Here is a 57671-nt window from a genome sequence, read left to right on the forward strand (position 1 = left end):
TATTTTCTTTAGGCGGGGCGGTTTTTGGTATGGGCGAAGAGGCAATCGCCTTTGCAATTATCATTTGCCCGTTAATGATCCGCCTTGGTTACGACGGCATATGTACCGTGATGGTGACTTACGTTGCGACACAAATTGGTTTTGCCAGTTCGTGGATGAACCCATTTAGTGTGGCGATTGCTCAAGGCATTTCAGGGGTGCCGGTATTATCTGGGGCAGGGGTACGCTTTGGGCTTTGGGTTGGCTTTACCTTAATTGGGATTATTTTTACCATGCGCTACGCCAGTAAAATTCAAAAGCAACCCAGCTTGTCGTTTAGTTTTCATAGTGATCAGCATTTTAGAGATAACCAGCAAGGAACAGTAAAAGACAGTCGCTTTAATATGGGTGACATATTGGTATTACTAACCATTGCAGCAACCATAGGCTGGGTTATCTGGGGCGTGATTGCTCATGCGTGGTTTATTCCTGAAATTGCCAGCCAGTTTTTTACCATGGGCATTGTAGTCGGTATTATTGGCATATTGTTCAACCTAAACGGCTTAACCATGAATAAAGTAGCTCAAAGCTTTAAGCAAGGTGCAGGCACCATGCTCGAGCCTGCACTATTAGTGGGTTTAGCTTCTGGCATTTTATTATTAATTGGCAGTGGGGGGGCAACAGAACCGAGTGTGCTAAACAGTATTTTGCACAGTGCAGGTAGCGTGATTGGCCAGCTACCGAATGCCTTATCTGCTTGGTTTATGTTGTTATTCCAGTCGGTATTTAATTTCTTCGTCACCTCAGGCTCAGGCCAAGCGGCGTTAACCATGCCATTGATGGCGCCACTGGCAGATCTTGTGGGTGTGACTCGTCAAGTATCAGTACTGGCGTTTCAGTTAGGCGACGGCTTTACCAATGTGTTAGTGCCTACTTCAGCGTCGCTGATGGCGACTTTAGGCGTATGCCGAGTGGATTGGGGTGATTGGGTTAAGTTTATTTGGCGCTTTATGGTAGCGCTAATGGTGCTTTCGAGCATTGCTGTGATTACGGCCCATTATTTAGGCTTCAGTTAAACAAGGCGCGATATTATTTATTATAAATGGCATTTATTAAAAACGGCATCAATGAATTGATGCCGTTTTTTTATTGTGATAACGACTAAATAAGTCATTAACTTAAAAATGAGCTTAACAAGGCTTTTTCTTACAGCGTAACAAAGTATGACCTATGCCAATGTTATCTATATCTTCATCCACATAAAGGCCTGCTTCACTGATCATTTTTAGCATATCTTTACTGTGATACATGCGGCTATTACCATTCGCTATTGCAGTAAAATATAGTGAGGTGGCGTTAACACAGTAGGCACCCGCTTCGTATGGTTGTCTGTCCCAGTAAGTCTCTAAGATACACAACTCACTATCAGAGCGCATAGCAGCAGCGGCGCGTTTTAAAATAGTGACAATTTGCTGTTTTGAGAAACAATCCAAGAATTGGCTCATCCAATATAAATCAGCATGTTGATAGAAAGGTTTATCACTATCAAGCAAATCGGTTTCAAGTGGATGCACTCGATCGGCAACCTTATTTATCTTGGCATTTTCCATCGCTACAGTTAACTGCCCCGGCAAGTCCATAATGGTGATGTTGACTTGGTCATCATAGCCTGTGCAAGCAAACGCCCACTTACCTGTATTGCCGCCCACATCAACAATATGTGTGGCTTAGATCGAAAAATTAACGGTAAAAGACTATCAAACGCATGATCGGAATAGTAATGGTCAAACTCAAACCAGCTGCGTTTAACCTGCTCAGGTAATTGGCTTAATCCCGGGTAAATGGTGTCCCAATCGCCAAGGTATTTTAAGCCTTCAGCTTTGCCATTACGAAGAGATGCTTCTAATTCAAACAAACCTTGGTAACAGACATCGTGAATAAAGTTAAGATTCTTTGCACCCATATCATCATGTAATAAGAAATGTCCTGTTTTATCTAAGCGGTAAAGCTCATCTTTGCACCAAAGTAGACCCATACTTAGACCCATATCTAGCAAAACATGAATAGCATACTCAGATACGTCAGCATCATTTACTAACTGCGCTAAGCTAATACCTTGATCGCCTGCTGCATCAATTTGTGCCAGTAGGCCGAATTGGCTAAGGCAACGGGCCACTTGAAAGCTTACAGGTGCGAAGGCTATTTTTTGTGCTTCGAATTTAGCATCGTAGGCGGATATTTTTTTCGGTGATTGATAAAAAGACATAAAATGAAGATTGCTCTAGCAGCAGGAGAAAAAGTGCTGCGATATTAGCAAACACTATTAAATAGGAGCTTGATCTAGCTCTAGATGTTGAGCTTGTTAACGACATGCTAGGGCGGGATAATGCATTTTTGGGACACACGCCTTAGAAGTTGCAGATAGTTGAATTGAAACTTACTTATGTGCAGGTAGTTACGTTTGTTTAAACCAATAAAAAGCTCTGCAAATGCAGAGCTTTTAAAGTGTTTAGCGATTTTTAGCAATCAGTCACTAAATATGGTTACTGTACGTTTTCGCTATCGCTAAATTCGCCAGCAAATAGTGCTGATGATAAGTAACGCTCTGCAGCTGAAGGCAAAATAACAACAATATTTTTGCCTGCATACTCTGGCAGTTCAGCAATACGATTCGCTGCAACTACAGCTGCACCTGAAGAAATACCCACTAAGATACCTTCTTCTTTCATTAAGCGGCGCGCCATATCAATTGCATCTTCATTGCTAACAGCTTGCACAAGATCAACCAAATCTAAATCTAAGTTGCCAGGGATGAAACCTGCGCCAATACCTTGAATTTTGTGCGGTCCAGGTTGCAGAGGCTCACCTGCTTTAGCTTGAGCAATAACTTGAGAATCAACTGGCTCAACCGCCACTGACACAATATCTTTATTCTGACTTTTTAAGTAACGGCTCACACCCGTAATAGTACCGCCAGTACCAACACCTGCTACGAATACATCGACTTTACCATCGGTGTCATTCCAGATTTCTGGGCCTGTGGTTTTTTCATGAATTTCTGGGTTCGCAGGGTTACTGAATTGACCGAGAATAAGGTACTTTGAAGGATCAGATAAACGAATTTCTTCTGCTTTATCAATCGCGCCTTTCATGCCCTTAGCGCCTTCAGTTAACACAAGGTTAGCACCTAATGCTTTTAATAATTTGCGGCGTTCAAGGCTCATGGTGTTTGGCATAGTAAGTGTTAGCTGGTAACCGCGCGCGGCAGCAACATAAGCTAGTGCAATACCAGTATTACCTGAGGTTGGCTCAACTAATTCGATACCAGCTTTGAGGGTACCTTTCTTTTCGGCATCCCAAATCATGTTGGCACCGATACGACACTTAACACTGAAACTTGGATTGCGTGCTTCTATTTTTGCTAGCACATTACCATTGCTTACTCGATTAAGGCGCACTAGTGGGGTATTACCTAGCGTATATGAATTGTCTTCGTAAATGTTGCTCATGGTTTAGCTCCTTGTTTGCATTGTCTAATGATAATCGGTTTAGGTGGCTTTAACAGTGACAGTTAGTTATTCGTTATTCCTTTTAGTTATTAAAGCAAACTCTACTATAATAATAAAGCATCTTCTTAATTAACAATCATTTACTTTTGCTGCAACAGTTAAGCACATTATTACTCGCTAAGATGGTCAGACCTTTAGCAAATCGTCAATTAGTGCTTAGCGAAAATGCCAGAACCCAATAGACTTGTTTTAATTGTAAAATTTTCCCTGTATTAACCAGATGGCCAAAAGTTATCAGTATGGCAATGTCGAGGTGGGAAACTTGTTACTCCCCAATACCTTAATGGCAGATATAATATGAACAAAGTGGTGATTTCAGGAAGTGGACTTTACACCCCACCCCATAGCATTAGTAATGAAGAGCTAGTAACAAGCCTTAATCGTTACGTCGACCAATATAACAGCCAGCATGCTAGCTTAATCGCGAATGGTGAATTAAACGCATTAGCCCACTCATCGGCTGAATTTATCGAAAAAGCCTCAGGAATTAAGCAGCGTTATGTGATGGTCAAAGAGGGCATTTTAGAGCCTGACATCATGATGCCTTTGATAAAAGATCGCCCAAGTACCGAATTATCTATGCAGGCTGAAATGGGTATCGCGGCGGCGAATAAAGCCTTAGAACAGGCTAAACTGCTCGCCAGTGACATTGACTTAGTGATTGTTGCCTGTGCTTATACTCAGCGCTCATACCCTGCAATTGCTATCGAAATTCAGCAAGCCATGGGCACAAAGGGCTTTGCCTACGACATGTTGGTGGCGTGTTCGTCAGCTACATTTGCCATAGTCAATGCGATCAATGCCGTGCAGTCAGGTACAGCATCTAGGGTATTGGTGATTAATCCTGAAATATGTTCGCCGCAGGTTAATTATCGCGATCGCGATAGCCACTTTATTTTTGGCGATGTCGCAACCGCAGTTGTGGTTGAAAAAGCGAACAATGCTCACACTGAGTTTGCTTTTAATGTGCTGTCGAGCAAATGCGTTACTGATTACTCTAATAATATCCGCAGTAATTTTGGCCATATGAATCGCTGTGATCCGCTCAATGCTAACAGCAGTGATAAGTTGTTTCATCAACAAGGGCGCAAGGTATTTAAAGAGTTGTTGCCAATGATTTATCAGCATTTAGACAAGCAACTCGAACAAGAGCAGATACAAGCTAATGAATTTAAACGCTTGTGGTTACATCAAGCCAATATCAATATGAATCAGTTTGTGGTGCGTAAACTGCTTGGTGACAATGTGGATGCAGCGCAGGCACCAGTGGTATTAGATGAATACGCAAACACGGCTTCAGCGGGCTCGATTATTGCTTTTAATAAATATAATCAGGACTTTAAAACTGGTGATTTAGGTCTGCTTTGCTCGTTTGGAGCAGGCTACTCTGTTGGCAGTATTATTTTAGAGAAGACTTAATTTTAACTGTGTGTACTTTCAACTAAATCAAAAAGACTGCCAAGGCAGTCTTTTTGATCATCAATGGGTAAAATCTTAAACAACTAACAACTAACAACTAACAACTAACAACTAACAACTAACAACTAACAACTAACGACTAATAACTACAGTAACCAGGCATAACTTACTTTCATAAAGTAGGTTTTATCTTTTTGGGTTAATGAATCGATTTCATCGGTAGCAACCAAGCCGTCGGAATAACCCAGATAAAATACACTTTGTGGATTTAGCTTATAGCCATATAAAATTTCATTGCCTAAATTCTGACTTTGCTTATTCGGCGATTGGTATTGATATAAACTTGGATCGCGCTCAATATCGGTATAGACACTGCTTAAACGTAAAAAACTATTTAAGCTGATTTGCCAATTGAGACGTAAATCAGTCAGGTTAGCGGTAAACAAAGTACCTTCATCAACATCAAGGGTTTGGTAGCGATGATTCACATCTAAGATGATTGACTCAGTCACCTTCCACTCCACCGCTGGGTTAAACATAGTCACAGTAGCCGCACGGTCGTTGGCGTAATCAATATCATCACCGTAGTTCATATCAATTTCTAATTTCAGTGACTGTATCGGGGTAAAGTTGGCGTACAACCAATTGAAATTAATATCGTACATGGTGGTATTGCCATCAATGGCCAGTGATGAGCCATCATGGCGTCTACCTACGCGGTCTTTGTGAACAAAACCGGTTGAGATGTAACTTTGTAAGCCGCCGTTAAACTCAATATACACCTCAGCTTCTTGTTCAATTTTTTCATTATTTTGATTGTGGGTAATGTCCCAATCGCCGCCAAATACCACTTTGTTGAAAAAGTTTTCCATTGGGTACCAAACATAATTACCGCCGACGACAAACTTACTGGCATCAATTCGGTCAATAAAACCTAAGTCAGCTCTAAAGTCTTCACCAATGGATTCATAACGGCTAAAGGCGCGCCAGTTACGACGAATATGGTCGTAGCTTACCCGGTACATACTGTCGGAAAAGTTATCTTGCTTGTTAGTGCGTAGCACGCGTTCATTGTATTCACAATTACCCAACTCACAGCTTTGTGGCGGTGCGCTGCAATCCTCGCCTTGGCAAAACTGTTGAAACAAATCATCAGGATATTGCGTGTCTGAAAATACATATTGCCCGGTAAAAGTATCTTGCTCAGTGGGCTGATACTTGATATCAACACTGGCAACATAGTTATGGTAATTCTCTGAGGTTTTAGCGGTAACCAGACCACCAAAAGATAGCTTCTTGTTGGGATCAAAGCGGTACCTTGCTGCAAGGTTATAGCTTTCTTCGTTAATGGTGGCGATATCTGAGCTTAAGTTACCCGGGATTAAAAACTGGGTATTTTCGTCATTAGCCGCCAACACAGCTAAAGTGTGATCATCAGTTTTACTGGTAAGCTTTACCCCATAGTCAGGTGAGGCAATATTACGAGTGTGTAATAGGCTTAATTGGGTATCGAAATAATCTTTATTATCTAAAAAGAAAGCACGTTTTTCAGGGTAAAATAACGCAAAAGTATTGTTAACATCTAGCTGACCAGAATCGGCTTCTACTTGGGAAAAGTCAGGATTAATGGTGGCATTTAATAACGTTGTAGGGGTGATGCCCCAACGTAAATCGAGCCCAGCTTCAACATGATTATCATCTTCCCAAGGCTGGTTAGGATTAAGATTACGTTGATTATTACTGGTTGCCACCACTGATGGCGTAATTTGAATATCTTTACCTTGCTTAGCGCCTTCAAGGCCTGTTGCGGTGCCGAGTTGGCATAATTGACATGACACATTACGATCAATTTTATGGCTTGATATACGATGGGTTTCATTTCTTGGGTAAAAGCGAATTAATTCAATGCCCCAAGTTTGCAGGTCTTTATTGTCATCAAAGTTAAATAGTCTTAATGGTAGCTCTAGTTCAACTTGATAACCTTGGGCTGTGATCTGACCACTAGCATACCAAATACCGTCCCAGGCATCACTTTCTTCACCTGTTAACTCATTTTCAATAGAGTCATTTTGAACCCCATAAGGGTTGATAAAAAACTGATAGGCAAGGCGGGCATTATTAAAGGTGTCGAGCTTAATACCCACTTGATCATCACCCCATGAGCTATCGCGGTCACGTAAATTACTGCGGATCAGTTCAGGGTTTGGGTCATTAGCCAAAAAGGCAACAAACAAACTGGTTTCTGTGGCAAATATTTTCGCTTCAGTGCTAACAGGGGCGGCAATGTTTTCACCCGGTGAGGTTTCATATTTAAGCTGCATAGTGGCAGCTTGTTGCCACTGTGGCTCATTCAACTCGCCATCGATTTCTACAGCCTCGGATAAGGTTGGAATGGCGATATTAAATTGACTTGCATCACCAGCGATAACAGAAGCAGGGAGCAGAAAAGTGCTAAAAAACACGCTTAAAATAGCTGCGCTTCTAATGGTGGAATTTGATAGAAACAAAGGTGTTGTCAGGTATTTTTTCACAATACTTCTCATGATGAATCTGTAACTTATTGTTAGTTTGCGAGATTGTCGCAGAAAGTCATACTAAAGTCGTTAATTTTATGTGATTAAAATGTTTTTAATTGTTACTTGCGTTTGAGGGCTTGGAATTAACAATTGATAAATATTTACTTGTTAAAAACTAGGATGACGCATGCTCGATAGGCGGCTTCCTAACGTTAGCCTCATATGCATACTTAAAGGCAACAGCAAATAATCAAAGTATTAGTCACAAACCTCAGTAAGAGACAGATATGCAATAAAAAGCCTCAACAAAATGTCGAGGCCTCTTGATATCAATACCGCAGAATCAACAACGATATTCTCATTGCGAAACTATTCAGGTGCTATTTCTGGATGCTTATAAGCATCACGGTATTTATCAACCCACATGGCGGTGGCGCCGCAAATAGCTACTGGCATGACGATAAAGTTCACTATCGGGATCATTGAAAACAGCGTTACTGTGGCGCCAAAGGTGTAGCTGGTGCCTTTAGTTTGATTGAGGGCAAACTTCATATCCTCAAACGGCACTTTATGGTTATCGAATGGGAAGTCGCAATACTGAATTGCCATCATCCATGCACTGAATAAAAACCATAAAACGGGGGCGGCGGTTTGGCCAACAACAGGCACGATAAATAACACTAGAAACAGTAATGCTCTAGGCAGGTAGTATTTTAATTTAGTCCACTCTCGGCCCATTATTCGTGGCAAATCTTTAATTAAATCTACCGTTGTGCCAGAGTTAAGTGACTTACCCGTTAGGTGCATCTCAACTTTTTCAGCCAGCAGGCCATTAAAGGGCGCAGCTATCCAGTTCATCACTGAGCTAAAGATAAAAGACATCACCACTAATAAGCTCACAACCGCCAGTGGCCACAGGAAAAAATTTAACCATGTGAGGTATTCGGGGATTTGGCCGTTCATCCAAGCAAACATTTCATCTAATTTACCAATGGCAAAATAAATGACCGTTGAGAATAAAACTAAGTTAACCATTAATGGAATGAAGACAAAGGTTCGTAGCCCCGGTTGTTTTATGAGCTTAAACCCATCCATAAAATAATTAACACCACTTTTCATTGGTTTAATTGGCATCGATTACATCCTTGAAAAAACTAGTTATGATGATTGTGGTGATGCATTGAGCGGAAAACAAGCCTTAAAGTGTGTTTAAGTCATAAAAATCGTTACAAAATGCAGCGCGATTGGTAAAGTTGTACTTTATCCGTCTTACGCAGACGAGATGATTATTCATCGACGCTTCTTAATCAATCTCACTGGAACAACTTCACAAGCACAATGCGATTAAAACAAATAAAACTTGCTGGCTTTAAGTCGTTCGTTGACTCCACCAAAATTCCCTTCAACCAACCTTTAACGGCCATTATAGGCCCCAATGGATGTGGTAAATCCAATGTCATTGATGCCGTGCGCTGGGTGCTAGGCGAAAGCTCTGCTAAGCATTTGCGTGGCGACTCGATGATGGATGTGATTTTTAATGGCTCTAGCGCCAGAAAACCCGTGTCAGTTGCCAGCATTGAGTTGAGCTTTGAAAATCTCGATGGTCGATTAGCAGGCCAATATGCCAGTTATCAAGAAATATCGGTAAAAAGACAAGTCAGTCGCGATGGTGACTCAAATTACTTTTTGAATGGTCAAAAGTGTCGCCGTAAAGATATTACCGATTTATTTATGGGCACAGGTTTGGGCCCACGAAGTTATGCCATTATCGAGCAGGGGACGATTTCGCGTCTTATTGAATCTAAACCCCAAGAACTGCGGGTTTTTATTGAAGAAGCAGCAGGCATTTCCCGTTATAAAGAACGCCGCCGTGAAACTGAAAACCGTATTCGTCATACCCGTGAAAACTTGGAGCGATTGGGCGATATTCGCTTAGAGCTCGGTAGCCAAATCGACAAGCTTGAACAACAAGCGCAGGCCGCCAAGCAATATCGTGAGTTTAAGCAACAAGAACGTGACTTACATGCGCAATTGTTGGTGATGCGCTATCAAGAGCTTAAAAACCAAAGCGACAATATTGCCCAAGAGATTTTACAACTTGAAGTTAATTTAGCTGCTGCCAATGCTGATGGTGAAACCACTGAATTAACCCTTACTCAGCTTAAAACCCAAATTGCAGAATTAACCGCTGCTGAGCAACAGCTGGTGGCCGAGTATTATCAAGCAGGCACAGAAATCGCTAAGCTTGAACAACAGCTTAAACATCAACAGCTACAAGATAATCAGCTGGAAAAACAATTAGCAGATCTCATTTCGCAGCAGCAAGTTGCTAGTAATGCGTTGCAAACCTTGATGCTGCAAGAGCAACAATTAACGGCGCAGTTAGCTGAGGGCAAACCTGAACTTGTTGCAGCAGAACAAGCGCTGGGCGTTATTGATGCTCAGCTGCAAGATGTTGAGCAAAAAGCGGCAGACTTACAGCAGCATTTATCGGTGTTATCTGATGGCGCGGCGAATGCCAAAATGGCAGCGGCACTAACCCAGAGCAAATTGCAGCATCAACAACAAATGCTGTCGCAGCAACAAAAGCAGTTAATCGAACTTAGTGCTGAGCAGCAGCGAAATACTGAGTCTGACTCACAAGCTGAATTAACCGCACTTGACCTCAAGTTAACCGCCCTTAAAGAGCAACTTGAATTAGAAGATGAAATCAAACATCAACTCACTGATGAACTTGAAGATAAGCAACAACAGCTAGCTCAGGCAAGTGAAGATTATCAGCAGCAAAAACAGCAGTTATCGTCACTAAGCGCCAGAAGTGAGCTGATTGAGCAATGGCTAACCAGCAATGACGATGATCAGCAAGCTTTATGGCAAACCATTGAGGTAACGCCAGGCTGGGAAAAGGCCGTTGATGTATTACTGCAAGGCATTTTAGCCACCAAAGTGATTGATGCTGGTGGTGCAATTGGCCCATCAGTGAGTGGTTTTATTGCCACAGGTGAGGTGAGCGCGCTGAATCACCAAATTAGCGCTGCGGTTAATTTATCCCCTTGGCTTCACCATGTAAGCTGGTGCGCCAGTGTTGATGAGGCAAAAGCGCAGCTTAAGCAGTTAAGCTCAGATGGCATTATTGCCACCCAAGATGGTTATTTAGTGGGTCATGGCTTTGTCTTTAAAAAAGCCGACTCTAAGCAATCACAGCTGGCACTTAAAAATGAGTACCAGCAATTACAAATACAAATTAGCCAATTAAATGAGCAATTGTTGAAGTTGCAGCAGCAAGTGAGCTTACAAACTCAGCAAGTTGGCGATGCTCACGCGCAATTGAGTCAATCTCAACTTAAACATCACCAGTTGCAATTAGATTGCAGTAAGCTTGATGCTCAGAGCCACAGTTTGGTGCTGCAGCAACAAGACAGATTACGCCGACAAAAAAGCCTTGATGAACAAGTGGCTCAGCTGCAAGGACAAATTGGCGCAGGTCAACAAGCGATAGAGCGATTAACTGCCGAGCTTGAGTTATCCCAGCAAACGCATCAACAGCAGTTGGCAACCCAGCAGCAAGTAAATCAAGATTGGCAAACTGCCAGTCAGCAGCTACGAGATTATAAAGCTAACCGCAGTCAGCAAGAGCGTGATAGCAATAGTTGCCGGCAAAAAATGCAACAATTGCACACTCAAGTAGCAGTATTACAAGCCAATATTAGCCAGCAAACCCAGCAGAGCGAGTCCACCACAGCGCAAATCAAGCAGCTGCGGGAATCTTCGCAGCAAACTAATGCCAGTTTAGGTGAGCAGCAATTACAACAGCTGCAAACACAATTAAACGCGCAACTCGACATTCAGCAAGCTAAACAACAATTACTGAATTCAAATCGTACACAGCAGGCAGAGTTACAAACTCGGCTCGATAGTGCGGTATTGATTCAAAAACAACAGCTTGGTGCACTGCAAAACTTGACTCAGTCTCTCAGCGGGTTAAAGTTACGTCGTGAAGGATTAAAAGGTCAGGCCGATGGCCAATTTCAGTTACTTGAAGAACAACAGATAAAGATTCAAGATGTGATAGCGCATATTCCTGAAACAGCTAAAGTCATTGTATGGCAGCGAAACCTTGATAAAGTAAGAGCTCAAATCAGTCATTTAGGGGCCATTAACCTCGCGGCAATCGAAGAGTTTGAGCAGCAAAGTGAACGTAAGGCTTATTTAGATAATCAAGATAATGATTTAAATAAAGGCTTAGCCACACTTGAAGAGGCCATTCGTAAAATCGATAAGGAAACTCGCACTCGATTTAAAACCACTTATGATGCGGTCAATGCGGACTTATCAAAGTTATTCCCTAAGGTTTTTGGCGGTGGTAAAGCCTATTTAGCCTTAACGGATGATGATTTACTTGAAACGGGTGTGACCATTATGGCGCAACCACCCGGCAAGAAGAATAGTACTATTCACCTTCTTAGTGGTGGAGAAAAAGCCTTAACCGCTTTATCATTAGTATTTGCCATATTTAGACTAAATCCAGCACCATTTTGTATGCTTGATGAAGTTGATGCACCCTTAGATGATGCCAACGTTGAGCGTTTTTGCCGCTTATTAAAAGAGATGTCACAGAGTGTGCAGTTTGTTTATATTAGCCATAATAAAATCACCATGGAAATGGCTGATCAATTAATAGGTGTCACTATGCATGAACCGGGCGTTTCACGTATAGTCGCAGTCGATATCGAAGAAGCGGTGGCACTTGCCGACGCTGAATAAATAGAATAAATAGGATTACAGGGTCACCAATGGAAGATTTTCAACTGGTTTTGTCAATACTAGGCGCAATAGCGATTATCGCAGTATTGGTACATGGGTTTTGGTCTATTCGTAAACAACAACCTAAAACGTTAAAAGACAACCCAATGACGGGGTTTTATAAAGGCCAAGCAGAGCAGCGTGACTCACAGGGGTTTGACGCTGATGGTATTGGTGAAGTGAGACGGGTTAAAGCTGACGAGGTCTCAGTTGAGCCTGTTATGAGACAGTCGAAGGTTAGCCCACATTTAAAGCCTAATGTAAGCAGCAGTCAACTTGATAGTGCAGAGCTAGAAATTACTGCAGCGGGTTCAAAAAAGGGCATTGGCCTACAAAACCAATCAGCAGTGAATGTGCAAGCGCCAAGTTACCATCCGGGTAGAAAAGATCCCGTAATGACTACCGCTGCCAAAGAACCAGAGCATATACCAACCCAGCAAGCGCTGTTTGGTGAAGAGTTTAATGATGACTCTAATGAACCTTTGATTGACGACCCTATTGAAAAAGCCCCAGTAACCAAAGCTGAATCTAATGTGAGCTCTGCAAGTGTTCATTCGCCAGAACATCAAACCTTAGCACAAGAGCCGCTCACTCCTGTTGTCGAAACTGCGCCAAAGGCTGAGCCAGTAGAAGAGCCACTTGGCGAGCCGCAAGATGTATTAGTACTGCATGTGGTTGCCCGTGACGGTGAACAATTACAAGGCGCCGAGCTATTACCTTGTTTGTTATCGCTTAACTTTAAATTCGGCGATATGGATATTTTCCATCGTCATCAAGATAATGCCGGTAATGGAAAAGTGCTATTCTCCATGGCTAACATGTTAAAGCCTGGGGTATTTGACCCTGACAATATGGAACAGTTTGCCACTCAAGGTGTGGTGTTATTTATGACATTGCCTTGCCATGGCGATGCGTTAAGAAATTTCTCAATTATGCTTAATTCAGCCCAGCAACTGGCTGATGACTTAGGCGCTGAAGTGTTAGACGACAAGCGTAACGCCTGGACTGATACTAATAAACAAGCATACTTAAGCCGAATTCGAGCCGTTTCTTAAATTTTATTATATTTTACAATGAGGCCGCACTTGCGGCCTTGTTTGCTTTTTAGATGAGTGATTTTATGCAAGACATTAAAACAGAAATACAGCAAATTAGCAGTGAACTACACCGTCATAATATTCTTTATTATGTGGATGATGCGCCGAGTATTCCTGATGCTGAGTATGACCGTTTAATGCAGCGCCTTATCGCGCTTGAAACGGCTCATCCTGAGTTGATTAGCATTGATTCTCCCACCCAAAGAGTTGGCGGCGCGCCACTGGCCAAGTTTGATCAAATTACCCATTTAAAGCCGATGCTCAGTTTAGATAATGCCTTTGAGCAAGCAGACTTTGAAGCCTTTAATAAACGTATTAGTGATAAAGTAGATACGGTCAGTTACTGCTGTGAGCCAAAGCTTGATGGTCTAGCGGTGAGTATTTTATATCGTAATGGCGTATTAGAGCGCGCAGCAACGCGAGGCGATGGCAGCGTAGGTGAAGACATCACAGATAATGTGCGCACCATTAACTCGATTCCGTTAAAGCTTCGGGGTGATGATTTCCCTGAACTGATGGAGGTGCGTGGGGAAGTGATCATGCCTAAAGCAGCATTTGATGCGCTTAATCAGCGTCAACAGGCCAAAGGCGAGAAGACTTTTGTTAACCCACGTAATGCCGCCGCTGGCAGTATTCGTCAATTAGACAGCAAAATCACCGCCACGCGCGCATTAGGCTTTTACGCTTATGCTCTAGGTGTGGTCGAAGGTGAAAGCTCGCCAATGGCACAGAGTCACTTTGGGCAGCTTACCCAATTAAGACAATGGGGCTTACCTGTTAGTCAAGAAGTTAAAGTCTGTGACAGCTTACCTGAAGTGTTTGCTTACTATAGCGATATTATGACGCGCCGCAGCAGTTTATCTTACGAGATAGACGGAGTGGTAATTAAAGTAAATGATATTGCCAAACAAACAACCTTAGGCTTTGTCGCTAGAGCGCCGCGCTGGGCAATAGCCTATAAGTTTCCCGCGCAAGAAGAGATGACGCTACTTGAAGAGGTTGATTTTCAAGTTGGCCGCACCGGTGCGGTGACGCCGGTTGCGCGTTTAAAACCGGTGTTTGTTGGCGGTGTTACTGTATCAAATGCCACGCTTCACAATGCTGATGAAATTGCGCGTTTAGGCGTAAAAGTCGGCGATACGGTGATTATTCGCCGCGCGGGTGATGTTATCCCGCAAATTGTTGCCATTGTGGCTGAAAAGCGCCCTGATGATGCTAAAGAGATTACCTTCCCGACAGCATGCCCAGTGTGTGACAGTTTAGTTGAGCGGCTTGAAGGTGAAGCGGTAGCACGTTGCAGTGGTGGCTTATTTTGTGAAGCCCAGCGTAAAGAAGCCATTAAACATTTTGCCTCTCGCAAAGCATTAAACATCGATGGCATGGGCGACAAAGTGGTTGAGCAACTGATTGATAAAGAATTAGTACAAAGCCCTGCTGAGCTGTTTACCCTTACAGCATCGATGATCACCATGCTAGAACGTATGGCAATGAAGTCGGCGACTAAGCTGGTTGCCGCCATTGATGATGCCAAAACCACTACCTTATCAAGATTTATTTATGGCTTAGGTATTCGTGAAGTTGGTGAAGCCACCGCAGCCAATTTAGCCAGCCATTATAAAACCCTTGATGCCATTAAAGCGGCCAGCATTGATGAGTTAATTGAAGTGGATGATGTCGGCGTGATTGTTGCCAAACATATAGCGCATTTTTTTGCTCAGCCCCATAACCTTGAAGTGATTGATAAGTTAGTCGCTGCGGGTGTAAATTGGCCTGCTCTTGAAGCCGTTGATGAGTCAGCCTTAAGCCTTAAAGGCCAAACCTGGGTATTAACAGGTACCTTAACTCAGTTAAATCGCAACGATGCTAAAGCGCAGTTACAAGCGCTGGGGGCAAAAGTGGCCGGCAGTGTTTCTAAAAACACCGACTGTTTAGTCGCGGGGGAGGCTGCAGGTTCTAAGTTAACCAAAGCCCAAGACTTAGGCGTGAAAGTGATTGATGAACAAGGCTTATTAGATTTGCTAAGTCACTAATTATTAATTAATAAACACTAATCACTAACAATTAGTCGCTTTAAATAATCTTAAAAAGTAGCTACTGGCAATTTATTAATAGCATAAGTTAAGGCTTACCTAGCTTCGAACTAAGCAAGTAAGCCTTTACCTAATAAACTGGATACCCTGTGAATTTTAGCAATATCACTTGGCTTGATGACAAGGGCCATATAAAACCGCCGATATTTTTGTATTTAATGCTGATCTTTCTCGCCCGTGGTTGGTGTGTCTTTATTGCATCGTTAACCCAATTTAACGATCGCACTGGGCTCGTGAGACTATTTTATCCTGAAAAAAGCGATTTTTTACTGGCATTAGCGAGCGGGGTTGGTGCGGTAATTATTTATGGATTAGTGATTGCGGAGCGAAAACGCAGCCCACAGGTATTAAGGCCGCTATTTAATCAGATTAAGTACATTCTATGGCTACTACTGATTGTTGATGCTTTATTACTTAGCCAACGCCTGGTTCACGATCATTTTGTTTTCAAAGTCAGCTTTGCACTTGATGCATTATTTATCTTTTGGTCAGCTATTTATTTATTAAAATCAAAACGATTGCAGCATTATTTTAAAGATTGGCAAAATGAAGCCGATTATATGGCAGTAGAAGCTGAACTTGCCATGGCGAAAGAACAACAAGATGCTCAACTTTATGAGCCAGATGAACAGTCACAAGCCGCGCAGCATACTCAAAAGATTGTCGAGTCAGCCAAACATAATCGAGGCGTGTCTAATAAAGTTATTGCAACAGAAATAACCGACTCGATAAAGGTGAATAAGTAAAACATGTTAAGTCATAGTAGCTGACAGAAATAAAAAACAATACCAGCGGCTGCTATGGCGGTTAAAAAGGATCTTATCTTGGCTAAAGTAGTGGCTAAAACTGAGCCTATCAATATACCGTTATCACAACTGGTGGTCGGTATGACGGTAAAACTGCCGTTATCGTGGTTTAATAATCCGTTTTTTCGTAATAAAGTACTGATTAGCTCCCAAGCAGAAATTGAACTGATTAATAGCTTAGGCATTAACTATGTGACTGTGATTGACGGTCAGCATTTATTTGTTGAGCCCGTTATCAGTCAACCTGTGGTTGCTGCGGAAGTGGCCCCCGCGTTTGATATTAACGCCATAATCAAAAAGTCAGTAAATACAAGTCGAGTTCGCTTCAGTAAAGCCTGCAGTAATCTTCGCCCCGCATATAGTAAAGTCATTAGTGATCCGCCGGTATCACATCGAGAAGCAGTGACAGTCGTGGAGTTACTATTAACCCATTTACATGAAACCAAACAGCCACAAATTGGATTAGTTAACTGTGCTGATAAAGAAATAAACATGGCTCAGCATGGGATCTCGGTTGCTGTGTTATCCATTTTAATGGGGCACAGCCTTGAGTTAGCCCCTGCGCAAATGCGAGATCTTGCGTTAGGCTGTGTGTTTCATGATATTGGCAAATTAAAAATACCTGATGCCATACGTCGCAAACGCATTGATTTAACTAGTCACGAGCGAAACTATATAAAGACCCATCCCAATATCGGCTATGAAATGCTAGATAGAAGTGGTTTATTCCCTAAAGCCATGTTGGATATTGTGCTACATCATCATGAGTATATCGATGGTAGTGGTTACCCCAATAAACTCACCAAAAATCACATTCCTTTATTGACCCAAATCGTGATTCTAGCGAATGACTATACGGTATTGTTAGAAAGCACAGGCTCAGCACAATTGGCATTAGGCACCTTATTTAAAAGCCGTGCTGATAAACATGATAAAGCCTTGATTAGCATACTAGTGAAAACGTTAGGCGTTTTTCCTCCGGGCTCCATTGTTAAATTGTCCGATGGTAGTATCGCCAAGGTAATAATGACATCAACCGCATCTAAGCAGCCCCATGTAGTTAGTTGTTCAGCTCATGGTACTCAGGCCAGTTTTAGATGCTTAATTGATGAAGGGGTAACGATTGTTGAGACGGTAAAACTAGAAGATTTATCAAAAAAACTAGCTAACTTGCTAGAAGTTCACGCCCCTGTATGTTTTTATGTTTGCCATATTAATGATTAATTTTAGCGTTTTTTAACCCGTGGGATTTTCATGAACGGTATTGCAATTATCGGCTGTGGTTGGTTTGGCCTGCCATTAGCGACAAGATTAGTTAAACAAGGTTATCAGGTTAGCGGCACTAAGCGAACCCAAGCCGGTTGTGAGCAGTTATCCTCACTGGGTATTGATGCTTATAAGCTAGATTTAAGTGAGCAAAATATTGAAGCAACACAGCTTGATGGCTTACTTGAAGCCGATGCGTTAATCATTAATATTCCGCCGGGCCTGCGCCGAGGTGAAAGTCATTATCTTGAGCATATTCAAACCTTGGTCAACTTGATTGCACCGCGCCAATATCAGCGGGTGATTTTTATCAGTACCACAGGGGTTTATCCTGCTAAAAATCGCATAATGACCGAAGCGGATGCTGCGGCATATGATGATAAAAGTGCAATATTATTGGCTGCGGAGTCGTTAATTGCTGCAATGGATAATGCTTGTATCGTGCGCTTTGCAGGCTTAATTGGCCCTAAGCGCCATCCGGGTAAGTTTTTTGCTGGTAAAACCGATGTTAGCGGCGCAAATGTCGCGGTTAATTTGGTTCATCTTGATGATTGCATTCAGGCAATAGAGGCCATATTGGCGGCGACGAGCTCAGGGAAAAATGTGTCGAGCTATTACAATTTAACTGCGCCGAGTCATCCTACTCGCGTTGAGTTTTACCAAGCAGCGACTGCTGACTTGGGCTTAGCAGCGCCGCAATTTAATCAAACCCAATTAGCCAGTAAAGTAATAAATGGTAATTTGATTTGCCAACAGCTTAATTTCAACTATATTCATCCCGATCCGCTAAAAATGCTAGCAGCTTGTTAATTGATAACTCGTTAGCGGCGAGATGGTTGGTATTAAGCAGTGATCAGGTATAATGCAACCCATATTTATGATTAAAGGCCAAAATTGAATGAGCAGCCAAGTTGCACAATTCGCACTTTTGAGTGGCGATGAGTTTGTTGAGTTATATAAAGTATTAAAAGTACAAGGTTTAGTCGATGGTGGCGGTGCAGCTAAGCATGTCATCTCTGAAGGCTTAGTCACAGTAAACAACGAAGTTGACACACGTAAGCGTAAAAAGTGTGTCGTTGGTGATGTCATTGAATTTAATGGCGATAAAATTCAAATTGTTGCCACAGCATAAGGATACAAGCATGCAATTCCCTGATGATGACAATGGTAAAATGTTAGCCGCAATGGCTGAGTCTGGTATTGACTTAACTGTAGCACTTGATGTTGATTTCTTTTTGATTTTTGATGATCAACGCGATGCAGAATCAGCATTAGAAGCACTCGCAGCAATGGGCTCAAATGGTGAGTTAGAGCTTAACTTTAGCGAAGAAATCGAAAAGTGGGAGCTGATTGTTTGTTTAAACATGGTGCCAACTTATGATGACTTGGTGGCTAAAGAACTTGAGTTAAACACCTTTGCCCAAGAGTTTGACGGCATGACAGATGGATGGGGCGTAATGCAACATCAAGAAGGTGATGACGAGTTTGCTGATGATGAGCATCAATGTGACGACAACTGCTCACACACCCACTAGTTAGCCTGTTAAAATATTGAAAACAAAAACCACCAATTAGGTGGTTTTTTTGTGTCTTTATATTATAGGATGGAGCCATATGCAGTTAAGGGAAGTTAATATCCCGCAGTATTTATGGAGTCGCATTTTAAATGGCAAGACACATTAGCTTTGGTACCCCAGTCAATGATGCCGAACGTTGGGCATTTTCTCTTTTATCTGACGAACTTCCTGAAGATTATCTCCTTTTAACCAATGTAGAAATTCCTACTCATACTGGCCAAGCAATGGAGGTTGACGCCTTAGTTGTCGGTGAGTTTGGTGTGTATGTGGTTGACGTAAAAGGCTACATTGGTCGCTTAAACGCTGGTTTACATGCTTGGTCACTGGATGGTCGTCATGTGGACAATAGTTTATCAAAAGCCAATTATGTCGCCCGAGTATTAGCGGGTAAATTAAAGAACAAAATTCCTGTGGGCGTTTATGCTCCTTGGTGTCAGGGCATGGTGTTTGTTACAGGGCGTAAAGGCGAAGAAATTCTGGTTGAAAAAGATACCGGTAAACTGAGTATTTATACCCCTGCAAAAATCATCGCCGCGTTAACCAAAGAGTGGGGCTTAACGGCGCCGCATATTCATCCTGTGACCGACACTCAAAAAGAAATGGTATTAGACACCATAGGCCAGGTGGCACTGGTTGAGCAACGTAACAACAAAATTCAAGATTTCATTAAGCTCAAATGTTTATTCCTGCAGCAAGGCTTGGAAGTTTGGCAATCAGAATATAATCCGGGTGGCTGGACCGCGCCATGGCTGCTGAAAATACTGGTGACCAGTGAGTTTGACGACAGTATTGATGCCAATTATCACGAGCAAAAATTGCGTGATGAATTTAAACGGATTCAGTCACTTTCAGGTTGTAGCTGCGTGCCTTTTTGCGCGCCACTTATTCAAGATGGTGAACAGGTGGTCTTGCCCATCAGAATGCCCCGTGGTGTGCCACTGAATATTTTTGATATTGGACAGCAAACCACTTATCAGCTGTTAGAAATTCTGCGCCGCAGTGTCACCGGCTTACAGCAAATCCATCGCCGCGGTTACACCATAGGTGGCTGGGAAGATAATTGTATATTTATCTCAGATGACGCTGACGTTGAATTTATTGATATTAAAGATTCACTTAATACCAGTGAAGATATACAAGCTTATGCCACGGCCTTTTTAGAATTAGCTGAAAAAACCGTACAACCACGTATTTACCAATGGTATCGCGCTGCAGCCAAAGGCAGCACCATTGACCTTGACGCGATTCGTTGTGATTTATCTGCAGTTATCGATTTAGGTGTGTGTGACACTTTACCGCACAAAATCGTTATCGAGCAGGGCGCGGTGGTTGATCATCATTACCGCCTCGATCACTTTATTTCAGCAACGCCTCGCAGCCAGCTATGGCGGGCATTGCATTTACAAGGGAACTTCCCATGCTGCGTCAGTGTTTATCAAGATGTGGATAACCAATGGCACACCCTGAGTAACATGTATCGCAGCCTGGCTAAAATTTATCATCCACATGTTGAGCGTGTGCTGGCATTTGGGCAATTGCCACAGTCGGATGATTTATTCATTGCCAGAGATTGGGTACAAGGGGTCGCGCTAGATGAAGTGGCCACAATACAAGTGGGTCAACCCAGGTTGTGGTTTATTCAACTATTAACAGCACTACAATACTTGCACAGTTTAGATATTCACCATGGGGCCATTTGTCCTAAAAATATCATTTGCCGAGACGGTAAGGCTACCTTAGTAAACTTTGGTATAGGTTCTGATATAGCTGCCAGCCATTACGCTGCGCAATATGCCGATCCGACTATGTGGTCTGTAGAAGGCGATGCTGAAAAAGATTTATATGGCTTGGTCGCAAGTGTTGTCGATGCGATTTCTCCAGAGTCGATTAAACAAGGCAGTGGCGCAGATGCCATGATTAACGCCTTAATGAGCTTTGATAAGCAGTGGCTTGGCGAAGGCTTTTTTGAGGCTTGCTTAAGTATTTTGAAATTTGAATTTCGTATCGTTCCTAACCGCAGTTATGCCGAGCAGTTAGGGCTCGATGAAGTTGAGTATCAAAACTCTGGCTTGTAGTTATCTTGATTTATAGCCCTTCAGGCTTATGTGAAGGATGTTTGCCCCAAAAGCCGGTACAAGCCGTATTGGCTTATATGATTCGAGGATAATGTAAGAGGGATCCCATGATTATTAAACGCATTACTGCTGAACGACTTGATGATGTTTTGCCTCTGTTTAGCCAATATATGCATTTTTACGGGGTTGAGCAAGCCGTGACTGAGTATGCTACCTATTTGCTGGAACGGTTAAATAATCAAGAAGCGTTTATTTTTGGGGCTTACACTGAAGCGGATAAAGCGATTGGTTTCGTGCTTAATTATCAAAGTTTTTCATCCACAGAGCTAGGTAAAGTATTAGTGTTAAATGATCTATTTGTTGAGCCAGACTATCGAAATCAAGGCGCCGCTAATTTACTTATCCGATGCTCTATTGAATTGGCTCGCGGTATTCAAGCCGTAAGGGTTGAGTTAAGCACCGCGAAAGTGAATTTTCCTGCTCAATCTGTCTATGAGAAAATTGGCTTTGTAAAAGATAGCCGCTTTTTTTCGTATAGCTTGTCGGTTAAAGATCATCCTTTGCTAAATGAATAGGCACAAGTGATGTGTAGCTTAGCGTGACTTTATAATTTTCTTGTTGGTTACTTTAACTAGAACGGCACTTCTTGGCTGATAAACTCGAAAAATACAGCGCCCCTATAAAGCCCATCAGTTTTTAGGCATGACACCACTAAAGGCCTTTATGAGTAATGATGTGATTAAAAAACGAATATCGATAGCGATGTTGGCCAATATAAAGCCCATTTAAGCGGCCTATTTGAAGGGTGAATCATCGCCAGTATTCTTATACTACACTTGAGTCATGCAAATTAGCTTGTGGTAGGGTCATATCCTTCATATGGGATTTATTCAATTGCTGTAAGTTGATTAAAATAGCTATAACTTACGATATTGAGGTAACACCTGATGAGCTCTTTTAAAAAAACACTACTCGTTTCAACTTTGAGCATCGCCGCGCTGACAGGTATGGCGCATGCAAGTGATCTATCATGCACTGTTGCTGGTGGTGATGATATCACCATGGCTAATATTGATATTTTACGTTCAAATGAACCTGTGGTTAACATTGATGGCTATAAATCGCCGATCTTAAGTAATATTTATCGCATCGATGCAGTTGATGGCCAGGACATCAGCGAAACACCCACTTACCTTTTATACAATCATTACCCGCTAGCTGATCATAAGTTATATGCCAAGGTTCAAGTGCACGGTGAAGAGGCCGTTACTGGTTACTGCATTGTGACGGGTGAAATCTAAGCTCGCGTTATTGCATCGTATAATCGCATAACGACTAATACTCAGTAAGGCGGATGTGCCTTACTGAGTTTTTATTTTACTTTTTTAACGCCCCTATTGAGCATTCCTGCTGCTAAAAGATCTTTTTTGCTAAGCTAGTTTTACTATTAATAGCCCGTCACCCATCACCCATCACTATTTTATCATTTCTCTAAGCGGCATTTAAAACTACTTATGGTTATTACAGATCACGAAACGCTAATTAACTTTGTCTTATTACAAGTTTATCCTGGGCCAGCTAGATCTATGTCACATTATTTAAACGCTAATAAACATTCAGTTTGAGAGTACTAAATGGCGAATTCCGTCAATTTGAAACTTAATAACCACAATACATCTAGTGTTACTATTGTTGCGCGTCACAACAGTGGCTGGTAATGGGATTCATCTCACGCCGCGCAGGCTTGACTATGTAATCAAGCAACCAAAAACAATGCTTTATCTTACCTATTACTCTGTTTACATTGTTGTCATTAAAAAATAAGGGAGAACGCTTTAATGGAAAACTGCCCAACAAAGTCGACGACAACCAAAAACAATAAAACTGACTTCATCATCTTGTTTGGCAACATTGCCTTGTTTGCCTTGCTATATCATTTATTACCCTTTGAACAAGGGGTCAATACCGGTCTATCGCTACTTATTTTTGCAGCTATTCTATGGTTAACCGAAGCGATTCATATCAGTATTACCGCCATTTTAATTCCGATATTAGCGGTGTTTTTGGGGGTGTTTGATACTTCCACCGCCATGAGTAATTTTGCTAACCCGATTATCTTCTTATTCTTTGGTGGTTTTGTGTTGGCGGCGGCGCTAAATCATCAGGGCATTGACCGCTTAATTGCGCAAAAGGTGTTGCTGCTGTCTCAAGGTAAGTTGAGTATTGCTTGTATGTTACTGTTTTTAGTGACCGCAGTGCTGTCGATGTGGATCAGTAATACGGCAACAGCCGCAATGATGCTGCCACTAGCCTTGGGTATTTTGCATCAACTGGATTTTAAACAGTACCGTAAAACCTATTTGTTCGTGCTACTGGGAATCGCGTATTCTGCCAACATTGGTGGAATTGGTACCCTAGTGGGCAGTCCGCCTAATGCCATTGCTGCGGCACAAGTGGGCTTAAGCTTTAGTGATTGGCTCGAGTTTGGTTTAATCACTGTGGCTATTATGTTACCAAGCATGTTAATCGCGCTTTATCTATTTTTAAAACCTGATTTATCGACTGTGTGTGAGATAAAAACAGAAAATGTAAAAATGACCGTTAGTGCAAAATTAACCCTGATTATATTTTTAGCTACAGTTTGTGGTTGGATATTCAGTAAACCATTAGCCCAAGCACTTGGTGGGATCAGTAAGTTTGATACCATTGTTGCTTTAGGTGCGGTAGTTGTGCTTGCCAGCCTTAAATTAGTGGACTGGAAAAAAATCGAATCGACCACGGACTGGGGAGTACTTATCCTGTTCGGCGGTGGCCTCACGTTAAGTGCAGTGTTAAAAGCCACAGGCACCAGTGTGTTTCTAGCCCACTTTGTGACAGATATTTTTGGCGATGCCCACATGGCGCTATTTATGATTGCAGTGATTACCTTTGTGGTGTTATTAACTGAGTTTGCCAGTAACACGGCTAGTGCAGCATTGCTGGTGCCAGTTTTTGCTGCAATTGCTGAGCCCTTAGGTTTATCGCCAGTGATGATTTCAGTAGTGATTGGTATTGCAGCTTCTTGCGCCTTTATGTTGCCTGTCGCCACCCCGCCTAATGCCATTGTCTTTGGCTCAGGTTATATCAAGCAATCTGAAATGATGCGTGCAGGTATGATTATTAACTTCATAAGTATGTTGGTGCTGTTTTTAATCACCAACTTGTTCTGGGGCTTTTAATTGCACTGTTAATCGCAGTTAAAAAGCGCAATCACTTTACTCACTAATAAAAAGGTAACTTAGGTTACCTTTTTGCGTTTTTTAGCCGATATCTGTCAACAATTATTAAATGTTCACAGGCTCTGTGTTATTAAAAATAGCGACGTAAACGTTTGGATAAACTAAGGCACAATCTAATGCAGATAGCTTTTGAATTTTGCCATTAAAGCAGGTCTAATAGCGTATTATTTTGATTTATAGACCTATCTAATGTTCGAGTTAACCCTACAAATTGCTGTTATATTATTTTTCGTCGCCATATTGGCGGGTTTTATTGATGCCATTGCCGGTGGTGGCGGTTTACTCACTATTCCTGCATTGATGTGGGCGGGTTTACCGCCAGCTGCGGCTTTAGGTACTAATAAGCTGCAAGCTTGTGGCGGCAGCTTTTTTGCTAGCTTGTACTTTATTCGCAAAGGCATGGTTGACTTAAAACAAGCACGCTTATCCATTGTGTGCGCGTTTATTGGCGCTGCAGTGGGCACCATTATTGTACAAATGATTGATGTCACCGTATTAGAACTGGTATTACCATTTCTTATCCTCGCCATTGGCTGTTATTTTTTGTTTTCTAAAAAAATCTCAGAAGAAGATAAACAACAAGTGCTGACACCTGCCATGTTTGCTTTTACTGCCGCTCTTGGGGTGGGGTTTTATGATGGATTTTTTGGACCCGGAACCGGCAGTTTCTTTGCTTTAGCCTTTGTGTCACTGGCAGGTTACGGACTGGCTAAAGCCACCGCCCATGCCAAAGTGCTTAACTTTGCTACTAATGTGTCATCGTTAATCTTTTTTATGATTGGCGGCCAAGTGGCGGTTTTATTAGGGCTTATTATGTTAGTCGGGCAAGCTATCGGCGCAACTTTTGGCTCACGCTTAGTGATGACCAAAGGGGTAAAAATTATTAAACCGCTGGTGATCACCATGGCATTTTTAATGAGCTTTAAATTATTGTGGGCGCAGTACGGGTAAGTGACTTATATCTCCAGACTAATTAAGCGTTTTATGACAGATTTCAATAACAACACATCGAACAGAAAAGGTTTTCATGCGCATTATTCACACATCTGATTGGCACCTTGGTCAAAACTTTTACGGTAAAAGTCGCGCTGTTGAGCACAAGGCATTTTTGCAGTGGTTGTTAGCACAAATTAGCCAGCATCAGGTTGATGCACTGATTGTCGCTGGCGATATTTTTGATACTGGCACGCCGCCAAGTTATGCCCGCAGTTTGTACAATCAATTTATTGTCGATATTCAAGCAACAAATTGTAAGCTTATCGTTCTTGGTGGTAATCACGACTCTGTTGCTACCTTAGGTGAGTCAAAGCAGTTGCTGGCGTGCTTAAATGCCACGGTTATCCCAGGTGCGCTTGATAACGCAGCTGAGCATGTGTTGTTAGTGGCTGATAGTCATGATCACCCCTGCGCGATTGTATGTGCGCTGCCCTATTTACGCCCTAGAGATATAGTATTAAGTGAGTCGGGTGAGTCCAGTGAAGATAAACAGCGAAAGTTAGCTAATGAAATCGCCGATTTATATCAGCGCTGTTTTGCTCATGCCCAAGCAATTAATAACCAGCAAACTACGCCATTACCCATTATTGCCACAGGGCATTTAACCACAGTGGGTGCCAGCACCAGTGAGTCAGTGCGAGACATTTATATTGGTAGCCTTGATGCATTTAATGCCAACTTGTTTCCTGCAGCGGATTACATTGCACTAGGCCACATTCATCGACCGCAAAAAATCGCCAAAACAGAGCATATTCGCTATAGCGGCTCGCCAATCAGTTTAAGTTTTGATGAACTTAACAGTCAAAAAAGTGTGTATTTGGTTGAGTTTGATAAGGCTAAATTAGCCGAGGTCAGTGCCCTTGAAGTGCCCAAGTTTCAAGCCATGGCAAGTGTAAAAGGCAGCTTGGCCGAAATCGCATCCCAGCTTGAAACCTTAGTTGAGCAAGGCAGCGATCAAGTCACTTGGCTGAGTATCGAAGTGGCCGAGCAAGACTTTTTAACCGACTTACAAAGCCGAATAGCCGAATTGACCGACGCCTTACCTGTAGAAGTACTGCAACTTAAGCGTGCTCGTAGCCAGCGCCAACAGCAAATTCAGCAAATGGATAATGAAACCTTAACTGAATTAAGCGTCACAGAAGTGTTTGAGCGCCGTTTAGCCCAAGAAGACTTTTCAGAACCCGAGCAGCAACAGCGACTTGAACGGGTAAAACAACAGTTTGATATTATCCTTGATGAAATGAATGAGCAGCTTAATGGCACAGCGCAACATGTTGAGGAGGCAAAATAATGAAAATCCTTAGCCTGCGTTTTAAAAATATTAACTCATTAAAAAATGAGTGGAAAATTGATTTTACCCAGTCGCCATTTAAAGAAAACGGCCTGTTTGCCATTATTGGCCCTACAGGCTCGGGTAAAACAACCATTTTAGATGCTATCTGCTTAGCGCTGTATCATCAGACCCCGCGCTTAGGGGTAATTTCAAAAACCACCAATGAGCTCATGACTCGTGGCACCAGCGATTGTCTGGCCGAGGTTGAGTTTGAAGTGAAAGGTAAGGCGTATCGCGCCTTTTGGAGCCAACGACGCTCCCGTGGTCAAGTTGATGGCAATTTACAAGATGCCCAAGTTGAGTTAGCGCAACTTGAAGATGGTAAAATTCTTGCCAGCCAAATTAAGCATAAAACCGAATTAACCGAAGCCATTACCGGATTAGATTTCGCGCGATTTACTAAATCGATGATGTTATCCCAAGGTCAGTTTGCCGCCTTTTTAAATGCCAAAGCTAATGAACGGGCTGAGTTACTTGAAGAGCTTACCGGCACAGAAATATACGGGCTTATCTCGGAGCAAGTACATCAAAAATTTAGCCAATCAAAGCAGGAGCTTGCCTTGCTTGAAGCTAAATCAAACAGCGTTGAATTACTAGATGATGACAGTATTAGCCTTAAACAAATAGAGCAAACTCAGTTAATTGAGCAAGCCGATTTATGCCAGCAACAACTGCAGCAACTGCAGCTGCAAGTCACGTGGGCTAAGCAGCTTGAGCAAGCAACCGAGCGACATCTTGCCAGTGAGCAACAATTACAACTAGCGCAGACTGAACTTAAAGCCCAGCAAGCCAGTTTAGCTAAGTTAGCTGCCAGTGAGCCAGCTGAAAGCTTAATTCCGTTGTTTGAAGGCATGAGCAAACTTGAAAACAGCCATGCACAGTTGCAAAAGCAGTTACAGCAGCGCAATACTGAGCTTGAACAGGCCAGCGCACAATTAAGTCAAATCGCCACTGAGCAACAGTTGCAGTCTCAGCACTTTAGTTTAGCTAAGCAGCAACATACGGATTTAGTGACGCTAATTGATACTCAGGTGCAGCCACTTGATAATCAAATTGAGCAAGTGAGCTTTAAACATGCTCAGCAGTTACAGTCTCAGCAGCAACAAACCCAGCTGCTAGAGCAATTACAGCAAAAGCAGCAGGCCATCGGCGGACAAATACAAACCGTTACGGCATTACAAGCCCAGCAGCAGCAAGTCATCAACCAATATCCCCAGGGCAAGTTGATCCAAACTCGCCTTGGTGTGTGGCAGCAGCAATATGCTAACTACGCCGAGCAAGTGACTCAGCAAACTAAGTTGACGCAACAAATTGCCCGTTTTCAGCAACAGCAAATTCAGCTCCAACAGCAGCAAAGCACACTGACAGCGCAAGTAACCGGTGAGCAACAGTTACTTGGACAATATCAACTCAGCCGCCAACAAGCCCAGCTGCAATTACAGACCTTGTTAGCCGGTGATGAAGAAGCACTCATTGAGCAGCAATATAATGACATAGTGACTCAGCAGCCAAAGCGCAGTCAGCTTGAACACTTGTCGACCCGTTACAGTGAATTGCAATTAGATCTTAATCAACATCGCCAGCAAAACGCGCAAACCCAACACGATATTGAGTTAAAGCAAGCTGAGTTAACCCAAATACGAGTCTTGTGGACAGATAAAAATCAGCAGTTAAAAGACTTAACAAGCTTGCTAAAACAAGAGCAATATATTGCTGATTTAACCCAGCATCGGGCTAAGTTAGTAGAAGGTGAGCCATGCGCCTTATGTGGCTCGTTGGATCACCCTTTAGTGAGTGAATATCAAGCGGTTGATTTGTCGCAAACAGAGCTGCGCCATCAACAAACTAGCGCGCAATTAGATAAGATTAAAACCCAAGGCGAGCAAGCTAAATTGGCATTGCAAACCTTGCAGTTACAATATGAGTCAGCCTCACAAGCGGTGGCTAAGCTAACGGCGCAGAGTCAGCAATTACAACAGGACTGGCAGCAAACTTGTCAGCAACTTGGAATTGCATTTGCTATTGATGATAGCCAGCTGAGTGATTATGTAGCGCAAATGGCGCAGTTGCAGCAAAACTTATCCCAGCGATTAGCTGATATCAGGCAGGCTAAAACTCACCTGCAACAACAAAACGATCAGTACCAGCAAGCGAATAACGCCGCTGAGCAACAACAGCACCAATTAAGCTTATTAGCCCAAGAGCATACAAGCTGCAACAATGGCTTACAGGACGCTGAGCTGCAGCTTATTGAGGTGAATAAAACCCTTAATAACCTAGTGACTGAATTAAGCGATTCAATTGCGCAAACCGCAGAGTCTATGCCAGATATGGCTGGGTTTAAAGCGTGGTTAAGCGCCCTTGAACAACAAATAATGCAGTGGCAGCAAGCAAGCGATCAGCAACTTGAAGCACAGCAGCAATTACAATTATTGCAGCAGCAACAGCAAACCCAGGCGAGTCAACTAGAAGAGGCGTTGCAGCAATCACAGTCGCAGCAAGCGCAATTAACTGAAGTTGCAGCTGAGTTAGCCAAGTTGACGAGCCAAAGGCAGCAGCTATTTGCCGATAAGCAAACATTAACTGAAAAGCAGGCTAGCCAAGCCATGCTTGAGCAAGCAGAAAGCCAGTTAACAGCGCTACAAAGTCAATTGAATCAATATCAGCAGCAGCAAGATAATGTTAAGGCGCATATTGAAGCCGTTAATAAACAAATTGCAGTGGCATTGACTGAGTTAACCGCGGCAACCGAGCAGTGGCAGCAGCAATTAAGCCAAAGCCCATTTGCCAGCCAAGCGGAATTTGAGCAAGCCATTATTCCTCAGGCTGAGCGTGAGCAGTTAATTAACTTGCAGCAGCAACTTAATGAGCAGCAGTTAAAAGCGCGCACCTTGGTAGAACAAGCCAAGCAGCAATTAACAGCGTTAATGGCCCAAGCAGAGCAATTTGGTTATGAGCAGCTAACGACTGAAAAGCAGCAACAAGGATCAGACAAAGTCTTACTTCAAGGGGCTGATCTAGATTCAGAGCTAAAGTCAGAGCAAGAATCTGCGCAAGGCTATTTAGCACAGGTCAGTTTGCAGCATCAACAAGTCGAGACCCAGTTAGGTGAGATAAAACAAACCTTATGGCAAGTGAACCATTTACTGGATGACGATAAACAAAAGCGCCTAAGTCAGCAGCAAATGCTGTTAGAGCTTAACCAAGCCAAACAAGCTTATGATGATATCGCCTATTTACACTCACTCATCGGTTCGCAAAAAGGCGATAAATTCAGAAAGTTTGCCCAAGGGCTGACATTAGATCATCTGGTTACTTTGGCTAATCGGCAGCTGGATAGGCTTCAAGGACGCTATTTGCTTGAGCGCAAACAATCGGTAGATCTAGAGCTGCAAGTATTGGATACCTGGCAAGGCGATGCAATTCGAGATACTCGCACCTTATCAGGTGGTGAAAGCTTTTTAGTCAGTTTGGCATTAGCGTTAGCGTTATCGGATTTAGTCAGTCATAAAACCAGTATCGACTCGTTATTTTTGGATGAGGGCTTTGGCACCTTAGACAGTCAAACCTTAGATACCGCCCTTGATGCGCTAGATAACCTTAATGCTTCAGGCAAAATGATTGGTGTGATCAGCCACATTGAAGCGATGAAAGAGCGCATTGGGGTGCAAATTAGAGTGCATAAAATGAATGGACTTGGAGTCAGTAAGTTGCAGAGTGAATATAAAGTTAATAGCGATGTCGAATTGGCTTAAGTTTGTCTCTAAAGCTTATCGCTCAGACTCGCGGCTAGGCTAACAACTAAACCGTCACTTGAGGTTAATGCAGCCGCATTAGCCTCATTATTTGCTTTGGGGTAGGGTTATTTTTAGGTCAATAAATTCTAATGATAAATCAACCATGCTGAGTAAAAAGCTGCCATTGTTGCAGCGCTTTTAGGTTAATTAAGCGAGTTATAGATGTAAATTAAAAACATCATGACTGATAACAGTCTTTTCCCATCTCAGTTACTTTCAATTGCCTAGTTCAAAGTTATGCAGGCGTGGTGAGTTTTTATATTTGTATTTGCAGTCTTTTTTGATATAACTCCCCCTTGGTATATAGTACTTAAGCACTCATTAAACTAGTGCTTAAGTATACATTCTTTTATACGTATATTAATACGTGCAGTAGGGCGGACACGAGATTGCTTTCAGCTCAAATGGATAAGCTACAAACGCTGGTTGGTAAAGCGCAAAACTTACCCACATTACATCGAAAATTATTGCTAGCAAGCGTGTTTATTGTCGCGGCGGCATTACTGTGGCCAACCCCGCAAGAATTTGCCTCACAGCGGATCCCTGTTGCCCTTGATATCGAAGCCTTGATCCCACAGGTAGCCAATCATACTCCGGTTGAAATTAGTGAGCCGGTTGCGCCGACATTTGAACGTATTATTGAGCAAGGTGACACCTTAAGTCAGTTATTTGAAATAGCTGGTATTGGTCAACAGACCATGTACAAAGTGCTTGAAGCTGATTTAAATGTACTGGCATTAGATACATTATCGCCGGGTAATCGTATTCGATTTTGGCAAGACGAACAGCAAAAACTAACCAAACTAGAGTTGTATTTTAATCCAGCTTACCAAGTGGTATTTAGCCGTTTTGACGATGGCAGTTACGAGGTTAATGAGGTCAATATAGAAGGCATTTGGCAAAACCGCATTATTAGTGGGGATATCAATGGCTCATTTTATTTATCGGCCCAGCGCTCAGGTTTAACTGCAGCGCAAATACAAACCATAGAAACGCTACTTTCAAGCAAGCTAAATTTCTCCCGTGATTTGCGTGCAGGTGATCAATTTTCAGTATTAATGAATGATCAATTTATTGAAGGCGTATCCACCGGAGCCAGTAAATTAGAAGCGGTGCGTATTGAAACCAGAGGTAGAAATATTAGCGCCTTTCAAAATGTGGATGGTAATTTTTATGATGACAAAGGCCAAGGTCTAGCCAGTGCCTTTCAGCGAATACCGCTGGAAAGGCAGTATCGCTTATCTTCACATTTCAATCCGACCCGTAAGCACCCTGTTACTGGTAGAACCTCGCCACATAACGGTACTGACTTTGCCACTCCTACTGGCACCAGAGTGGTAGCGCCGGGGGATGGTGTGGTGTCAATGGTCACTAATCATCGCTTTGCAGGCAAGTATATTGTGATTGAACACGACAATAATGTTAGAACCCGCTATTTGCATATGTCGAAGTTCTTGGTCAGAAAAGGCCAGCGGGTTAAACGCGGGCAGGTGATTGGCTTATCAGGCAGCACAGGTCGGGTGACGGGACCACATTTACATTATGAGTTTCATGTTAATGGTCGCCCAGTTAACCCAATGAAGGTGAGTATCATTGAAGCCTCGGTATTGCCTAAAAAGCAAATGAACGCCTTTAAGCAACTGGTGAAAACCAAACAAATGATGATGGATTTAGGTTAACCCATTTAATCTTTTTATCGTTAAATTAAAACCACTTTTAATTCGTTTGAAAGTGGTTTTTTATTTGCGCCATTTGGTTTCTGAGTGATTTGATTTACCAAGGTTACATTGATCGCATAGCACTTGTAGGTTATCGATATCGAGCGCAAGTTCAGGATATTTGGAGCGAGGTTTGATGTGGTCAACGTGCATGACTGCGCCATGTTGTGGGCTAGTGCCGCAGCACTGACAAACTGAGCCGTACTTTTCAAAAGCGTTTAGACGCAGGCTTAACCATTTTTGAGATGAATAAAAAGATACCGATTTGGGTTCTTCAAATGGGATTAACTCCCAATCATTAAATTCGCATGGCGCCAGATCGGGTCCCATCAAACCCACCGAAAACTCTTTAAGTTGATTATCCTTAAGCCAATTACGAATGGCTTTCATGGCTGCTTTTTCGGTTTTGTATTTTCGAGTGCGACGATTGTCGCCCCTAAAGCTTGCTACATACATTAATACCCTCCTAAGAAAATAGGTTTATGAATATCTTAAGCTTAATAAGGGGCTTTTCCTAGCTCAATACAGGTCAGTAATAAGCGTAAGTCGAATTCCAGCTGGTGGTAATCGCTGGTCATATATTCGCACAGTTGATAAAAAGCTTTGTTGTGATCTTTTTCTTTAAGGTGGGCTAATTCGTGCACCACCACCATTCTCAGTAATGGCTCAGGCACATGGCGTAGTCGTGATGAAATTCGAATTTCATTCTTAGCTTTGACCTTACTGCCTTGTACGCGATTGGCGTAGGTATGTAGGCCTAAGGCTTGATGACTGAGGGTGATTTTGTCGTCAAAAACCACTTTAGAAAGCGGCGCAGACTGTTTTAAGAATTGCTGTTTAAACACCATGGTGTAGTCATAAAGCGCTTTATCAGTGCGTATATCGTGCACACTTGGGTAACGCTTTAATAGCACGGCAGCTAAGCTGTCATTGGCAATATAGCCTTTTACCTGTTCGATGGTTTGGGCTGAATAACCGGCAATGTATTTAAGCTGGGCTGTTTGCTGTTTTTTGGCCTTTACCTCATCACTGGTTACCAGGCTTGCTAGGGCTTGCTTAGCCGCCAGTTTAGTCGCTGTAGCTTGATTAACCGCTTTTACCGTCATTTGCGGCGGCGCACTTGGTCTGACTTTTTTTGATGTAACAGGAGTGGAAAATGAGGCGGATTTTCTTGAATTCATAGGGATATTTATTGCTTACTTTAAGCTTATCAGTAAGCTGCTTTTACCCACAAACAGGCCATAAAGCAGCTTACTCACAAGAAAATCTAATTCAAACTGAGTTAGATTTTGCCATACATGTGGCGGTTTTGCTGAGCGTATGCGGCTTCAAAAGCAGGTAATTGCACACGTTTAAGCTCAAGGGTATCAAGATCGGCTTGTGGCGGATTACGCTTTAGCTCTTCTTTGATAGTCACTGGGCTAATAATCGCTACTGGTAATTCAGTAATTTGAATTGCTGCTTCAAGTTTAAAGCTAGTAGCAGAGCCGGAGAACTTGCCTTTTTGTTCACGTTCAATAATCACGATTTCATCAACTTTGTAATCTTCCATTAATTTATGGAAAGCAAAATGAAATTCACGAATTGATTCTGTTTCAACAGATTTTGAAATGCTGAACGAGATTTGACGACATTCCGGTACGTTGAATGACTCTTTCTCATAATTTAATAAGCTGATGATGGCTTCGCCACCTTTTAATTCTACACCACAAATCTTCATGTTATACCTTACTTAGAGCGAGTTTATTTGGCATGTTGTTGAGCTGTGCTCAAATATGTTCATGCTGTCAAAATTACGGTTATTCTTCGTCACTGACAATTGAATCATCAGTTTCGATAATTTTTGCTGGTTTTGCTTTACGGCGCATTGGTGCGTCACCAATATCAATACCGGTGGCAAAGCGCTTGTCGCGTTTAGGCGCCACTTTTGGCTTCTTGCTAGCGACACGCTTGGCATTACCTGTATTGGCATCAGCTGATTTTGCATTGGCGCTTGATGCCTTAGGCTTGTCTCTTAAGCCTTTAAATTTAGCTTCAAGGCCTGCGATAGTTGAGAAGTCAAAGTTCTTACGTAAGAACACCTGTACTTTCTTAAAGCTATCCCAGTCTTTCGGGCCTACTAATGAAATAGCATCGCCTTTAGCGCCTGCGCGGCCAGTACGGCCAATACGGTGAACATATTCTTCGGCAAACTTTGGCATGTCAAAGTTAATTACTAATGACACATTTAATAAGTCTAACCCGCGAGAAGCAACATCTGTGGTGACTAAAATCTTTTGTTGGCCACGGCTGAATTTGTCCATAATTTGATTACGTGCTGACTGACTTAAGTCACCACTGAGCGCAGCGGTTTCTAGCCCTTCAGCAGACAATAGTTTGGCGAGTCTGTCAGTGTCTGAGCGAGTTGCAGTAAAAATGATCACTTGCTTGTGTTGCTCATGTTTTAAAATATGCTGCAGCAGGGCTTGTTTGTGATCAAGGTGGTCAACTAAAAAGATGCGCTGAACAATATCTTTATGCTCTGCATGCGATGCGCCAATAGCCACATGGCTAGGGGTCTTTAATAATGTTGCGGCGATATCATTGATGTCATCGTGATCTAATGTCGCTGAAAACATCAAGGTTTGTCTGCGCTTATGATCTGCAGCGTCATTAATGGCTTTAAGTTGTGGCGCAAAACCAAGATCTAACATGCGATCGGCTTCATCAAGTACCAGTAACTCTAAGCCATTTAGGTATAAGTGGCGCTGTTGAAGATGATCGGCAATACGCCCAGGTGTTGCCACAATAAAGTGTGGGTCACGAGATAGCGATTTTGCTTGATCGTTAAAGTTCTCGCCACCTAAAATACTAATGGCTTTATATTGGGTATTGGCAACCAGTAAACGTAATTGACCATAGACTTGCTGAGCAAGTTCACGGGTTGGCAATAAAATCAGAACGCGAGGGTCTTTTTTAGAGAGGGCCCTAGTCGATATTACCCGCTGCAAAGCAGGTAATAAAAACGCCAGGGTTTTACCTGAACCGGTTTTAGATGATGCCATTAAATCTTTACCCGCTAGGGCAATTGGCAGGGCTTGCTGCTGAATTTCTGTTGGCTCAGAAATGCCCATATGCTTTAGACTGTCTAGTAAGCGTTTATCTAAAGAAAAATCGGTAAATAACAAAGGTAAATCCCCTAAAAAATGATAGCCAGATATTATAACGTGTAAGCGACTTGATAGCCAACAGCTTAAGCGTAAGATAAGCTACTTAGGTGTGCAAAAATGGTTAAGGGTTTGGTAAATGTCTAAGGCTTCAAAAGAAAATAAATCATCACTTCGTGTTGGGATCGCCCTCGGTAGTGGCGCGGCTAAGGGCTGGGCTCATATTGGGGTGATAAAAGAGCTGGCCGCCATGGGGATCCACCCTGAAAAGATTGCTGGCTGCTCTGTTGGGGCTCTGGTGGGCGCAGCTTATGCTAATGATCATTTAGAAGAGTTACATGAGTGGGTGAGTGGGTTTTCTAGTTGGGATGTTTTAGGCTTAATGGATTTAAGCTGGCGCAAAGGTGGCTTAATCAGTGGTGAAAAAGTATTTGATGTTTTAGCTGGTCGAATAGGCGATCTAAAAATAGAGCAATTGCAAAAGCCGTTTGCGGCAGTGGCGACCGATTTATATTCTGGCCAAGAAATTTGGTTCAAAGAAGGCGATTTACGTCATGCGGTAAGAGCCTCGTGTTCAATGCCGGGCTTTTTACCCCCAGTACAATTGCATGATCGCTGGTTAGTGGATGGCGCAGTGGTAAACCCTGTGCCAGTGTCAATGTGCCGCACCATGGACGTTGATGTAGTGATTGCAGTGGACTTAAATGGTCACCGCCGTAATAGTATGCATATGTTGCCTCAACAAATGACCAGCTGTGCGCCCACTGAAATTGAAAAGCAATTAGTGGCCAAAGAGCCAGAGTCGGCGTTTATGGATCTGCTAGGTAAAGGTAAAGAGTATATAAATAGTTTTTCAGAAAAGTTTTCCACAAGCACGAAATCTCACCCTGGGATGATTGCGGTGATGTCGCAATCAATGGATATTTTAGAGCAGCGCCATAAACGCGCCAGATTAATGGGCGATCCACCGGATGTGTGTTTAGTGCCACAGCTTGCTGATATCGGTACCATGGAGTTTCATCGTGCTGATGAAGCGATAGAAGCAGGCCGTCAATCTGTGCGCCAATCTGCGCATTTAATTTATGCAGCCCTTGGTATTAGCCCAAATGATTAACGCCAATTAAAGCGCTTTGCTTTAATCATACTGATTTTTAACGGTTGAAATGACCTGTTTAAGCATCAATATACCAGTATAAATCTGTGATAACTATTTGTATAAATCTGCGATAACTATTCGTATAAGCCTGCAATTACCAGTTTAAATCTGTAATAAATAGCAATCTATTTATAGGCGTTTCAGCACTCAGTAGCTGCTTTTTATAACCTGGTCAAGTTCAACTTTTCTAAATAGTGTTGAGCTTGGCAGTAATTTTTTTCATTTTGTTCCCCTTCATCAAAACATGATCTAGATCATGGATTTTTAGTGCCTATTATTGCCTAATGCACCATATATTGTGTTTGTTGATAATTATGTGTGGATATATAGTGTTTATATCCTGTGCATAAAAGGAGTAAAAGTAATGCCTGTAGTAATTAAAAGGGACGGTTGTCGTACTCTATTTGATGAGTCGCGGATCAAGGATGCCATTGTTGCAGCAATGGAAACTGCTACAGGTAGTGCTGATGAAGACTATGCTTCAACAGTCGCTTGTGTGATTAGAGATCAAGTTGCTAACGATGAAGAAGTTGAGATCCATCATTTACAAGCTTTAGTTGAAAACTTATTAATGGAAGGTCCTCATAAAGAGGTTGCGCGTCATTATATTGAGTATCGTCACGACCGTGATATTTGCCGTGAAGCCAAAAGTAAATTGAACTGCGAAATTCGTGGTTTGGTTGAACAAAGCGACGCGTCGATTTTAAATGAAAATGCCAATAAAGACGCTAAAGTTATTCCAACTCAACGGGATTTACTTGCTGGCATCGTGGCCAAACATTATGCCAAGTCGCATCTATTGCCAAAAGATATTGTTGCTGCACATGAGTCAGGTCAACTGCATTATCACGACTTAGACTATGCACCATTCTTCCCAATGTTTAACTGCATGCTAATTGATTTAGCAGGCATGTTAACCCATGGCTTTAAAATGGGTAATGCTGAAATTGATACCCCTAAATCAATTTCAACTGCGACTGCAGTAACTGCGCAAATTATTGCCCAAGTGGCTAGCCATATCTATGGCGGCACCACCATTAACCGCATTGATGAAGTATTAGCTGAGTTCGTTCAAAAGAGCTATCAAAAGCAGTTGGTTATCGGTAAAGAGTGGGGCGTAGCAGATGTTGAAGCCTTTGCCATGGCGCAAACTGAAAAAGAATGTTACGACGCATTCCAGTCTTTAGAATATGAAGTAAATACCCTTCATACCGCCAATGGCCAAACGCCATTTGTGACCTTTGGTTTTGGCTTAGGCTCGTGCTGGGAAGCGCGTTTAATTCAAAAGTCGATTCTTAAAGTACGTATGGCAGGTCTAGGTAAAAACCGTAAAACAGCGGTATTCCCAAAACTGGTTTTTGCTATTCGTGATGGCCTAAATCATAAAGCTGCTGATGCTAACTACGATGTGAAGAAGTTAGCATTAGAGTGTGCCACCATGCGCATGTATCCAGATATTCTTAATTATGAACAAGTTGAACGCGTTACTGGTTCATTTAAAACGCCAATGGGTTGTCGTTCATTCTTAGGAACTTATGAAGAAAATGGTGAGTTAATTCATGAAGGGCGTAACAACTTAGGTGTTGTCAGCTTAAACTTACCTAGAATCGCCATTGAAGCCAAGGGCGACGAAACCGCTTTCTTTGCCTTATTAGAACAGAGAATGACACTCGCTCGTAAAGCACTCGATACCCGTATTGCCCGCTTAGTGGGTGTAAAAGCGCGTGTTGCACCAATCCTATATATGGAAGGTGCTTGTGGTGTTCGTTTAAATGCAGATGATGATGTGTCTGAAATCTTTAAAAATGGCCGCGCGTCAATCTCATTAGGCTACATTGGCTTACATGAAACCATTAATGCACTTTATGGTACTGATGAGCACGTGTTTGATAGCGAGCTGTTACGCACTAAAGCCATTGAAATTATCTCAGTGATGAAGCGCGCGACTGAAGCGTGGAAACAAGAAACAGGTTATGGCTTTAGCCTATACAGCACCCCAAGTGAAAACTTATGTAGTCGTTTTTGCCAGCTAGATGCCAAAGAGTTTGGTGTGGTTGCAGGGGTTACTGATAAAGGTTACTACACTAACAGTTTCCATTTAGACGTCGAAAAGAAAGTCAATCCATACGATAAAATTGAGTTTGAATTACCGTACCCAGAAATCACCAATGGTGGCTTTATTTGTTACGGTGAGTTCCCGAACATGCAGCACAATATTGAAGCATTAGAAAACGTCTGGGATTACAGTTACACCAGAGTGCCTTATTACGGTACCAATACCCCAATCGATGAATGTTATGACTGTGGTTACGTTGGTGAGTTTAACTGTACCAGTAAAGGTTTTGTGTGCCCTAAATGTGGCAACCATGAGCCAAGCCGTGTGTCGGTAACCCGTCGTGTATGTGGTTATCTAGGCAGCCCTGATGCAAGACCATTTAACTATGGTAAGCAAGAAGAAGTTAAACGCCGCGTTAAGCATTTATAAATAGCAAATTCATGAAGTTAGCAAAGCTAATTCCGTGATTAACCCAACAAGGCGCTTTAAGCGCCTTGTTTTGGTTTGGCCTTAGTGATGCAAATAGGTTTACAGCGTGAGTGTTTACGCGACAATGAGCAGTAAGAGAAGTGATTATGAATTACCATCAGTATTTTCCTATCGATGTGATCAACGGCCCAGGTACCCGCGCGACCTTGTTTGTTTCAGGTTGTGAGCATCAATGCCGTGGTTGTTATAATCAGTCTACTTGGGATCCTCGTTCAGGCCATGAATTTAGCCAAATGATGGAAGAACAAATTATTGCTGATTTAAATGATACTCGTATCAAGCGCCGTGGTTTATCACTTTCTGGTGGCGACCCATTATTCCCAGCTAATCTCGACAGCATTTTGTCTTTGGTTAAACGGGTAAAACAACAATGCCCAGATAAAGACATTTGGCTATGGAGTGGCTACAAGCTCGATCAAATGTCCCTCAAACAACTGCAAGTATTAGACTATGTAGATGTGTTAGTGGATGGCAAGTTCGAGCAAGATTTAGCGGATCCCAGTTTGAAGTGGCGTGGTAGCAGTAATCAAATTATTCATGATTTAGTTCAAATAGATTAACCATAAGCTGCTGTGGATAATGTGTTTCGTCTAACGAACTGTTATACTTCGCCTCCGTAAACGTGTTGGATTGATACAAGTGCTGTGTTTGAGCATGTTATTGTGTCAGTGGCACAATGTTGAAATTTAAGGTAACACAATGAATTTAAAAGAAGAACTGCAAGCATTAAACGATAAAGCAGAAAAGTTTCGCCGTAAACTTGCTGCTGCACAAGCCCGTGAAGATAAAGCGGTTACCATGCAGTTTAAAAAAGAGATCGCGACAGTAACAAAACGTATTGCAAGTTTGAAAAATCAGCAATCACGTCAATTAAACAAAGCCGGTAAAGATGTAAAAGAACTAAAATTTAGTCGTGTGCTGACCAAAGCGGAACAAGCAGACATGGGTAAATTAAAAAAATCAGTTAAAGGATTAGTTGTTGTACATCCAATGACTGCGCTTGGCCGCGAAATGAATATTAAAGCAGTAACTGGTTTTGCCCCAGCAAAATTCTAATCCAGTTTATCCCTATTAGTTATGACGTAAGTCAGTTGCATGGATGATGAGACTCATAAATTGAGCGTTGTCTGAAAGGTTGGTCAATGTCGATTAAATATATCGCCACTTCTAAGTTACCTACGCCTTGGGGCGTATTTGCAATGCATGGTTTTGAAGATACCGAAACCGGTAAAGAACATGTTGCGCTAACGTTTGGTGAGCTAAATGCTAATGAGCCAATGTTAGGTCGTATTCACTCTGAATGTTTAACCGGTGATGCCTTGTTTAGTTTGCGTTGTGATTGTGGTTTTCAGCTGCAAACTGCAATGCAAAATATTGCTGAATTAGGCCAAGGTTTTATTCTTTATTTAAGACAAGAAGGCCGTGGCATTGGTTTACTGAATAAAATCCGAGCCTACGAACTGCAAGATCAAGGTGCCAATACTGTTGAAGCTAACGAACGTTTAGGTTTTGAAGCTGATATGCGTAAGTACGATATGATTGAACCTATGTTAGCTCAAATTGGTGTTAGCAAAGTGAAGTTAATGACCAATAATCCACGTAAAGTGAAGGCCATGCAGGCAGTTGGCATTGAAGTGAGCGAAAGAGTTCCATTGCAAGTGGGCAAAAACCGTTACAATGAAGCATATTTAAAAACCAAATCAACCGAGTTAGGTCATATGATGACAGAACACCATTTTATTGATGACAATAAATAACAGTTGACGAAATAGCGTAGATTAAATCATGTTACTGAGTTGGTTTACTGGTTTTAAAGCAAATCAATTTCCATTATATAAAAGCGCTGTAATAGCTATTGCAGCGCTTTTTGTTGTTCAACCTTGTCAGGCTCAATTTGATGCTGACAACCCCGATCTTTCCCATTACGCTTTTGCAAATTATATTGGCAGCGGGATTTATCGCGCTTCTGGCCAGAGCGCTGCAGTGGCCAATATTCCTTTCGCATTTGATATTGAACAGGCCGATGATCACCTGCTGACCCTAAGGTTGCCAGTTTCATTGGGCTTTTTTAATTACTCTTTTAGTGACTTGCCAGAAGGTGAACTACCCGATGGTGTCGGCACTATGACCATAACCCCAGGGATTGAGTACAAATGGTTTTATGACGAGCAGCTCACCCTAGAAACCTATTTAGATTTGGGCTACGGGCATAACTTTTCAAATTCCAGTAATGTGGGGATTTTCTCTACTGGTTTTTCAGCGTTATATGAATTGGCACAACCCAAATATAATCCGGTGTGGGTTAACCGAATTTATTATGCTGGCTATAAAAGCAGTATCAATGACAGCTCTGATGGCTATTCTGTATTGCAATCTGGCATTGATTTTGGCTTAAATCAACGCTGGGATTGGGGTGAGTATACCGTTGAGCCACGCTTGTTTGTAGCGGGGCGCTGGTATTTCGATAAACTTAAGTTTGTTACCCCAGTGCAAGAAAATGTGCTTACGCAATATTCCTATGAAGTGGGAGTGACATTAGCCTTGTCTAAGCCGTTAGGTTGGGGATGGTTCAGTACAGACCGATTTGGTATGAGTTATCAAACTGATGGGGAGTTACAGGTGTGGCGATTAATTTTTGAATTCCCTATGTAGTTTCATCGGTTACAAAAAAGCCTGATGGTTTAATTAAACCAATCAGGCTTTTTTGTACTATTTACCGAATAAACAGGTAGTTAGAGGTTTGTTTCAGACCGCTTGTTTATCAATGGTGTTTATTTGCCCCAAATATCAGCGTTAACACCTGCAGTGCATTTATTATTTTGCGCTTTGGACACAGGTTTGGCACCCGAGCCTTGATGAGCCTTTGTCGTTGATTTTGCTGCATCATAAACTTTAGGAGCAGGCAAAGGCAGCTTGTTGGTTTTTAGCCATAAGTATTCAACTTTATCACGGGCCCATTCGGTTTTTCTTAAAAACTTGAGGCTGGATTTAACACTTGGATTATCTTGAAAACAGCGAATATTAATGCGGCTGCCTAATTCTTCCCAGCCATACTTTTCCACTAATTCAGTGACAATAGTTTCTAATTTAATTCCATGAAGAGGATTGTTTGCTTGAGTCATGTACGCAGCTTAATTTACCAATTTGCCGACATTATAACATTGGCTTGCTGATGACGTTAGTGCTGAAATGTTTCAGTGCTAAGTTAACCACACTGAAACTTCAGCATATCAGACCTAAAACTCGAAGCTATTATCTGGTGGAATGGCAAAAAGCTCTTCGGCTATGGCGCGAATTTCTACTGCTGCTTTACCTTCAGGGTCAATCTCAAGCACTGACGAGCCACTTTCTTCGCTGTCATCATAAATATTACGATTGAAGGTAATGGCATTTAGCGCTTTTAAGCCAAATGATTGCACTACTTCCTTGGCCTCTAAAATACGCTTAAATTGCGATGGCAGAGCAGGGCATTGACTGACGACTATTGCAGCCACCATTTTTGGGTTGACCATTTTACAGGTGCTTAGCATGTCCTCCATGTGTGGAAGCGTTTTTAAATCACGTCTTTTGGGCCTAAGCGGAATGAGTACGTAAGTGGCGACTGACATCGCTGCGCGCATGGCAAGGTTATCTTGACCACCGCAATCGACAATAACGTATTCAAAGCGCTCATTAAGACTAAGTAAGTCATTACGGATTTTGCCGTATAATTGAATGCAATTAATGGGTTTTAAACTGGGGTGTTCATTTCTGGCTTGGATCCAATCTGAGGTGGTTTTTTGCGGGTCACAATCAACCATCAATACACTGGCATTGAAGGTTTCGGTTACATATACAGCGAGGTTTTGCGCTAAACAACTTTTGCCACTACCACCTTTTTCGCCGCCGACTAATATAATCATAGTATCACCTTAATGTTAAAGATATTGCACTGCTTTAAGCGTTTAAAGCAACTGCATGGCAATATGATAACTCTGTGGATTTGACTCAAGGCAACGACATACTTGGCCTTTGATGGTATTTTGTTTGTCAGTGTTATGGTTGAAGGTGACTGCGATTAAGTCGCCTAAGGCAAACGGCGCTTTATAGTCGATTAAAATTCCTTTACGGGCTAAATCGATACAAATGCCAGCATCTTCCTGGGGCTGGCCATTAGCGTCAATCCAATGCAATAAAACTCGCTCGGCTTCCATATCGACTCTTAAAGAAGCTCTTTTTTCTTCAAACCCTATAGGCTCATTTGACATAACCTTATCGCTCCCTGTTTGCTTAATCCATCATAAGTATTAGTCATTATTAGTGATAGTAATCAACATCGTTAAAAAAAGCGATAAGTAAGTCACTTATCGCTTTATTTGTTGATATAAATTAACAAAGGTGTCTACTCTGTGAGCTTAGTCGAAATCTTTGCTTTTAGGGTAGGGCAGTTTCAGTTGTCCCCAGCGAATGACAATGACCGTGGCTGCTAGCACAATCGTTGAAACAGAAATCGCCAGTATGCGCCAGTCATCCATATCTTTCATATCAAGAATTAAGTAACGGGCCAGTGCCACAATAGCAATATATAGTGGCATGCGGATAGGTAGCTTACCTGACTCGAGGTAATTGACCACCATGGCTAAGACTTCAAGATAAATGAAGAGTAGTAGCAAATCGGCAAGTTCTACGGTTCTAATATCGAACATATGCATCACCTCTTCGCCAATGGCAAAGACGGTCGCAAGAGAAATAATGAAAAGAACGATATGTTCGACGCCTTTAAGGCTTTTAACACCTATTTGGCGGAGTATAGGGAGTGGCATGATTATTACATCTCTTATTATAAATTTGATTGATAATTCAGTATATTCTGCTAAATGGAATAATGCTGAGTGATCTAGTTCAAATAATATAAATTTATCCCAATATCATCACTATTTAGCAGTGCCATTGAAGGCTAAAGAACTGCAGATACAAAAAAGCCGCCATAAAAGGCGGCTTTTGGCGTTAATTGAAATTAGCGTTTTAAGCCTTCATTTAATAAAGGACGCATAATTTTAACTAACTCGGAAGTCACTTTAGGAGAACCTGCAACAATATTACCTGAAGTCATATAGTTATGGTTTCCGGTAAAGTCAGCTACAGTACCGCCAGCTTCACGACAGATTAAGTCGCCTGCTGCGATGTCCCAAGGCTTAAGACCGATTTCAAAGAAACCGTCAAAACGACCCGCGGCAACATAGGCTAAATCAAGTGCTGCTGAACCGGTGCGACGAATGTCTGCACATACAGGGAATACTTCACCTAAGATGTTTAGGTAAGATTCAGTGTGTTGGCGAGCTTTGAACGGGAAACCAGTACCAATAATGGTGCCATCAAGTGTTTTAACATTAGTTACACGTAGACGGAAGTCATTAACTTTAGCGCCTTTACCACGAACGGCAGAGAACAGTTCTTCGCGTACAGGATCGTAAACAACGGCAACTTCAATTTTGCCTTTGTATTGAACAGCGATAGAAACTGCGAAATGAGGGATACCACGAACGAAGTTGTTGGTACCATCCAAAGGATCAACTATCCACACATAATCTTTATTGGTGCCACGGTTTTCACCGTTTTCTTCGCCAACAATCGTATGATCTGGGTAAGATTTACGAATTTGGTATGTAATGGTAGATTCAGCTTCCTTGTCTACACTCGTAACAAAGTCATTTAGACCTTTTGAATCAATCTCAACATTGTCGAGTTCAGTGTAGGCGCGCATAATAGTTTGGCCCGCAGCGCGTGCAGCGCGCGTGGCAATAGTCAGCATCGGATGCATAGCAATCCCCTGGATGTTAAAGAACGAATAAATCAGCGGCATATTATACGCTTTTTGACAGTTATATCAAATGCAGATTTTCATATAACGAATTAATTGCTGCTTGTGTTACTATTCCAAAATAGTTTTTTAAAGAATAAAGTAGTTTCATGCTGAGTAATATACGCGTTGTTTTAGTGGGTACATCACACCCTGGTAATATTGGTTCTACAGCAAGAGCCATGAAAACCATGGGGTTATCAAATTTATATTTGGCTGAACCAAGAGTTGAGCCTGATGGGCAATCTATTGCACTTGCTGCTGGCGCAGCAGATTTAATCCGAGATATCACTATTGTTGATTCTTTAACGGATGCAATCAAAGACTGTAGCTTAGTCATTGCAACCAGTGCCAGAAGTCGTACTTTAGATTGGCCAATGCTAGTGCCAAAAGAAGCAGGTGAAAAACTTGCTCTTGAAGGGATAAAAGGGCCTGTAGCGATTGTCTTTGGTCGTGAGAACCACGGGTTAAGCAATGAGGAATTACAAGAGTGTCATTATCATGTAGCCATACCTGCAAATCCAGAATATAGCTCATTGAACTTGGCGCAAGCGGTACAAATCATTTGTTATGAAACCCGCATGGCCCACCTTGCGTTAGATGAAAAAGCAACGGTTGAAGAAGAATACCCGTTAGCAGAAGACTTACAGCGTTTTTATGTACACCTTGAGTCAACACTAACAAAAACTAACTTCATTATTAAGAATCATCCAGGGCAGATTATGACCAAACTTAAACGTTTATTCGCCCGTGCAAGGGTTGAAACTGCGGAGATGAATATTCTGCGCGGTATATTGACTTCAATCGATAAAAAAGTCGCGAAATCAGACGAGAACAAAGATTCATAACGTTAACGTATTAAGGATTGTTATATGGGCGTGATTGCGCGACTAAAAGAAGATATTGAATCTATATATCACCGCGATCCCGCGGCGAACAGTAGTTTCGAAATATTAATGAACTACCCTGGTATGCAGGCAATTTGGATCCATCGCATCAGTAACAAGCTTTGGAATGCAAATTGGCGTCTGCTATCTCGATGTTTGTCTACTTTTTCGCGTTGGTTAACAGGGGTCGAAATTCATCCTGGTGCGACTATTGGCCGTCGATTCTTTATCGATCATGGTATGGGCGTTGTGATTGGTGAAACAGCCGAAATTGGTGATGATTGTACGCTTTATCATGGCGTTACCTTAGGTGGCACAACATGGCAAGCGGGAAAACGTCACCCAACACTGCAAAATAATGTGGTGGTTGGTGCTGGGGCACAAATTCTGGGGCCTATTACGATGCATGATGGCGCAAGAGTTGGCTCAAATTCAGTAGTGGTTAAAGATGTTGCTAAAGACACTACTGTAGTGGGTATACCTGGCCGTGTGGTATCAAGTCCTTCAGCGCAATCGAAAGAACAAACTGAGCGTAGAAGCGCCATGGCGAAAAAATACGGCTTTGATGCCTATGCAGTGTCGCCAGACAACCCAGATCCTGTTGCCAGTGCCATTGGGCAAATGCTTGATCATATGCATTTAATGGACTCTAAAGTACAAGAGATTTGCCAAGCGGTGCAAACCATGGGCGGTGAAGTCTGTACTGAAAAGCTACCAGAGTTGAATGTTGACGACTTTACTGAAGCTGAACAAGAAGCGGCTGAAAAACGTACTCAAGAAATTGATAAGTTTGACCCGATTATATAATCAGTAGACTTGAAAATGACACAATCGACACCCACTTATCTGGGTGTCGATTTTTTATTTCTGTACTGCAAATTTTAACAACTGAAGCATTTTTGTAAAAGTAGGACGAATTTATCACAAATTAGGGCTTTTAATGGCTCGCTGGCATTGAATCTTGCACTATAAAAAGGTTAAATAGCCCTGCAAATTTTAAGACCTAAATTGTTAGATGTGAACGAGAGATAATACTTGAGTAAATTACTTGGTTAAATACTTGACTAAAATACTCGGGTATGGTGAAATTGCTCTATGGTTTATGGGAGCAAATAACGTTATGAAACTGACATCAAAAGGTCGCTACGCAGTGACAGCTATGCTGGACGTTGCAATTCACTCAGCTACCGGGCCAGTTCCCTTAGCGGATATTTCTGAGAGACAGGGGATATCGCTTTCCTATCTTGAGCAACTTTTCGCCAAGCTTCGTAAACATGGTCTTGTATCAAGCGTGCGTGGTCCTGGTGGCGGTTATCGCCTAGGCCAAGAAGCCAATGATATCTCTGTAGGCATGGTTGTCCATGCTGTTGACGAGTCTGTCGATGCGACTCGTTGTCAGGGAAAAGGGAACTGCCAAAGTGGCACCCGCTGTCTAACCCATTCGCTATGGGGTGACTTAAGTAAACAAATTTCAGATTTCTTAGATGGCATTACACTTGCTGGATTGATGCACAAACGAGATGTTCAATTTATCTCACTAAAGCAAGATGAAATGCAGAATGAACATAGAGTTAGTTTATAATTTCCTGTTCATATATTGATAACTATTTATATGTACGTTGTTAGTAGCCTCCTTTGGGCTACTCAGTACGGAGTGTATGATGAAGCTTCCTATCTATTTAGACTATGCCGCAACAACCCCTGTCGACAAACGCGTTGCCGACAAGATGGTGCAATTTATGACAATGGACGGTGTGTTTGGTAACCCTGCATCTCGTTCTCATCGTTATGGTTGGCAAGCCGAAGAAGCAGTTGATATTGCTCGTAACCAAGTAGCAGATTTAATCAACGCTGATCACCGTGAAATTGTATTTACATCTGGTGCGACTGAATCAAGTAACCTTGCCATTAAAGGTATTGCGCATTTCTATCACAAGAAAGGCAAGCACATCATCACTAGCAAGACAGAACATAAAGCAACGTTAGATGTATGTCGTCAGCTTGAACGTGAAGGCTTTGAGGTCACTTACCTTGAACCAAGTGCAAACGGTTTAATTGCATTGTCAGTGATTGAAGCTGCCATGCGTGAAGACACTATTTTAGTGAGCATCATGCATGTAAACAATGAAATTGGTGTGATTCAAGACATCGAAGCCATTGGCGAATTATGTCGCTCAAAAGGTATTTTCTTCCATATGGATGCAGCACAAAGTGCTGGTAAATTACCGATTGATGTACAAGCAATTAAAGTTGATTTGATTTCAATTTCTGGCCATAAAATGTATGGGCCTAAAGGCGTAGGTGCATTATATGTGCGCCGTAAGCCTCGTATCCGTTTAGAGTCACAAATGCATGGTGGCGGACATGAACGTGGTATGCGTAGTGGTACATTAGCGACACATCAACTTGTTGGTTTAGGCGAAGCAGCCGCGATTGCTAAGCAAGATATGATTGAAGACAGTGCCCGTATCCTTCGTCTACGTGACAAGTTATGGAATGGCATTAAACATATTGAAGAAACTTATATTAATGGTGACATGCAGCAACGTTATTGCGGCATTTTCAACGTCAGCTTCAACTTTGTTGAAGGCGAGTCATTAATGATGGCGCTTAAAGATTTAGCGGTTTCATCAGGGTCTGCATGTACTTCAGCAAGCCTAGAACCAAGTTACGTATTACGTGCACTAGGCTTAAATGATGAAATGGCACATAGCTCAATTCGCTTCTCAATCGGTCGTTTTACCACTGATGAAGAAATCGAGCATGCAATTAAAGTAATTGATGAATCTATCGGTAAATTACGTGAAATGTCTCCATTATGGGAGATGTTCAAAGATGGTATCGACCTTGATCAAGTTCAATGGGCACATCACTAATACATTATTATCGATAGCGATAAACGGAGCAGAATTGTTATGGCTTACAGCGAAAAAGTAATCGAACATTATGAAAATCCACGTAACGTTGGTTCATTTGATAAAAATGATCCATCAGTGGTAACCGGAATGGTAGGTGCACCCGCATGTGGTGATGTAATGAAATTACAACTTAAAATAGGCGAGAATGGCATCATTGAAGATGCTAAATTCAAAACTTATGGTTGTGGTAGTGCCATTGCATCAAGCTCATTAGTAACAGAATGGGTTAAAGGCAAAACTGTTGAAGAAGCCGCTACGATTAAAAATGCAGACATTGCAGAAGAGTTAGCGCTTCCACCAGTTAAAATCCATTGCTCAATTTTAGCTGAAGATGCTATTAAAGCAGCGTTGGATGAGTACAAATCAAAGCAAGATAAGTAATACCTGGAGTTAAGATGGCAATTACAATGACCCCAGCTGCGGCTGATAGAGTTAAATCTTTTCTAGTAAATCGTGGGAAAGGTTTAGGTTTACGCCTTGGGTTAAGAACATCTGGTTGTTCAGGTATGGCTTATGTCATCGAGTTTGTCGATGAAATTAATGACGACGATGAAGTTTATGACATCGAAGGCGTAAATATCATCATAGATGCCAAAAGCTTTATTTATCTGCAAGGTATAGAGTTAGATTTTGTTAAAGAAGGCCTAAACGAAGGTTTTCAATTTAACAACCCTAATGCCAAAGGTGAATGTGGTTGTGGTGAAAGTTTCACTGTTTAGTTAATCTATACTATGAAGCTTGTATCGCAAATCACCAATCAAAGAGCATGATATCTGCCAATGAATTATTTTGAGTTATTTCAATTTTCACCTTCCTTTGATATCGATATCGCCCAACTTGCAGAACGCTACCGCGAACTGCAACGGGCGGTTCATCCCGATAAATTCGCTAATGGATCTGAGCAACAAAAATTATTATCCGTGCAGCGTACTGCACAAGTTAATGATGGTTATCAGACTCTCAAGAATCCGCTCAGACGTGCCGAACACATATTGAGCCTTCGTGGTATTGATATAAGCCATGAAACCACCACAGTTAAAGACACTGCATTTTTAATGCAGCAGATGGAATGGCGTGAAGCATTAGAAGATATCGAGCACAGCCAGCAACCCGACGACTTAATCAGTGACTTATTTGACTCTTTTGCTGATTTTGAAAAGTCACTCTCGCAAAGCCTTGCTATTTTACTGGTTAAAGACACCGATAATGATAATTTATTAGCGGCAGATCAGATCAGAAAGCTAAAATTTATGGCAAAATTGCAAGATGAACTCGCTAAAATTGAAGATTCATTACTAGACTAATGGATTGGTAAACTTAATGCTCTGTTTTTAACAGAGCATTTTGTTTTGATTTAATCGATGAATGTTTACTAATAAACAATTGGATTACTATGGCCCTTTTTCAAATCGCTGAGCCCGGTCAAAGCGCCGCGCCCCATCAGCATCGCCTTGCTGTTGGTATCGACTTAGGTACCACAAACTCTTTAGTTGCGGCAGTTAGAAGTGGCGAAGCATCAACGCTAGTTGATGATAACGGACAGCATTCTCTTCCTTCTGTGGTCCATTATAATGCCGAATCAATTGATGTCGGTGTTAATGCACAAGCACAATCTGCCCAAGACCCTAAAAACACCATTGTTTCAATTAAACGTTTTATGGGTAGAAGTCTTGCTGATATTCAAGCAAAAGAGCAACAGCTCCCATACGACTTTAGCTCGAGTGACAATGGCTTACCGATTTTTAATACTGCGTTTGGCGCTGTTAATCCTGTGCAAGTATCAGCTGAAATCTTAAAGCCACTCATTGCCCGTGCTGAGTCAACATTAGGCGGGAATCTTGAAGGTGTGGTGATTACCGTACCGGCTTATTTTGATGATGCCCAGCGTCAAGGCACTAAAGATGCTGCGGAGCTGTTAGGCGTTAAAGTATTACGTTTACTCAATGAACCAACAGCAGCAGCAATTGCTTATGGTTTAGATTCAAAACAAGAAGGTGTGATCGCCATTTATGACTTAGGTGGTGGTACATTTGATATTTCAATACTGCGTCTAAATCGTGGTGTGTTTGAAGTATTGGCTACTGGTGGTGATTCTGCTTTAGGTGGCGATGACTTTGATCATTTATTGCAAGCACACCTGCAGCAAGCTTTTGGTTTAACAGATTTGTCTGCCACCCTTTCGCGTCAATTATTGATTGAATCGAGAAGAGTTAAAGAGCACTTAACCACATCTGAGACCTGCATAGCATCGATTACGTTAGATAATGCTGAGCGCGTAGAAACACAAGTGACTAAGGCTGATTTTGAAGCATTGATTAGTTCATTAGTTAAGAAAACCATATCAAGCTGTCGCCGAACATTACGTGATGCCGATGTCACCACTGATGATATTATCGAAACGGTGATGGTCGGTGGCTCAACTCGTGTGCCTTTAGTGCGTGAGCAGGTTGAAACTTTCTTTAGGAAAACACCATTAACCTCAATCGATCCTGATCGCGTCGTCGCCATTGGCGCAGCAATTCAGGCAGATATTTTAGTGGGTAATAAACCTGAATCAGATTTATTACTACTTGATGTCATTCCATTGTCTTTGGGTATCGAAACGATGGGCGGCCTTATTGAAAAAGTCGTCACCCGTAACACCACCATTCCAGTGGCTCGCGCTCAAGAGTTTACCACTTTTAAAGATGGTCAAACGGCGATGGCATTTCATGTGGTGCAGGGCGAACGTGAAATGGTTGACGATTGTCGTTCATTAGCGCGCTTTACCCTAAATGGTATTCCAGCGCTTGCCGCAGGTGCTGCGCATATTCGCGTGACCTTCCAAGTGGATGCTGATGGTTTACTTAGCGTAACCGCTATGGAAAAATCAACTGAAGTGAAGACCACGATTCAGGTAAAACCTTCATTTGGTTTATCTGACTCTGAAATAGCGACTATGCTGAAAGATTCAATGAAGCATGCTAAAGATGACATTAGCCGTCGTATGCTAGCTGAGCAGCAAGTTGAAGCGTCTCGAGTAGTGGAAACACTAACCGCAGCATTAGCAAAAGATGCGGACTTATTAAATGAGCAAGAGCGCAGTGCTATTTATAGCGCCATTGAACAGTTACAAGTGACCGCTCAAAGCGATGATACTGACGCGATTGAAAAAGCGATTGAAGCGTTAGATGCACAAACCCAAGAGTTTGCTAATCGTCGTATGGATAATTCAATTCGAACAGCACTGAAAGGCCAGTCTGTCGATAATATATAGGTGAACAAATGCCGCAGTTAGTATTTTTACCCCATGAAGAGCTGTGTCCTGATGGAGCAGTTCTTGAAGCAGAAATAGGCGAAACGATTTTAGACGTTGCTTTAAAAAATGGCATTCATATTGAACATGCTTGTGAAAAGTCATGTGCCTGTACCACTTGTCATTGTATCGTCCGTGAAGGCTTTGATGAGCTAGAAGAAAGTGATGAATTGGAAGATGACATGCTAGATAAAGCTTGGGGTTTAGAGCCTGAAAGTCGTCTAGCTTGTCAGGCTAAAGTGGTTGATACCGATATGGTTATCGAAATACCTAAATATACTATTAATATGGTCAGTGAAGGCTAGTTTACTTCACTAGTACTGACTGCTTTTTAGCTAATAACAGTTTATAGCGTTATTTCAAAGCAGCGGTTCTATGTCTCGACATAGCCGCTGCTTTTTTGCAGCCTGCTTAGGCTAACACGATTATGCGCTATTAATCATTAACGACAATTTTGCTTTATTCTTCGCCTATAAGCTGTCCATATTGAGCCAAGATGATTTTATACATCAGTAGGCTACGCTCGTTGCAAGATCCTTGAGCCCCTTTGAGGCTATGCTGCAGAAATATTAAACGGCTTATTATTAAGAGGTTACTCACGAGCATGCGTTTTATCACAATTTTACTATTACCTTGGTCACATGGTTAAATTTTGATAACGTGACGCCGATAACACTATGCATTACAGGCTAAATTACGTATAATCCGCGCGAATTTTAAAATATATTTGTTATTTAAAGGAAGCTCACAATGGCGATCGAACGCACTTTTTCAATTATTAAACCAGATGCAGTTGCTAAAAACCACATCGGTGCTATCTACAACCGTTTTGAAACTGCTGGTCTTAAGATCATCGCTTCTAAAATGGTGCACCTTACTAAAGAGCAAGCAGAAGGTTTCTACGCTGAGCATAGCGAGCGTCCTTTTTTCGGTGCTTTAGTTGCATTCATGACTTCTGGTCCTATCATGGTTCAAACGCTTGAAGGTGAAAACGCTGTTCTAGCTCACCGTGAAATCTTAGGTGCGACTAACCCAGCTGAAGCTGCTGAAGGCACTATCCGTGCTGATTTCGCAGAAAGCATCGATGAGAACGCTGCTCACGGTTCTGATTCTGTAGCATCTGCTGAACGTGAAGTTGCTTACTTCTTCAGTGCAGAAGAGTTGTGTGCACGCACACGCTAAATTCTACATTGATTTTAAAAAGGAGCCTTATGGCTCCTTTTTTTATTCCTAAAAAATATGTTTAACAAAAGGTTTTGATGAAAAATAGACTAGCTTACTTACTTCCCTACATAAGCTAGCTTTAGTTATGCCTCTCTTGTCATTTAAATTGCTCGGTTACATCTAATACTCTCAGTGTTCATTTTTACACGAAAAAAACTCTACCAACTCTCATCTTTACCGCCGAGACTCAACGCAATTGATTTCCGAGAACATATACTAAAGAGATAAAACAATATTTAGAATTCATTTAGATCATACAATTAACATTGCTTGAAATTTATTATGTATTTACTGTCATTATTTATACGTTTATTAAATATTATTTGAACTTTACAAAGTTATTTTTTGATACCTAGGTTGTCAAATTGTTAATGAGGTTAAATTCTTTGTGTTGTATTGTTTATTAATTATTTAAACTTTTATCTATATTTAACTCGGTAGGTTGATTTTTGATCTGATTTAATGTTGCGCGCAACAAAAGTGCAAACTTTATATTTATATTTAGTAACAACTGTTCATCTTGTATTTGTAAGTAGTTGTTTTTATGTGATTAACTTAACTTGTAACACGATCTCATTTTATGTTGTATCTTACGCAACCCTATTGGTTATTTATTTGTGAAATTTGTTGACTAAGGTCGACTTATTTAACAATAATGACTTTAGTTGACTAAATTAGTTAACCTAAAAATTATAAATATAACGTTGTGGGTTTATTTGAAACATGACGAAGGGAGTTTAATAATGAGTTCATTATCTTTGACAGCTAAGGCAATCCGCCGTGGCTTTTTGACAATAGCAGCAACAACCGTCGCAACAGGTTCAGTTTTTTCAGGCAGTGTTATTGCTGAAGAAGCGCAAGCTGAGAAAGTAGAAAGAATTGCAGTTACTGGTTCACGTATTAAACGTACCGATATGGAAACTGCTAGCCCAGTTAGCGTTATTGACGCTTCAGCGATTATCGCTTCTGGCGCAACATCAATCGATGATGTATTACAGAAGATGACATCTTCTGGTGGTGCGATGACCAATGCAGCTGTAAATAACGGCTCAGGTGGTAACGCCCGTGTAAACCTTCGTGGTTTAGGTTCTAACCGTACCTTAGTTCTTGTTAACGGCCGTCGTATGATTGCATCAGGTACTGGCGCAGCGTCTTCAGTTGATTTAAACACAATCCCAGTTTCTATGATCCAACGTGTTGAAGTACTAAAAGACGGCGCATCAGCAGTTTATGGTACTGATGCTATCGCTGGTGTAGTTAACGTAATCTTAAAACGTGATTTTGATGGTTTTGAGCTAAATGTTCAAACGGGTATTTCAGGTCAAGGTGATGCAGATGAATCAAGCATTGACTTCACTATGGGTAATACCTTCGATAAAGGTAACGTTGTAATCAACGCTCAGTACACCAAGCGTGGCGATGCAAGCCAAGCAGATCGTGACTTCTCTGAATGTCCAATTGCTGAAGGCGCTGACGGCCTATATTGTGCCGGTTCTTCATACTCAGAAGGCGGCCATATTTGGGGAGCAAATGGTGCTGATTTAAGTGGTCGTGGTGGTGAGTACCATGAGTTCACTGATGCTGACCGTTATAACTATTCAGCTTCAAGTTTCCTATCTACTCCGATGGAGCGTTTGAATTTAAGTATGGCTGGTACTTATGAGCTATCTGATTCAATCATGTTCTTCTCTGAAGCAATGTACTCTAAGCGTTGGTCTGACCAACAAATGGCGCCACAACCAATCTGGAACAGCGAATCTTGGGAATACCAGCCAATTTCTGCAGGCGGTTGGATGACTGATGATCTTCTTCCATGGGTAGAAGATGGCGAACTTGTAGATTATGGTCGTCGTATGGTTGAGAGTGGTTCTCGTGACTTTTCTCAAGTGGTTGACACGATCCGTTTAGTTGTTGGTGTTGAAGGCGAGTTCGACAATGGTTGGACATGGGATGCTTCTTACAATAAAGGTAAGAATGATTCAGTAGACACATTAGCAAACCTACACAATATCGGCTCTATCAATGATGCTGTGCAAGCTGAAGAATTTGATCCTTTCCTTCAGTCATCTTGGATGGGCGATAGTATTGCTCCATTCGTATATACAGAAGTGAATGCTGGTGGTAGCGAGTTAGATATTGCTTCGCTTTCTCTTTCTGGTGATATCGTTGATTTACCTGCAGGTACTATGGGTTTTGCTGCGGGTTATGAATTCCGTAAAGAATCTGCATACTACACTCCTGATTCATTAACGGCTCAAGGTCTTGCAAATGACCCACGTGTTGAAGCAACTTCAGGTTCATTTGATGTTAATGAAGCCTACGTTGAGCTTGCAATTCCGCTAATCAGCGATATTCCATTACTTCAACAAGTTGATCTGAGCGCTGCTATTCGTTACTTCGATTACAGCACATTCGGTGATGATACGACTTGGAAACTTGGTTTAACTTGGCGTGTATTTGATGACTTAATGCTTCGTGGTGGTCAATCAACTGCATTCCGTGCACCAACAGTATCTGAATTATTTGGTGGTAAGTCTCCGTCATTCGATCAAATTGTTCACCCTGCAACAGATCAAACTCAAGCGGAAGTAACAGTTGGTGGTAACCCACTGTTAACACCTGAAGAAGCGGATATTACTACTCTTGGTTTAGTTTATTCTCCAAGCTTTGTTGATGGTTTATCGTTAACTGTTGATTACTATGATATTGGCATTACAAATACAATTACTTCAGTAGATTCAAACTACATTGCTAACCAGTGTTTAGATGCTAATGGTAATAAGATCAATGAAGGTACTGCTTTATGTCAGGCATCTAACATTGAAATTGATAACACTGGCCGTATAAGTTTTGATAATGGTTTACAAAACATTGGTGAAACAAATACATCTGGTTTCGATATTAACTTAGCTTACACATTCGAAGGTTTAGGTCTAGATTGGAAAGCGGGTCTTGATACTTCTATCTTAGATACATATGAAGAATTTGACCAAGATGGTAATGCTGTTGATTATAAAGGCTTCATTACTGGTGGTGTTGGTGCTTATGCTGAATTTAAAACCAACTTCAACTTAACTGCAGCTGGTGATGATTGGTCAGCTACTTATGAAGCGCGTTACATTGATGGTATGGACTCATTTGCGTGTAAAGATGATCCAAGTGATTGTTACGCGCCTTCAGTTGACTCAATCGTTTACCACGATATCTCAGCTAACTATGACATTACCGAAACAGTTAGATTGTCTGGTGGTGTGAATAACGTATTAGATGAAGAGCCTCCATACTACACAGGTAACAACGATTCGAATACCGATCCGTACACTTATGATGTATTAGGTCGTTACTTCTTCGTTAGAGCAAGCGTTAAGTTTTAAGCTAACGTTTATAAGATAATTTGTTTGTCTTAATGAAAACCCCAACCATTCATTTGGTTGGGGTTTTGTTTTATCTATAGAACAATCCCGTATCGTTTACTGATCTTTCTTTGCAGTGTTACCAGTGGTTAATTTTTTAAACTCTTCTTTATCAATTGAAAGGAAGTGTATCAAGCGGTTGCTTGGAGGCTTTCTTTTTGGTCGCTGGTCTCAAGTTGCTGTTTAATGGTGTTATTTTATGTTCTGGTCGTTTGTTTGAGCGAGCATCTGTATCAATTTGTGCTCTGGCAGTTAAAAAGCTGTGACTAATGTTGAAGATTAAGCGTTGATTTAACAGTATCGAATCGAGGTTTTAACTTCAGCACAACTAAATAAAACAATAATAAGTCAATGCGTTAATGATATTTAACGTCCAGGGAGATTTACATGAGTACAATGACATTAACAGCAAGAGCGATCCGTCGCGGTTTGCTTGCAGCAGCTGCCACATCAGTTGCGTTTTCGGGGGTCGCTTTTGCAGAAGAAGTGGCTGAAAAAGTAGAACGGATTGAAGTAACGGGTTCTCGTATCAAGCAAGTTGATATGGAAACTTCTTCACCAGTTACCGTATTAAGTGCTGCTGATATTGCATTAACAGGTGAGAAAACAGTTGCTGATGTATTAAACAACTCTTCTATAAATGCATTTGGCTCATGGCGTGGTACGTCAGGGTACGGTTCAGGAGCTAGTGCAACGAGTTCTGTCAACATGCGCGGGCTGGGCGCTCAAGCAACGCTAGTACTACTTGATGGTCGTCGTATGCCTGGTACTAGTTCAAGTTCAGGTGCCACTGCTGATACCTCACAGATCCCATTAGCTATTGTAGAACGTATCGAAATCTTACGTGACGGCGCTTCTGCTGTTTATGGCTCAGATGCTGTTGCTGGCGTTATTAACATTATTACTAAAAAGGAATTTGATGGATTCCA

At 41.9% G+C, this 57671-nt stretch carries 47 protein-coding genes and 2 pseudogenes (2 of these 49 cut by a window edge); 36 read left to right on the forward strand and 13 right to left on the reverse strand.

What is annotated here, in order from left to right:
- On the forward strand, positions 1-1055 hold the 3' portion of the coding sequence (yfcC, locus tag BCU94_RS07805) for a putative basic amino acid antiporter YfcC (RefSeq protein ID WP_102439871.1). It extends 472 nt beyond the left edge of the window; 1055 of the gene's 1527 nt are visible here — the last part of the coding sequence; its start codon lies off the left edge, out of view; it ends in the stop codon at positions 1053-1055.
- Positions 1056-1169: 114 nt separating this feature from the next.
- Here yfcC and BCU94_RS07810 read toward each other — a convergent pair.
- A pseudogene (locus BCU94_RS07810) lies at positions 1170-2245 on the reverse strand (methyltransferase).
- 277 nt (positions 2246-2522) lie between these two features.
- The gene (gene cysK / locus BCU94_RS07815; RefSeq protein ID WP_102439869.1) at positions 2523-3488 is read right to left on the reverse strand and encodes a cysteine synthase A; all 966 of its coding nucleotides are present in this window, start codon (positions 3486-3488) and stop codon (positions 2523-2525) included.
- 357 nt (positions 3489-3845) lie between these two features.
- On the opposite strand from cysK, the gene BCU94_RS07820 reads away from it, so the two are divergent.
- Complete coding sequence (locus BCU94_RS07820; RefSeq protein ID WP_102439868.1) at positions 3846-4967, forward strand: beta-ketoacyl-ACP synthase III; 1122 nt, start codon at positions 3846-3848, stop codon at positions 4965-4967.
- Positions 4968-5113: 146 nt separating this feature from the next.
- Here BCU94_RS07820 and BCU94_RS07825 read toward each other — a convergent pair whose 3' ends face one another.
- Positions 5114-7510 (reverse strand): carbohydrate binding family 9 domain-containing protein, encoded by a 2397-nt coding sequence (locus tag BCU94_RS07825; RefSeq protein WP_102476072.1) that lies wholly within the window; start codon positions 7508-7510, stop codon positions 5114-5116.
- A gap of 342 nt (positions 7511-7852) precedes the next feature.
- Entirely contained in the window at positions 7853-8617 is a 765-nt protein-coding gene (gene cysZ, locus BCU94_RS07830) for a sulfate transporter CysZ (protein WP_076540003.1), read from the reverse strand.
- 204 nt (positions 8618-8821) lie between these two features.
- Between cysZ and BCU94_RS07835 the strand changes: the two genes are divergently transcribed.
- The 16 genes and pseudogenes from BCU94_RS07835 (at position 8822) to BCU94_RS07910 (ending at position 32280) form a co-directional block, all read left to right on the forward strand.
- The gene (locus tag BCU94_RS07835) at positions 8822-12247 is read left to right on the forward strand and encodes a chromosome segregation protein SMC (RefSeq protein ID WP_102476073.1); all 3426 of its coding nucleotides are present in this window, start codon (positions 8822-8824) and stop codon (positions 12245-12247) included.
- Between the two features lie 29 nt (positions 12248-12276).
- Positions 12277-13341 carry a cell division protein ZipA gene (zipA, locus tag BCU94_RS07840; protein WP_102476074.1) on the forward strand — a complete coding sequence of 355 codons (1065 nt, stop codon included), beginning with the start codon at positions 12277-12279 and terminating at the stop codon, positions 13339-13341.
- A gap of 65 nt (positions 13342-13406) precedes the next feature.
- On the forward strand, positions 13407-15413 hold the full coding sequence (gene ligA, locus BCU94_RS07845) for an NAD-dependent DNA ligase LigA (protein ID WP_102440426.1): 2007 nt from the start codon (positions 13407-13409) through the stop codon (positions 15411-15413).
- Between the two features lie 149 nt (positions 15414-15562).
- A pseudogene (locus BCU94_RS07850) lies at positions 15563-16015 on the forward strand (DUF2919 domain-containing protein); the annotation flags it as partial.
- Between the two features lie 282 nt (positions 16016-16297).
- Entirely contained in the window at positions 16298-17503 is a 1206-nt protein-coding gene (locus BCU94_RS07855; RefSeq protein WP_198590866.1) for an HD-GYP domain-containing protein, read from the forward strand.
- A gap of 30 nt (positions 17504-17533) precedes the next feature.
- Complete coding sequence (locus BCU94_RS07860) at positions 17534-18355, forward strand: SDR family oxidoreductase (protein WP_102476077.1); 822 nt, start codon at positions 17534-17536, stop codon at positions 18353-18355.
- 88 nt (positions 18356-18443) lie between these two features.
- A complete protein-coding gene (locus BCU94_RS07865; RefSeq protein WP_102440416.1) occupies positions 18444-18677 on the forward strand; it encodes an RNA-binding S4 domain-containing protein in 234 nt (77 codons plus the stop codon).
- Between the two features lie 10 nt (positions 18678-18687).
- Positions 18688-19080 carry a ribonuclease E inhibitor RraB gene (locus tag BCU94_RS07870; protein ID WP_102440415.1) on the forward strand — a complete coding sequence of 131 codons (393 nt, stop codon included), beginning with the start codon at positions 18688-18690 and terminating at the stop codon, positions 19078-19080.
- A gap of 131 nt (positions 19081-19211) precedes the next feature.
- Positions 19212-21197 carry an NERD domain-containing protein kinase family protein gene (locus BCU94_RS07875; RefSeq protein ID WP_102476078.1) on the forward strand — a complete coding sequence of 662 codons (1986 nt, stop codon included), beginning with the start codon at positions 19212-19214 and terminating at the stop codon, positions 21195-21197.
- Between the two features lie 107 nt (positions 21198-21304).
- Complete coding sequence (locus BCU94_RS07880) at positions 21305-21772, forward strand: GNAT family N-acetyltransferase (protein WP_102440413.1); 468 nt, start codon at positions 21305-21307, stop codon at positions 21770-21772.
- Positions 21773-22144: 372 nt separating this feature from the next.
- Positions 22145-22498 (forward strand): hypothetical protein, encoded by a 354-nt coding sequence (locus tag BCU94_RS07885; protein ID WP_102440412.1) that lies wholly within the window; start codon positions 22145-22147, stop codon positions 22496-22498.
- A 537-nt stretch (positions 22499-23035) separates the two neighbouring features.
- Complete coding sequence (locus BCU94_RS07890) at positions 23036-24415, forward strand: DASS family sodium-coupled anion symporter (RefSeq protein ID WP_102440411.1); 1380 nt, start codon at positions 23036-23038, stop codon at positions 24413-24415.
- 249 nt (positions 24416-24664) lie between these two features.
- The gene (locus BCU94_RS07895; RefSeq protein ID WP_102440410.1) at positions 24665-25426 is read left to right on the forward strand and encodes a TSUP family transporter; all 762 of its coding nucleotides are present in this window, start codon (positions 24665-24667) and stop codon (positions 25424-25426) included.
- A 76-nt stretch (positions 25427-25502) separates the two neighbouring features.
- Positions 25503-26762, forward strand: a complete 1260-nt coding sequence (gene sbcD / locus BCU94_RS07900; RefSeq protein ID WP_102440409.1) for an exonuclease subunit SbcD — start codon at positions 25503-25505, stop codon at positions 26760-26762.
- Complete coding sequence (locus BCU94_RS07905; protein ID WP_102476079.1) at positions 26762-30559, forward strand: AAA family ATPase; 3798 nt, start codon at positions 26762-26764, stop codon at positions 30557-30559. Before sbcD ends, BCU94_RS07905 begins: the two co-directional genes overlap by 1 nt.
- A 446-nt stretch (positions 30560-31005) precedes the next feature.
- Positions 31006-32280, forward strand: a complete 1275-nt coding sequence (locus tag BCU94_RS07910; protein WP_102440407.1) for a peptidoglycan DD-metalloendopeptidase family protein — start codon at positions 31006-31008, stop codon at positions 32278-32280.
- A gap of 60 nt (positions 32281-32340) precedes the next feature.
- Here the strand turns inward: BCU94_RS07910 and BCU94_RS07915 are convergent, their stop codons facing one another.
- From BCU94_RS07915 to BCU94_RS07930, 4 genes are all read right to left on the reverse strand, one after another.
- Positions 32341-32775 (reverse strand): HNH endonuclease signature motif containing protein, encoded by a 435-nt coding sequence (locus BCU94_RS07915; RefSeq protein WP_102476080.1) that lies wholly within the window; start codon positions 32773-32775, stop codon positions 32341-32343.
- 41 nt (positions 32776-32816) lie between these two features.
- Complete coding sequence (locus BCU94_RS07920) at positions 32817-33500, reverse strand: M48 family metallopeptidase (RefSeq protein WP_102440405.1); 684 nt, start codon at positions 33498-33500, stop codon at positions 32817-32819.
- A gap of 101 nt (positions 33501-33601) precedes the next feature.
- On the reverse strand, positions 33602-34039 hold the full coding sequence (locus BCU94_RS07925; RefSeq protein WP_102440404.1) for a DUF3010 family protein: 438 nt from the start codon (positions 34037-34039) through the stop codon (positions 33602-33604).
- Positions 34040-34118: 79 nt separating this feature from the next.
- Complete coding sequence (locus tag BCU94_RS07930; protein WP_102476081.1) at positions 34119-35486, reverse strand: DEAD/DEAH box helicase; 1368 nt, start codon at positions 35484-35486, stop codon at positions 34119-34121.
- A gap of 118 nt (positions 35487-35604) precedes the next feature.
- Between BCU94_RS07930 and rssA the strand changes: the two genes are divergently transcribed.
- The 6 genes from rssA (at position 35605) to BCU94_RS07960 (ending at position 41818) form a co-directional block, all read left to right on the forward strand.
- The gene (gene rssA / locus BCU94_RS07935; protein ID WP_102476082.1) at positions 35605-36579 is read left to right on the forward strand and encodes a patatin-like phospholipase RssA; all 975 of its coding nucleotides are present in this window, start codon (positions 35605-35607) and stop codon (positions 36577-36579) included.
- A gap of 406 nt (positions 36580-36985) precedes the next feature.
- Positions 36986-39106 (forward strand): anaerobic ribonucleoside-triphosphate reductase, encoded by a 2121-nt coding sequence (gene nrdD, locus BCU94_RS07940; protein WP_102440401.1) that lies wholly within the window; start codon positions 36986-36988, stop codon positions 39104-39106.
- Positions 39107-39252: 146 nt separating this feature from the next.
- Positions 39253-39726 (forward strand): anaerobic ribonucleoside-triphosphate reductase-activating protein, encoded by a 474-nt coding sequence (nrdG, locus tag BCU94_RS07945; RefSeq protein ID WP_102476083.1) that lies wholly within the window; start codon positions 39253-39255, stop codon positions 39724-39726.
- Between the two features lie 139 nt (positions 39727-39865).
- A complete protein-coding gene (locus BCU94_RS07950; RefSeq protein WP_102476084.1) occupies positions 39866-40222 on the forward strand; it encodes a YibL family ribosome-associated protein in 357 nt (118 codons plus the stop codon).
- An 86-nt stretch (positions 40223-40308) separates the two neighbouring features.
- On the forward strand, positions 40309-40923 hold the full coding sequence (gene ribA, locus BCU94_RS07955) for a GTP cyclohydrolase II (RefSeq protein ID WP_076540064.1): 615 nt from the start codon (positions 40309-40311) through the stop codon (positions 40921-40923).
- Between the two features lie 28 nt (positions 40924-40951).
- Complete coding sequence (locus tag BCU94_RS07960) at positions 40952-41818, forward strand: hypothetical protein (RefSeq protein ID WP_102476085.1); 867 nt, start codon at positions 40952-40954, stop codon at positions 41816-41818.
- Between the two features lie 119 nt (positions 41819-41937).
- On the opposite strand, the gene BCU94_RS07965 is transcribed toward BCU94_RS07960, so the two are convergent.
- From BCU94_RS07965 to suhB, 5 genes are all read right to left on the reverse strand, one after another.
- A complete protein-coding gene (locus BCU94_RS07965; RefSeq protein WP_102476086.1) occupies positions 41938-42288 on the reverse strand; it encodes a VF530 family protein in 351 nt (116 codons plus the stop codon).
- A gap of 114 nt (positions 42289-42402) precedes the next feature.
- Positions 42403-43068: an AAA family ATPase gene (locus BCU94_RS07970; RefSeq protein ID WP_102440397.1), complete on the reverse strand. Its 666-nt coding sequence runs from the start codon at positions 43066-43068 to the stop codon at positions 42403-42405.
- A 42-nt stretch (positions 43069-43110) separates the two neighbouring features.
- Positions 43111-43413 (reverse strand): PilZ domain-containing protein, encoded by a 303-nt coding sequence (locus BCU94_RS07975; protein WP_102440396.1) that lies wholly within the window; start codon positions 43411-43413, stop codon positions 43111-43113.
- 147 nt (positions 43414-43560) lie between these two features.
- Positions 43561-43968 carry a phosphate-starvation-inducible PsiE family protein gene (locus BCU94_RS07980; RefSeq protein ID WP_076540074.1) on the reverse strand — a complete coding sequence of 136 codons (408 nt, stop codon included), beginning with the start codon at positions 43966-43968 and terminating at the stop codon, positions 43561-43563.
- A 194-nt stretch (positions 43969-44162) separates the two neighbouring features.
- Positions 44163-44966 carry an inositol-1-monophosphatase gene (gene suhB, locus BCU94_RS07985; RefSeq protein ID WP_076542340.1) on the reverse strand — a complete coding sequence of 268 codons (804 nt, stop codon included), beginning with the start codon at positions 44964-44966 and terminating at the stop codon, positions 44163-44165.
- Between the two features lie 149 nt (positions 44967-45115).
- Here suhB and trmJ point away from each other — a divergent pair, with 149 nt between their 5' ends.
- The 12 genes from trmJ to BCU94_RS08045 form a co-directional block, all read left to right on the forward strand.
- On the forward strand, positions 45116-45853 hold the full coding sequence (trmJ, locus tag BCU94_RS07990; RefSeq protein ID WP_102440394.1) for a tRNA (cytosine(32)/uridine(32)-2'-O)-methyltransferase TrmJ: 738 nt from the start codon (positions 45116-45118) through the stop codon (positions 45851-45853).
- A 24-nt stretch (positions 45854-45877) separates the two neighbouring features.
- On the forward strand, positions 45878-46699 hold the full coding sequence (gene cysE, locus BCU94_RS07995; protein WP_102476087.1) for a serine O-acetyltransferase: 822 nt from the start codon (positions 45878-45880) through the stop codon (positions 46697-46699).
- 313 nt (positions 46700-47012) lie between these two features.
- Positions 47013-47474, forward strand: coding sequence for a Fe-S cluster assembly transcriptional regulator IscR (gene iscR, locus BCU94_RS08000; protein ID WP_076542338.1), 462 nt, complete (start codon positions 47013-47015; stop codon positions 47472-47474).
- A gap of 79 nt (positions 47475-47553) precedes the next feature.
- Positions 47554-48768, forward strand: coding sequence for an IscS subfamily cysteine desulfurase (locus BCU94_RS08005; RefSeq protein WP_102440392.1), 1215 nt, complete (start codon positions 47554-47556; stop codon positions 48766-48768).
- 39 nt (positions 48769-48807) lie between these two features.
- Entirely contained in the window at positions 48808-49191 is a 384-nt protein-coding gene (gene iscU / locus BCU94_RS08010; protein WP_076542320.1) for a Fe-S cluster assembly scaffold IscU, read from the forward strand.
- Between the two features lie 14 nt (positions 49192-49205).
- Complete coding sequence (gene iscA / locus BCU94_RS08015; RefSeq protein ID WP_102440391.1) at positions 49206-49529, forward strand: iron-sulfur cluster assembly protein IscA; 324 nt, start codon at positions 49206-49208, stop codon at positions 49527-49529.
- A gap of 60 nt (positions 49530-49589) precedes the next feature.
- Positions 49590-50114: a co-chaperone HscB gene (hscB, locus tag BCU94_RS08020; protein ID WP_102440390.1), complete on the forward strand. Its 525-nt coding sequence runs from the start codon at positions 49590-49592 to the stop codon at positions 50112-50114.
- An 89-nt stretch (positions 50115-50203) separates the two neighbouring features.
- Positions 50204-52066 carry a Fe-S protein assembly chaperone HscA gene (gene hscA, locus BCU94_RS08025; protein ID WP_102476088.1) on the forward strand — a complete coding sequence of 621 codons (1863 nt, stop codon included), beginning with the start codon at positions 50204-50206 and terminating at the stop codon, positions 52064-52066.
- 8 nt (positions 52067-52074) lie between these two features.
- Positions 52075-52410 carry an ISC system 2Fe-2S type ferredoxin gene (gene fdx / locus BCU94_RS08030; protein WP_076542310.1) on the forward strand — a complete coding sequence of 112 codons (336 nt, stop codon included), beginning with the start codon at positions 52075-52077 and terminating at the stop codon, positions 52408-52410.
- A gap of 445 nt (positions 52411-52855) precedes the next feature.
- On the forward strand, positions 52856-53287 hold the full coding sequence (gene ndk, locus BCU94_RS08035; protein ID WP_102440383.1) for a nucleoside-diphosphate kinase: 432 nt from the start codon (positions 52856-52858) through the stop codon (positions 53285-53287).
- A gap of 785 nt (positions 53288-54072) precedes the next feature.
- Complete coding sequence (locus BCU94_RS08040) at positions 54073-56703, forward strand: TonB-dependent receptor (RefSeq protein WP_102476089.1); 2631 nt, start codon at positions 54073-54075, stop codon at positions 56701-56703.
- Positions 56704-57129: 426 nt separating this feature from the next.
- On the forward strand, positions 57130-57671 hold the start of the coding sequence (locus BCU94_RS08045; RefSeq protein ID WP_102476090.1) for a TonB-dependent receptor. Its footprint extends 2173 nt past the window's final position; 542 of the gene's 2715 nt are visible here — the first part of the coding sequence; the start codon lies at positions 57130-57132; its stop codon lies off the right edge, out of view.

Source organism: Shewanella sp. 10N.286.52.C2 (assembly GCF_002874545.1).
Lineage (GTDB): Bacteria > Pseudomonadota > Gammaproteobacteria > Enterobacterales > Shewanellaceae > Shewanella.

Bases quoted from the DNA above. Each gene is read 5' to 3' on its own strand.
- cysK (WP_102439869.1), bottom strand. From the start codon at position 3,488: ATGAGCAACATTTACGAAGACAATTCATATACGCTAGGTAATACCCCA.
- BCU94_RS07820 (WP_102439868.1), top strand. From the start codon at position 3,846: ATGAACAAAGTGGTGATTTCAGGAAGTGGACTTTACACCCCACCCCAT.
- BCU94_RS07825 (WP_102476072.1), bottom strand. From the start codon at position 7,510: ATGAGAAGTATTGTGAAAAAATACCTGACAACACCTTTGTTTCTATCA.
- cysZ (WP_076540003.1), bottom strand. From the start codon at position 8,617: ATGCCAATTAAACCAATGAAAAGTGGTGTTAATTATTTTATGGATGGG.
- BCU94_RS07835 (WP_102476073.1), top strand. From the start codon at position 8,822: ATGCGATTAAAACAAATAAAACTTGCTGGCTTTAAGTCGTTCGTTGAC.
- zipA (WP_102476074.1), top strand. From the start codon at position 12,277: ATGGAAGATTTTCAACTGGTTTTGTCAATACTAGGCGCAATAGCGATT.
- ligA (WP_102440426.1), top strand. From the start codon at position 13,407: ATGCAAGACATTAAAACAGAAATACAGCAAATTAGCAGTGAACTACAC.
- BCU94_RS07860 (WP_102476077.1), top strand. From the start codon at position 17,534: ATGAACGGTATTGCAATTATCGGCTGTGGTTGGTTTGGCCTGCCATTA.
- BCU94_RS07865 (WP_102440416.1), top strand. From the start codon at position 18,444: ATGAGCAGCCAAGTTGCACAATTCGCACTTTTGAGTGGCGATGAGTTT.
- BCU94_RS07870 (WP_102440415.1), top strand. From the start codon at position 18,688: ATGCAATTCCCTGATGATGACAATGGTAAAATGTTAGCCGCAATGGCT.
- BCU94_RS07875 (WP_102476078.1), top strand. From the start codon at position 19,212: ATGGCAAGACACATTAGCTTTGGTACCCCAGTCAATGATGCCGAACGT.
- BCU94_RS07880 (WP_102440413.1), top strand. From the start codon at position 21,305: ATGATTATTAAACGCATTACTGCTGAACGACTTGATGATGTTTTGCCT.
- BCU94_RS07885 (WP_102440412.1), top strand. From the start codon at position 22,145: ATGAGCTCTTTTAAAAAAACACTACTCGTTTCAACTTTGAGCATCGCC.
- BCU94_RS07890 (WP_102440411.1), top strand. From the start codon at position 23,036: ATGGAAAACTGCCCAACAAAGTCGACGACAACCAAAAACAATAAAACT.
- BCU94_RS07895 (WP_102440410.1), top strand. From the start codon at position 24,665: ATGTTCGAGTTAACCCTACAAATTGCTGTTATATTATTTTTCGTCGCC.
- sbcD (WP_102440409.1), top strand. From the start codon at position 25,503: ATGCGCATTATTCACACATCTGATTGGCACCTTGGTCAAAACTTTTAC.
- BCU94_RS07905 (WP_102476079.1), top strand. From the start codon at position 26,762: ATGAAAATCCTTAGCCTGCGTTTTAAAAATATTAACTCATTAAAAAAT.
- BCU94_RS07910 (WP_102440407.1), top strand. From the start codon at position 31,006: ATGGATAAGCTACAAACGCTGGTTGGTAAAGCGCAAAACTTACCCACA.
- BCU94_RS07915 (WP_102476080.1), bottom strand. From the start codon at position 32,775: ATGTATGTAGCAAGCTTTAGGGGCGACAATCGTCGCACTCGAAAATAC.
- BCU94_RS07920 (WP_102440405.1), bottom strand. From the start codon at position 33,500: ATGAATTCAAGAAAATCCGCCTCATTTTCCACTCCTGTTACATCAAAA.
- BCU94_RS07925 (WP_102440404.1), bottom strand. From the start codon at position 34,039: ATGAAGATTTGTGGTGTAGAATTAAAAGGTGGCGAAGCCATCATCAGC.
- rssA (WP_102476082.1), top strand. From the start codon at position 35,605: ATGTCTAAGGCTTCAAAAGAAAATAAATCATCACTTCGTGTTGGGATC.
- nrdD (WP_102440401.1), top strand. From the start codon at position 36,986: ATGCCTGTAGTAATTAAAAGGGACGGTTGTCGTACTCTATTTGATGAG.
- nrdG (WP_102476083.1), top strand. From the start codon at position 39,253: ATGAATTACCATCAGTATTTTCCTATCGATGTGATCAACGGCCCAGGT.
- BCU94_RS07950 (WP_102476084.1), top strand. From the start codon at position 39,866: ATGAATTTAAAAGAAGAACTGCAAGCATTAAACGATAAAGCAGAAAAG.
- ribA (WP_076540064.1), top strand. From the start codon at position 40,309: ATGTCGATTAAATATATCGCCACTTCTAAGTTACCTACGCCTTGGGGC.
- BCU94_RS07960 (WP_102476085.1), top strand. From the start codon at position 40,952: ATGTTACTGAGTTGGTTTACTGGTTTTAAAGCAAATCAATTTCCATTA.
- BCU94_RS07965 (WP_102476086.1), bottom strand. From the start codon at position 42,288: ATGACTCAAGCAAACAATCCTCTTCATGGAATTAAATTAGAAACTATT.
- BCU94_RS07970 (WP_102440397.1), bottom strand. From the start codon at position 43,068: ATGATTATATTAGTCGGCGGCGAAAAAGGTGGTAGTGGCAAAAGTTGT.
- BCU94_RS07975 (WP_102440396.1), bottom strand. From the start codon at position 43,413: ATGTCAAATGAGCCTATAGGGTTTGAAGAAAAAAGAGCTTCTTTAAGA.
- BCU94_RS07980 (WP_076540074.1), bottom strand. From the start codon at position 43,968: ATGCCACTCCCTATACTCCGCCAAATAGGTGTTAAAAGCCTTAAAGGC.
- suhB (WP_076542340.1), bottom strand. From the start codon at position 44,966: ATGCATCCGATGCTGACTATTGCCACGCGCGCTGCACGCGCTGCGGGC.
- trmJ (WP_102440394.1), top strand. From the start codon at position 45,116: ATGCTGAGTAATATACGCGTTGTTTTAGTGGGTACATCACACCCTGGT.
- cysE (WP_102476087.1), top strand. From the start codon at position 45,878: ATGGGCGTGATTGCGCGACTAAAAGAAGATATTGAATCTATATATCAC.
- iscR (WP_076542338.1), top strand. From the start codon at position 47,013: ATGAAACTGACATCAAAAGGTCGCTACGCAGTGACAGCTATGCTGGAC.
- BCU94_RS08005 (WP_102440392.1), top strand. From the start codon at position 47,554: ATGAAGCTTCCTATCTATTTAGACTATGCCGCAACAACCCCTGTCGAC.
- iscU (WP_076542320.1), top strand. From the start codon at position 48,808: ATGGCTTACAGCGAAAAAGTAATCGAACATTATGAAAATCCACGTAAC.
- iscA (WP_102440391.1), top strand. From the start codon at position 49,206: ATGGCAATTACAATGACCCCAGCTGCGGCTGATAGAGTTAAATCTTTT.
- hscB (WP_102440390.1), top strand. From the start codon at position 49,590: ATGAATTATTTTGAGTTATTTCAATTTTCACCTTCCTTTGATATCGAT.
- hscA (WP_102476088.1), top strand. From the start codon at position 50,204: ATGGCCCTTTTTCAAATCGCTGAGCCCGGTCAAAGCGCCGCGCCCCAT.
- fdx (WP_076542310.1), top strand. From the start codon at position 52,075: ATGCCGCAGTTAGTATTTTTACCCCATGAAGAGCTGTGTCCTGATGGA.
- ndk (WP_102440383.1), top strand. From the start codon at position 52,856: ATGGCGATCGAACGCACTTTTTCAATTATTAAACCAGATGCAGTTGCT.
- BCU94_RS08040 (WP_102476089.1), top strand. From the start codon at position 54,073: ATGAGTTCATTATCTTTGACAGCTAAGGCAATCCGCCGTGGCTTTTTG.